Source organism: Pseudaquabacterium terrae, assembly GCF_013266755.1.
GTDB lineage: Bacteria > Pseudomonadota > Gammaproteobacteria > Burkholderiales > Burkholderiaceae_C > Pseudaquabacterium > Pseudaquabacterium terrae.
The window spans coordinates 1-57,525 of sequence record NZ_JABRWJ010000019.1 but is presented as its reverse complement, the minus strand read 5'-3'; the positions used below and the strand labels follow the sequence as shown (position 1 = coordinate 57,525).

General features: G+C 65.7%; 49 protein-coding genes and 1 other RNA gene (1 of these 50 only partly in view). 24 read left to right on the top strand and 26 right to left on the bottom strand.

Features of this window, described 5'->3' with window-relative positions; translation table 11 throughout:
- The 3 genes from HLB44_RS34980 to HLB44_RS34975 form a co-directional block, all read right to left on the bottom strand.
- On the bottom strand, positions 1-934 hold the 5' portion of the coding sequence (locus tag HLB44_RS34980; RefSeq protein ID WP_173134998.1) for a hypothetical protein. Its footprint begins 1,790 nt before the window's first position; the window shows 934 of its 2,724 coding nt (coding positions 1-934); the start codon lies at positions 932-934; the stop codon falls past the left edge of the window.
- Positions 928-1,062: a hypothetical protein gene (locus HLB44_RS38075; RefSeq protein ID WP_281375267.1), complete on the bottom strand. Its 135-nt coding sequence runs from the start codon at positions 1,060-1,062 to the stop codon at positions 928-930. The genes HLB44_RS34980 and HLB44_RS38075 overlap by 7 nt, the downstream gene beginning before the upstream one ends.
- A 171-nt stretch (positions 1,063-1,233) precedes the next feature.
- Complete coding sequence (locus tag HLB44_RS34975; protein ID WP_173134995.1) at positions 1,234-2,589, bottom strand: ankyrin repeat domain-containing protein; 1,356 nt, start codon at positions 2,587-2,589, stop codon at positions 1,234-1,236.
- A gap of 113 nt (positions 2,590-2,702) precedes the next feature.
- Here HLB44_RS34975 and HLB44_RS34970 point away from each other — a divergent pair, with 113 nt between their 5' ends.
- Positions 2,703-2,867 carry a hypothetical protein gene (locus HLB44_RS34970; protein WP_173134992.1) on the top strand — a complete coding sequence of 55 codons (165 nt, stop codon included), beginning with the start codon at positions 2,703-2,705 and terminating at the stop codon, positions 2,865-2,867.
- 13 nt (positions 2,868-2,880) lie between these two features.
- On the opposite strand, the gene HLB44_RS34965 is transcribed toward HLB44_RS34970, so the two are convergent.
- A complete protein-coding gene (locus HLB44_RS34965; RefSeq protein WP_173134989.1) occupies positions 2,881-3,318 on the bottom strand; it encodes a lytic transglycosylase domain-containing protein in 438 nt (145 codons plus the stop codon).
- A gap of 277 nt (positions 3,319-3,595) precedes the next feature.
- Entirely contained in the window at positions 3,596-5,833 is a 2,238-nt protein-coding gene (locus HLB44_RS34960) for a hypothetical protein (protein ID WP_173134981.1), read from the bottom strand.
- A 176-nt stretch (positions 5,834-6,009) separates the two neighbouring features.
- Between HLB44_RS34960 and sctN the strand changes: the two genes are divergently transcribed.
- Both sctN and HLB44_RS34950 read left to right on the top strand, forming a co-directional pair.
- A complete protein-coding gene (sctN, locus tag HLB44_RS34955) occupies positions 6,010-7,332 on the top strand; it encodes a type III secretion system ATPase SctN (protein WP_173134979.1) in 1,323 nt (440 codons plus the stop codon).
- 312 nt (positions 7,333-7,644) lie between these two features.
- Positions 7,645-9,897, top strand: a complete 2,253-nt coding sequence (locus HLB44_RS34950) for a hypothetical protein (protein ID WP_173134977.1) — start codon at positions 7,645-7,647, stop codon at positions 9,895-9,897.
- A gap of 189 nt (positions 9,898-10,086) precedes the next feature.
- Here the strand turns inward: HLB44_RS34950 and HLB44_RS34945 are convergent, their stop codons facing one another.
- The 12 genes from HLB44_RS34945 to HLB44_RS34890 all read right to left on the bottom strand — a co-directional run bounded on the left by HLB44_RS34945 (position 10,087) and on the right by HLB44_RS34890 (position 23,309).
- Positions 10,087-11,001, bottom strand: coding sequence for a LysR substrate-binding domain-containing protein (locus tag HLB44_RS34945; RefSeq protein ID WP_246312649.1), 915 nt, complete (start codon positions 10,999-11,001; stop codon positions 10,087-10,089).
- Positions 11,002-11,017: 16 nt separating this feature from the next.
- On the bottom strand, positions 11,018-11,800 hold the full coding sequence (locus tag HLB44_RS34940) for an aldolase (protein ID WP_173134973.1): 783 nt from the start codon (positions 11,798-11,800) through the stop codon (positions 11,018-11,020).
- A 3-nt stretch (positions 11,801-11,803) separates the two neighbouring features.
- Complete coding sequence (locus HLB44_RS34935; protein WP_173134971.1) at positions 11,804-12,508, bottom strand: iron-containing redox enzyme family protein; 705 nt, start codon at positions 12,506-12,508, stop codon at positions 11,804-11,806.
- Between the two features lie 175 nt (positions 12,509-12,683).
- On the bottom strand, positions 12,684-13,064 hold the full coding sequence (locus HLB44_RS34930; protein WP_246312648.1) for an HrpB1 family type III secretion system apparatus protein: 381 nt from the start codon (positions 13,062-13,064) through the stop codon (positions 12,684-12,686).
- On the bottom strand, positions 13,064-13,558 hold the full coding sequence (locus tag HLB44_RS34925; RefSeq protein WP_173134968.1) for a hypothetical protein: 495 nt from the start codon (positions 13,556-13,558) through the stop codon (positions 13,064-13,066). Before HLB44_RS34925 ends, HLB44_RS34930 begins: the two co-directional genes overlap by 1 nt.
- Before the next feature lie 103 nt (positions 13,559-13,661).
- Positions 13,662-14,555 carry an amino acid ABC transporter substrate-binding protein gene (locus HLB44_RS34920; protein ID WP_173134965.1) on the bottom strand — a complete coding sequence of 298 codons (894 nt, stop codon included), beginning with the start codon at positions 14,553-14,555 and terminating at the stop codon, positions 13,662-13,664.
- A complete protein-coding gene (locus tag HLB44_RS34915) occupies positions 14,552-15,859 on the bottom strand; it encodes a dicarboxylate/amino acid:cation symporter (RefSeq protein WP_173134963.1) in 1,308 nt (435 codons plus the stop codon). The genes HLB44_RS34920 and HLB44_RS34915 overlap by 4 nt, the downstream gene beginning before the upstream one ends.
- 305 nt (positions 15,860-16,164) lie before the next feature.
- Positions 16,165-21,516: a hypothetical protein gene (locus HLB44_RS34910; RefSeq protein ID WP_173134960.1), complete on the bottom strand. Its 5,352-nt coding sequence runs from the start codon at positions 21,514-21,516 to the stop codon at positions 16,165-16,167.
- Positions 21,413-21,775, bottom strand: a complete 363-nt coding sequence (locus HLB44_RS34905) for a hypothetical protein (RefSeq protein ID WP_173134957.1) — start codon at positions 21,773-21,775, stop codon at positions 21,413-21,415. The genes HLB44_RS34910 and HLB44_RS34905 overlap by 104 nt, the downstream gene beginning before the upstream one ends.
- 24 nt (positions 21,776-21,799) lie before the next feature.
- Positions 21,800-22,150: a hypothetical protein gene (locus tag HLB44_RS34900; RefSeq protein ID WP_173134954.1), complete on the bottom strand. Its 351-nt coding sequence runs from the start codon at positions 22,148-22,150 to the stop codon at positions 21,800-21,802.
- Positions 22,151-22,167: 17 nt separating this feature from the next.
- Positions 22,168-23,001, bottom strand: a complete 834-nt coding sequence (locus HLB44_RS34895; RefSeq protein WP_173134951.1) for an ankyrin repeat domain-containing protein — start codon at positions 22,999-23,001, stop codon at positions 22,168-22,170.
- Between the two features lie 77 nt (positions 23,002-23,078).
- The gene (locus HLB44_RS34890; RefSeq protein ID WP_173134948.1) at positions 23,079-23,309 is read right to left on the bottom strand and encodes a hypothetical protein; all 231 of its coding nucleotides are present in this window, start codon (positions 23,307-23,309) and stop codon (positions 23,079-23,081) included.
- Positions 23,310-23,472: 163 nt separating this feature from the next.
- Between HLB44_RS34890 and HLB44_RS34885 the strand changes: the two genes are divergently transcribed.
- Both HLB44_RS34885 and HLB44_RS34880 read left to right on the top strand, forming a co-directional pair.
- On the top strand, positions 23,473-23,982 hold the full coding sequence (locus HLB44_RS34885) for a hypothetical protein (protein ID WP_173134945.1): 510 nt from the start codon (positions 23,473-23,475) through the stop codon (positions 23,980-23,982).
- A 114-nt stretch (positions 23,983-24,096) separates the two neighbouring features.
- Entirely contained in the window at positions 24,097-24,885 is a 789-nt protein-coding gene (locus tag HLB44_RS34880) for a hypothetical protein (RefSeq protein WP_173134941.1), read from the top strand.
- A 23-nt stretch (positions 24,886-24,908) separates the two neighbouring features.
- Here the strand turns inward: HLB44_RS34880 and HLB44_RS34875 are convergent, their stop codons facing one another.
- The gene (locus tag HLB44_RS34875) at positions 24,909-25,412 is read right to left on the bottom strand and encodes a hypothetical protein (protein WP_173134939.1); all 504 of its coding nucleotides are present in this window, start codon (positions 25,410-25,412) and stop codon (positions 24,909-24,911) included.
- 135 nt (positions 25,413-25,547) lie between these two features.
- Here HLB44_RS34875 and HLB44_RS34870 point away from each other — a divergent pair, with 135 nt between their 5' ends.
- From HLB44_RS34870 to HLB44_RS34860, 3 genes are all read left to right on the top strand, one after another.
- Positions 25,548-26,075, top strand: coding sequence for a hypothetical protein (locus HLB44_RS34870; RefSeq protein ID WP_173134936.1), 528 nt, complete (start codon positions 25,548-25,550; stop codon positions 26,073-26,075).
- Positions 26,072-28,834, top strand: coding sequence for a hypothetical protein (locus HLB44_RS34865; RefSeq protein WP_173134933.1), 2,763 nt, complete (start codon positions 26,072-26,074; stop codon positions 28,832-28,834). The genes HLB44_RS34870 and HLB44_RS34865 overlap by 4 nt, the downstream gene beginning before the upstream one ends.
- Before the next feature lie 216 nt (positions 28,835-29,050).
- On the top strand, positions 29,051-29,995 hold the full coding sequence (locus HLB44_RS34860; protein ID WP_173134930.1) for a hypothetical protein: 945 nt from the start codon (positions 29,051-29,053) through the stop codon (positions 29,993-29,995).
- 104 nt (positions 29,996-30,099) lie between these two features.
- On the opposite strand, the gene HLB44_RS34855 is transcribed toward HLB44_RS34860, so the two are convergent.
- Positions 30,100-30,597 carry a hypothetical protein gene (locus tag HLB44_RS34855; protein ID WP_173134927.1) on the bottom strand — a complete coding sequence of 166 codons (498 nt, stop codon included), beginning with the start codon at positions 30,595-30,597 and terminating at the stop codon, positions 30,100-30,102.
- 355 nt (positions 30,598-30,952) lie between these two features.
- Complete coding sequence (locus tag HLB44_RS34850; RefSeq protein WP_173134924.1) at positions 30,953-31,792, bottom strand: hypothetical protein; 840 nt, start codon at positions 31,790-31,792, stop codon at positions 30,953-30,955.
- Positions 31,793-32,070: 278 nt separating this feature from the next.
- Between HLB44_RS34850 and sctT the strand changes: the two genes are divergently transcribed.
- The 6 genes from sctT to HLB44_RS34820 all read left to right on the top strand — a co-directional run bounded on the left by sctT (position 32,071) and on the right by HLB44_RS34820 (position 36,178).
- The gene (sctT, locus tag HLB44_RS34845; RefSeq protein WP_173134921.1) at positions 32,071-32,928 is read left to right on the top strand and encodes a type III secretion system export apparatus subunit SctT; all 858 of its coding nucleotides are present in this window, start codon (positions 32,071-32,073) and stop codon (positions 32,926-32,928) included.
- Between the two features lie 6 nt (positions 32,929-32,934).
- Positions 32,935-33,483, top strand: a complete 549-nt coding sequence (locus tag HLB44_RS34840) for a class I SAM-dependent methyltransferase (RefSeq protein WP_173134918.1) — start codon at positions 32,935-32,937, stop codon at positions 33,481-33,483.
- Positions 33,476-34,552 (top strand): tetratricopeptide repeat protein, encoded by a 1,077-nt coding sequence (locus HLB44_RS34835; protein ID WP_173134915.1) that lies wholly within the window; start codon positions 33,476-33,478, stop codon positions 34,550-34,552. Before HLB44_RS34840 ends, HLB44_RS34835 begins: the two co-directional genes overlap by 8 nt.
- A 223-nt stretch (positions 34,553-34,775) precedes the next feature.
- Complete coding sequence (locus tag HLB44_RS34830; protein WP_173134913.1) at positions 34,776-35,549, top strand: SDR family NAD(P)-dependent oxidoreductase; 774 nt, start codon at positions 34,776-34,778, stop codon at positions 35,547-35,549.
- Positions 35,550-35,619: 70 nt separating this feature from the next.
- On the top strand, positions 35,620-35,892 hold the full coding sequence (locus tag HLB44_RS34825; protein ID WP_173134910.1) for a BrnT family toxin: 273 nt from the start codon (positions 35,620-35,622) through the stop codon (positions 35,890-35,892).
- 13 nt (positions 35,893-35,905) lie between these two features.
- A complete protein-coding gene (locus tag HLB44_RS34820) occupies positions 35,906-36,178 on the top strand; it encodes a BrnA antitoxin family protein (RefSeq protein ID WP_246312651.1) in 273 nt (90 codons plus the stop codon).
- A gap of 13 nt (positions 36,179-36,191) precedes the next feature.
- On the opposite strand, the gene HLB44_RS34815 is transcribed toward HLB44_RS34820, so the two are convergent.
- On the bottom strand, positions 36,192-37,493 hold the full coding sequence (locus HLB44_RS34815) for a hypothetical protein (protein ID WP_173134903.1): 1,302 nt from the start codon (positions 37,491-37,493) through the stop codon (positions 36,192-36,194).
- Between the two features lie 270 nt (positions 37,494-37,763).
- Between HLB44_RS34815 and HLB44_RS34810 the strand changes: the two genes are divergently transcribed.
- Complete coding sequence (locus HLB44_RS34810) at positions 37,764-39,884, top strand: leucine-rich repeat domain-containing protein (RefSeq protein WP_173134900.1); 2,121 nt, start codon at positions 37,764-37,766, stop codon at positions 39,882-39,884.
- A gap of 132 nt (positions 39,885-40,016) precedes the next feature.
- Complete coding sequence (locus tag HLB44_RS34805; RefSeq protein ID WP_173134897.1) at positions 40,017-41,342, top strand: Tle-like phospholipase domain-containing protein; 1,326 nt, start codon at positions 40,017-40,019, stop codon at positions 41,340-41,342.
- Positions 41,343-41,767: 425 nt separating this feature from the next.
- Here HLB44_RS34805 and HLB44_RS34800 read toward each other — a convergent pair whose 3' ends face one another.
- Positions 41,768-42,112 (bottom strand): hypothetical protein, encoded by a 345-nt coding sequence (locus HLB44_RS34800; protein ID WP_173134894.1) that lies wholly within the window; start codon positions 42,110-42,112, stop codon positions 41,768-41,770.
- A 202-nt stretch (positions 42,113-42,314) separates the two neighbouring features.
- Between HLB44_RS34800 and HLB44_RS34795 the strand changes: the two genes are divergently transcribed.
- A complete protein-coding gene (locus HLB44_RS34795; RefSeq protein WP_173134891.1) occupies positions 42,315-42,533 on the top strand; it encodes a hypothetical protein in 219 nt (72 codons plus the stop codon).
- 6 nt (positions 42,534-42,539) lie between these two features.
- On the opposite strand, the gene HLB44_RS34790 is transcribed toward HLB44_RS34795, so the two are convergent.
- A complete protein-coding gene (locus HLB44_RS34790; protein WP_173134888.1) occupies positions 42,540-42,761 on the bottom strand; it encodes a hypothetical protein in 222 nt (73 codons plus the stop codon).
- 167 nt (positions 42,762-42,928) lie between these two features.
- Here HLB44_RS34790 and ssrA point away from each other — a divergent pair.
- Positions 42,929-43,225: a transfer-messenger RNA gene (gene ssrA / locus HLB44_RS34785) on the top strand.
- 252 nt (positions 43,226-43,477) lie between these two features.
- On the opposite strand, the gene HLB44_RS34780 is transcribed toward ssrA, so the two are convergent.
- On the bottom strand, positions 43,478-44,773 hold the full coding sequence (locus HLB44_RS34780) for a hypothetical protein (RefSeq protein ID WP_173134885.1): 1,296 nt from the start codon (positions 44,771-44,773) through the stop codon (positions 43,478-43,480).
- A gap of 469 nt (positions 44,774-45,242) precedes the next feature.
- Between HLB44_RS34780 and HLB44_RS34775 the strand changes: the two genes are divergently transcribed.
- The 5 genes from HLB44_RS34775 (at position 45,243) to HLB44_RS34755 (ending at position 49,547) form a co-directional block, all read left to right on the top strand.
- Positions 45,243-45,794 carry a hypothetical protein gene (locus HLB44_RS34775; protein WP_173134882.1) on the top strand — a complete coding sequence of 184 codons (552 nt, stop codon included), beginning with the start codon at positions 45,243-45,245 and terminating at the stop codon, positions 45,792-45,794.
- On the top strand, positions 45,736-47,130 hold the full coding sequence (locus HLB44_RS34770) for a diguanylate cyclase domain-containing protein (protein ID WP_343051755.1): 1,395 nt from the start codon (positions 45,736-45,738) through the stop codon (positions 47,128-47,130). The genes HLB44_RS34775 and HLB44_RS34770 overlap by 59 nt, the downstream gene beginning before the upstream one ends.
- A gap of 137 nt (positions 47,131-47,267) precedes the next feature.
- Positions 47,268-48,824, top strand: coding sequence for a methyl-accepting chemotaxis protein (locus HLB44_RS34765; RefSeq protein ID WP_173134876.1), 1,557 nt, complete (start codon positions 47,268-47,270; stop codon positions 48,822-48,824).
- Positions 48,821-48,997 carry a hypothetical protein gene (locus tag HLB44_RS34760; protein WP_173134872.1) on the top strand — a complete coding sequence of 59 codons (177 nt, stop codon included), beginning with the start codon at positions 48,821-48,823 and terminating at the stop codon, positions 48,995-48,997. The genes HLB44_RS34765 and HLB44_RS34760 overlap by 4 nt, the downstream gene beginning before the upstream one ends.
- A 349-nt stretch (positions 48,998-49,346) precedes the next feature.
- Positions 49,347-49,547 (top strand): hypothetical protein, encoded by a 201-nt coding sequence (locus HLB44_RS34755; RefSeq protein WP_173134870.1) that lies wholly within the window; start codon positions 49,347-49,349, stop codon positions 49,545-49,547.
- 37 nt (positions 49,548-49,584) lie between these two features.
- Here HLB44_RS34755 and HLB44_RS34750 read toward each other — a convergent pair whose 3' ends face one another.
- The gene (locus HLB44_RS34750; RefSeq protein WP_173134864.1) at positions 49,585-52,761 is read right to left on the bottom strand and encodes an ATP-binding protein; all 3,177 of its coding nucleotides are present in this window, start codon (positions 52,759-52,761) and stop codon (positions 49,585-49,587) included.
- Positions 52,762-52,998: 237 nt separating this feature from the next.
- On the opposite strand from HLB44_RS34750, the gene HLB44_RS34745 reads away from it, so the two are divergent.
- Positions 52,999-54,780 (top strand): sensor domain-containing diguanylate cyclase, encoded by a 1,782-nt coding sequence (locus HLB44_RS34745; protein ID WP_173134861.1) that lies wholly within the window; start codon positions 52,999-53,001, stop codon positions 54,778-54,780.
- 79 nt (positions 54,781-54,859) lie between these two features.
- Here the strand turns inward: HLB44_RS34745 and HLB44_RS34740 are convergent, their stop codons facing one another.
- Positions 54,860-57,232 (bottom strand): hypothetical protein, encoded by a 2,373-nt coding sequence (locus HLB44_RS34740; protein ID WP_173134858.1) that lies wholly within the window; start codon positions 57,230-57,232, stop codon positions 54,860-54,862.
- Positions 57,233-57,525: the final 293 nt, after the last annotated feature.

Sequence of the window (57,525 nt, the reverse complement as noted above, 5' to 3'; positions counted from 1 at the left end):
TGAGCAACTCCGTTACTTCTTCGGCGAACTCCGGGTTCTTCATCATTTTGGCCAGTTCCTCGACTTGGCCTTCTATGGAGGCGCCTCCACGCGTTCCCTTCAATTCCTCCTCCGACCATTCAATCAGGAACTTCGACGGCTCTTTGCCGGGCGACGGAGGGAAGGCGTCGCTCACTGCCTTCAACGCTGCCAGCAGTGCCACCTTCGACGTGTGCAGATAGTGCATCTCTGCGACAAAAACGACCACCCGCTTCTTCGGGTCCGCCAAAGTTCGTGTCCGAATGAAGTTCGACAGTCGGTCCTGGATTACCTGTGCGAGCACGTGCGGATCGTCGATCACCGGAACCTTTTCGACCGCTGCCGACACGTCGGCCTGGCTTCGAAGCTGTACTTTGGGGGCGCTGCTGATGACAAGGGTGGGCAGTCCGGTTCGCGCCTCGGTCGTCTTCCGCGGTTCCATGTGGTTGACCAATCGCTGTACCGTGTCCTTGGGCCTTGTGATGAAAGCGGCCAACGAACCTCGGTGCCCGTAGACGACGGTCTTGGCCTTCTGCGGCGGCAGCGGCAAGTCGCCCGTCGACCGTCGCACGTCGATGATCTCGTTCTTGTCCGTCGTCTGCAGGTCCAGCACCCCCCTCTTGTGCTTGTCGATGACCGCCGTCTGCTCCCAGCCGTTCGTCAGTTTCTGGACGTTCGCAGTGCCCCTGGTGGGGTTGGCCAAGAATTCGATGGTCTCCCGAACCTTGTCTTGCGTGGTCCGCGTCCCCATGAAATTGGCCGCCTTGTGTGCGATGCGTGCCGGCAGACCGTCGGCCGCGGTGAAGCCTAGCGCCTTCCTTTGCCGAATGACCTCGTTCGTCTTCGTGGGGTCGTCGATGATGTTCTTCTCGGCCGTGTGGGCCAGGTGCTTGGGACCATTGATACCCTTTACCATGTTGTCACCTCATGGGCTGCAGTGCTGTTCACAGTGAAGCACTCCTTCTCGAGAACGAAATGATCGAGCATCAGCGAATCGATCGAGCCGGTGTCGGCCTTCTTTCCTTGCGCCTTGATGCGAGGCATGCGGCCAGTCTTCTGCGTTCCATCCGATGCGTGCGGCGGAATCCGAAATGAAGCCGCGGCAAGCGAAGGCGAGGTAAGACACGCCCGACAAAGGCAAACGCCGCCACGGTTGAAGTGGCGGCACCGCGGGATGGGGCGTGTCAACTGGAAAGGTGACCATTCCCCGCGTCGTCATTTGAGCCCGGGTCGCTCTTTCTTTAGCTCGTCGTACGCATTGGAGATCTGCTTGTACAACTCCTCGTTGCCACCCGGCTTGTCGGGATGATGCTGCCGCGAAAGCGTAATGTACGCCCTCCTGACCTGTTCATCAGTCGCGTGGCGCTCGACCCCCAGGATTGCCCTCAATTCCGGGCGGATCCGCGGCGGGCGGGAATCCGGTCGCTCATTCGCTTGGGCTGTTTGCAACAGAGCCACCACTCCCGCGTGGCCCGAATTTTGAGCCAGATCCAATGGCGTCAGCCCTCTGGAATTTTGAGGGCGCACCTCGATGCCGGGCACCTCGAGCAGCAGCTTGACGAGGTCGGGGTTCCCGTTTGCAGCAGCGATGTGCAGAGCGGTGACGTCACGACCTAACGCCTGGTCGAGGGCGCCGAGACCTACTGTCTTGTTGTTGACCGTATCGCTGAAATCAGGGCTCAGGAGCAAGCGAGCCATCTGTGCGTCACCCTTGTAGGCAGCCACATGCAGTGGTATTGCGCCCTTGCCCAGATACGCGGCCGGTTCACCCGACTTGCCGAGCGAAGGCGTTCGATCGTCGGTTGCGATAGCCGCATTGGCATTCGCTTCGATCAGCATGCGCGCCATATCATGCCGGCCCAACACCGCTGCCGCTTGCAACGCAATGTCGCCACGAAGGTTCTTGGCATCGACGTTGATCTTCGGATGCGCAAGAAGAGCGCTGAACACGGCGAGATCTCCCGCGCGCACCGCCAAGGTGAGCAGTTGAGTACTGTTCCCGCCGGGCTTGAGGGGGGAAAAGTTGGGATCGGACATGAGTTGGACGTATTGTCCAATCACGGCTTTGCTCAGACCTCGGGTCTTGTCCGCGAGAACGTTCTTGAGACCCGCGAACATGCACTCCTTGGTGGCCTTCTCCATCGAGTCCAGGTGAGTCAATGCAGTCAAGTCACCGGACTTCAGCGCGTTTGTTGCCACGGTGGCGAGACTGCGGGAAGTCGAACCGCTGGGTGCCGTGGGCGCCCCGCCTGTCGCATGCGTCGTCTGCGGTTGCTTTCCCTTGCCCGTGGTGCGGACGATTTCGGGCTGGAGCGGTCTCTGGTCAAAGAATGCGGGCACTGGATTCGCCGCTCCGGCGGAACCTTCCGCGTTGTTGCTGCTCCCAGGCGACGGTGTTCGTGGCCGATCTTGCGCTGCGGCATTGTTCAATCGCGCGCGACCGAAATGAATGTCCGTGCCGAGGATGGTCAGGTTAGGCCGGCTGGCGGGAATATTGGTCTTGTTCTTTTCGCTCTTCGGCGTGTAGATGTGCACACCGGGAATCTTGATTCGCATTTCTTGCAGCTCCATCAACTGTCGATCGGGCTCCTCCCGGAAGCGGGCGGAGAGTCGACCACATTTCACTATCGCGCTGGCGCTCGGGAAGGCCGTGACGCGAAGCCCCAGCCTCAGGTGCGAAGAAAATGAGCACTGGCCCGCAGGATCGGCGTTGGGATCGCCCGGAAGTCGTTGACGTGGCGCGCGCCGTCACCGTCGTCTCGCCGCCGGACAGCATGACGCAGGCGGCGCGATCGGCTGGCCGCGCAGAGCGCGCCTTGATCGAATTGGCCGACTCGGCCGGGTATTGAATTCGGGGGCGGGTTACGGCGCCCGCGGAAGGTTGCGGTAGACCGCGATGGCGTAGCGCAAGCGCTTGTCGGGCGACGCGGCGTTGTACGCGCCGACGGCGTTCCATGAGTTGCCCAGGCGCCGCATGTTCTCGGCCAGGATCCACGCGCCCACTTCGATGCTGACGCACGCATCCATCAGGGCCTCTTCGTCGATGCCCATCGCCTTCAGGCGCGGAAACCAAGCGCTGTTGATCTGCATCAGCCCGACATCCCGGCTGCCGTTCTGGTTGCTGCGATTCACCGCCTTCGGGTTGAGCCCCGACTCCGTCTTCGCAATCGCGTAGAGCAGATATGGATTGACGCCGTGGCGCAAGCCTGCCTCTTCCCAGCACGCATGCGCGGCCGGCGCCGCCACGAATGTCACCGCCGCCGCAGCGGCGGCGTGGACTGATCGGCGAACGGCATTCATGGGTAACCTTTTCAGCGGCACCCTCTTGTCTTCGGCAATGGCGTGCCGAAGATTCTCAACATTGCTCGTTCGCCAGGAATCGCGATCACGACTCTCGCGTGAGGCATTCGCTCACCGCGTCATTGGCACGCCAGCCTCGGCGGCGAGCTCGAGGAAATTCTTGAACTCTGCGTGCCTTAGGGTCGCGTCGTTCCGACACGGCGCCAAGATAGGCAGGCAACTTGGCGGGCATGGTGGCTACAGCAACGCGTCAGGGCTCGAATCCCGTGCGGCGCAACTACGTTCTGCTCGGCCCTTCGCCGTTGTCCGGCTTTGGCACCTGCCCGCGCTGTGGGCCGGTCTTGTCGAGGCTCATCGCGTCTTCCAGGATCCCACCGGCTTCACGGGCGGCATCCATCCGGCCAAGGTCGAGATCCTCCTGCAACCAGTACGCCACCTTCAGGGTATGGAACACCTTTCCATGTGCTTCGGCGAATTCGGGCGGCGGGTCGACACCGTGCCGTTGCGGCTTCGGGGCTTCCTTCAGCGCACTGGCCACGGCCTTCGCGAAGCGCTTGTCGACCGTGCTCATCGCATTGACCCGCGACGTCATCTCAAGCGAAAGACCCGAATCACGGAATCCTTGCGCGCTAGCCGCAATCCTGGGTGCCAACTGGGCCCCGAGTGCTTTGCCGGCTGCGTAGTTCGCTGCGGCGTCTTCGCGATCGGAATCGGCGATGGTGCACCTGAGGTTGAGCGCGACCGTGGAATCGGTTCCGTCACCCCGATCCGGATCGTAAATGCCAAGGACTTCACCACGTTCGTTCAGCGTGAAAGCGCCATGCACATTCTGGACTGATGGACCATCGGCCCAGGCATCTCCTGCGATCAGGGGCCCGCCATTCGGACCCTGAGCCAAGTAGAAGGCGTGGGAGAAGGTCGGATGGCCGACGAGGAAAAGCGTCTCGCCATCTTTCATCAGCGGAACCATCTCGTACGCGCCGACGTTCCGGTGTTCATCGCACATGCCTGTCCCACTGTAAGCCTGCACACCCGCCTTCACGCCACGGGGCTCGTTTTCGAACTCTTCCAGCCACAATGTGCGAGTTGCGAAGTGGACATGCATTACGTGATGATCGCTCGCCTCGATTTCGGCACGGACATTCGCCCGCCCAAGGCTCAACTGCTCACGTGCGCGCTCCACTGCAACGTTGACGCGCCGGCTCAGGTCGAGCAAGTCGCCTTTGATCGGCATGCCCACGGTCTTGCTCCCATAGAGGTACGGGGCCTGTTTGCGGTCTGCGGAAGACAGTGGCCGCTTGCCGGAGGCGAGTTGCGCTCGTTCAGCGCCCCGCGCCGCGATCTGCCGCTCGAGCACTGCGTCCACGTTCGGGTCGTGCGCGCTCGCCACGTGGTCCTCCGGTTGCGGGTGCCGGCTCAGCGGAGGTGGTTCCAATTGGACGGTGCCAGAGTGGCCCGCCTCGGTTTCCGCGCTGCCAACGGACGGGGTTTGCGGCCCTGCCGCATGCGCTCGCACATCGATGCCCAGCCCGTGCGCGAAACCCAGCAGGCCGGGTGCGTCAGGCCGCTCCATGGCGGGCGAGGTAATGAAGTTCATCACTTCGGGTTTTGCCAGCACGTAGGACAGCCGCTTCCTGCGGTGGGGAACGTCCGTGTCGTCGTGCCCACCCCCGAGCGGCCCCGGCGTGACGCAAGCAATGCCGATCACGGCCACACCGCTCTTCGTCAACTCCTCATGCAGTCCCTGATAGTTCTGCGTCGGCGTTGTCACCACCGCCGCTGCGTTGCCGTTGGCGGGCAGCTTGTGCCCGATGGCATGTGCCATGGCGGCCTCACCGAATTCACGAACCGGCGGCCGAGATTCGCGATCGTCATACCCATGCAGGCTGAACCCGGCCGCCTCGGCGACCGTCAGCATCACGCCGAGCGCCTGCGGAGTTCTCAGATCGGCGCCTAGCTGAGCTTCGGCTTCTCCTGGCGCCAGGGTCTTGAGCTTGGCGGCCGTCCGGGCCATAGCCTGTCCGCAGACCTTCTTGAAGTCGCCGGGCCGCTCATGCGCGAAGTACTGCGGCGGCGGTGCGCCGGGCACGGTCTGCAGCACCTGCTGAAGCGCGGCCATGGCGGCAACCAGAACCTTGGCGCCCGTCTTGGTCGCGGGCTGCCCGCCAACGAGGATCACGAGCCGCTGGGGCTCTTGGCCAGGCCATCCCAGCGCCCTCAGTTGGGTGGTGATCTGGTTGCGCACCGAGTTGATCAGCTGCCCATCGTTCTGGTAGGGCTGCACCGCGGCCACCGCCTTCAGCGCGCTCGCCTGGGAGAGGTGCCTCGTATCGAAACTTGCCTTGGTCAGGCTCACCCGGGGCAGCTTGGAGAGCACCCCCGTACTGCTGCGCAGCGCCAATTCCTGGGGCTGGACGTGCGCCCGGGCAACCTTGGCGGCCTTGTTCGGGATTACCTTTTCCAGTGCGTCCCCACGATGGACGGTGACCACGTGGTTGAAAATCTTCTTTGACATGGCAGGGCACCCGCTTGCAGTTCGCCTTGAAATTGCACCGCCCAGAATCTACCGGCACAAGCGCCCCGCGAGTGCGCGAGGGTTCGCCGTGCAGCGCATGGCTTCGCCTCCGCGCTGCCGCCCGGCCGTGACGGCGAGCGAACATCCGGAACACTCACCGCCTGAAGGTCCTGCAGATGAAATTCAACGCGTTGCTCGACCAAATGGCGGCGGAGCTTTCGAGCTCGCCGATCGTCACCTGCGCGGGCAAGGTCTCCGAGGTGATCGGCACGCTGATCAAGGTGAGCGGCCTGGACGCGGGCCTGGGCGAGCTGTGCCATCTGCTCGATGCGAAGGGCAAGCGAATGCAGACCGCCGAGGTCGTGGGCTTCGCCAACGGCCGCTGCATCCTGGCGCCTTTCGGCTCCATTCTCGGTGTGCGGGCCGGGTCGACGATGGTGATCGGCACCGGCAAGGTGCTGTCGGTGCCGGTGGGCGACAAGCTGCTGGGCCGCGTGATCGACAGCCTGGGCGAGCCGATCGACGGCAAGGGCCCGATCGAATGCACCGAGTTTCGCCCGGTGTTCGCGCTGCCGCCCACGCCGATGGAGCGCGAGATGATCGAGCATCCGCTGCCGACCGGCGTGAAAGTCATCGACTCGCTGCTCACGCTCGGCGAAGGCCAGCGCATGGGCATCTTCGCGCCGGCCGGCGTCGGCAAGTCCACGCTGATGGGCATGCTCGCGCGCGGCACGCAGTGCGACATCGCGGTGATCGCGCTGATCGGCGAGCGCGGCCGCGAGGTGCGCGAGTTCATCGAGATCATCATGGGCGAGGAAGGCATGGCCCGCTCGGTGGTGGTGTGCGCCACCTCCGACCGATCGTCCAGCGAACGCGCCAAGGCCGCGCACGTGGCCACCGCGGCAGCGGAGTACTTTCGCGACCGCGGGCTGAAGGTGCTGCTGATGATGGATTCGCTCACCCGCTTCGCGCGGGCGCAGCGCGAGATCGGCCTGGCCGCCGGCGAGCCGCCGGCGCGGCGCGGCTTCCCGCCCAGCGTATTCGCCGAGATTCCGCGGCTGCTGGAGCGCGCCGGCATGGGCGCCACGGGCTCGATCACCGCGCTGTACACGGTGCTGTATGAAGACGAGAGCGGCAACGACCCGATATCAGAAGAAGTACGCGGCATTCTGGACGGCCACATGATCCTGTCGCGCAAGATCGCGGCCCGCAACCAGTACCCTGCGATCGACGTGCTGGGCTCGCTGAGCCGCGTGATGTCGCAGATCGTGCCCCGCGAGCACTCGCAGGCCGGCGGCAAGTTCCGCAAGCTGATGGCCAAGTACGACGAACTCGAGCCGCTGCTTCAGATGGGCGAGTACAAGCCCGGCAACGACGCGCTGGCGGATGAGGCGGTGGCCAAGCAGGATTACATCAAGCAGTTCCTGAATCAGGCCACGGACGACCTGTGGCCATTCGAGAATTCGGTGATGGGGATGCGAGAAGTGGCGGGGCAGTAAGCCTGAAACATCGCCCACGATCACACTGAAATCGCGTCCACGATCAGCCTGAAATGCCGGTCCGCGATCAGCGGAAGTACGCAGCTGGTGGTGGAGCCGCACTCGAGTTCGATTCCCTCCCACGCCGCGGCCTGCGGGCGTGCGGCCGAGGTCACTGGCCGCCAAGCAGAGCTTCGTGCCCGGCTACGTGGCTTCGTACATCACTCCCGCGCGCCGCCATGCGCTACCGACACTGAGTGCATTCATCTACACACGCCACATCCCGCGTCATCCGACCGACCTGCGGCGGGCCATTGATCCAAGGACATTGCCATGACCGACAAGATCCGTCTACCCAGGCACCACCAGGCCGAAACGGACCTTTATCAGGACGGCACCAAGCGCAATCAGATCCTGGCGGAACGCAAGGCATTCAAGCACAAGGCGGCCGAAGGCCTGCCACAGCGGGTGGTGCACAAGGCAGCCAACTTCCTCCGTACGCGGACCAAGCAGGACAAGATGAGGGAGTTCATCGAATTCGTCGCCAACCCCGGCACCGGCACGAATGTGGCGGCAGCGGTCAAGCAACTACCGGAAGGCTGGTCCCGCCACACGGCCGCGGCTGGCGGCAAGGCAGTGACGCTGGAGCTTCAAACTACGCCGGACGGCCAGATCGTTGACGTGCGGGTACCGCCGCCGAACCCGCATCGGCTCGGGCCCGACGAAGGACTGTCGCTCGAGGCATGGCAGAAGCAGGCCAACAAGACCTTGCCTCCGCTGTCGGACCACCCCAAGAGCCGCGTGAGCTTGTGGGCTTACGACAGCAATATGAACAACGCGCTGCGAGACAAGGCCCAAACCAAGGCCGCGGCCGGCCTCGGGGACGACGCGGCGCCCACTGGCACGATGAAATCCAAGCTGGTCGAGAAGGCACTGGACGAGTTGGCGCCTACCCATGGGCATCAGGGCGCCGCGCACCGCGGCCTCCAGTCCGGTTTGCTGCAATCGCTGCGCTCCCATGACCCGGGGTTCTGGACCGAGGGCACCTCCAGCCAGGACGTTGCCTTCACCTCTGCCGCAGTGATGCCCGTTGTCGCCCGCCGGTACGCCAAAGAGGACGCCTCCAGGAATGCGCTTCCCCCGACCGTGGCAACGGTCTTCAGCAAGACCGCGGTGCACATCAGCCAGTCGGCCGTGGGCGTCCATTCCGAGGTGCTGTTCAAGCCGGCCTCCCAGTTCCGGACGGAGCTTGAAGCTCACGACCCGAAGAACAAGCTCCACCGTGTGCTCCACACCGAGGTGGCGCGCGGATTTCCAGTGGCGCAACCCTCGGTCGCGCACCTCGACCTGGCCTCCGCCAAGGTGAACGCCATGGCGCGGGCCTCGGTCATCGAGAGCCTGTCGACAGCCGGAGAAGCGCAAGACCTGCCGCAAGCCGGCCAGCTTGCCATGCTGCGCACCAACCTGGCGACAGCACTTTCAGCACTGGACCCGCAGGAGGTCGCGCAACGCCTTTCGGCGCCTGCCTTGCACGGCGGCAATCCGCCCCCCGCGCACCTGCGGCGAGCCTTGCACGCCTTAAGTAGCGACACGTTGAATCGCACGCATCAGGCGGTGCGAGAACACTTCGCGATCAGCATCTGGAAGGAAGGAAAGGTGGACGCAGCACTGACTCAGGTGCTGAAGGACCCGCTCGCAAAGCTGGGGGCAGGCCCCGAGGGCAGTGCACGCGGGCGCCCGCCATCCCATTGGCACGTCAAAACCAAGCCGGCCCACCTGCTCGCCAAGCCCGACGCCCAGGCGCTCGTGGACGCAGCCCTCGCGAAAGTGACGAATGCCGGGCCGCAGCTGATCTTGAGAAACCAGCTGAACGCCGAACTCCAGCACCTCATGCGCCACGGCGCGCATGGCGAGGTATTGGATTTGCATCGACTGGTGCCCACGCTGCGGCACTTCATCGAGCAGGCGCCGCTCGAGCACCGCGAATCGTTGTCACCCGCGCTGGCGCAACTGGAGGCATCGGTCCTCGCCGTGACCGCCAGCGAGCTGCCCGCCGGCACGGCAGAACGCGTCATGGCGGCGCTCGCTCACTTGAAGTTGCGACCGCGTACCGACACCCAGCGCGCCTTCGCTGCACTGGAGAAAGCGCTGCGCCCGCACGACGGGCCCGCCGCCGTCGAGATGTTGATGGAAGCCATTCAGCACGACCTGCCGTCCCTGAACCTGGCGGCGATCAATGCCAAGCTGTCCGCCCTCGCCGTGGGCACGAAGCTCCAGCTCATCGATCGTCAGCTCGAACGGCTGCCGTTGCAGGAGCGGATGATCGAACTCGACCACCTGAAGAATGTCGCCAAAGGCTTCCCGCCGCAGCATCCGCATCGCGAACTGGTGGATGCCATCATCGGCAGGCAAGACGCGGGCGTCGCCACGGCGACGAAGGAATACGAGACACTGCTTCAGAAAGAGCTCGAGAAGATCGACAACTTCGACGAGACTCAAAACGCAGAGGCGGGGCCGAGCAAGCTGTCCGCGACCGACGCCTCTGCGCTCCTCAAGCGCTGGGGCGGCGACCAAGACTCGGATTAGAACCCGGAACTCGGCGCGCCGTCGTCGACAAGCTCGAGCCTTGTACGCGGCCACCGAATCAATCCCTGAGGTGTCCACCTCCAGTCGGGGTTCGCGTTTTTGTCTACGGCCGAAGCTGCTTGATCAGATCGGAGCGCGAGACGGAGAGATCGAGAAGGCTTCCGAGGCGGCCCAGCTCCTTCCAGCTTCTCAGCGCTTGCAGCGAGCGGCGGGACGCGAGTGGTTGTTCAGCGACGCGGCGCAGTCAAGCAGCCATTGCTGGAACGAAAGAAAGGCCTGCGAAGGTCGCTTGCTTTCGGCATGCACGATGTAGAAGCCGTGTTCGCTTTCGAGCGTGACGTCGCATGGCACGATCAATCGGCCGGCCGCGAGATCCTTGAGCACGAAGATCCTCGGCACCAACGCAATGCCCATCCCCGCAATGGCCGCCTCGATCAGCATCGAGGACATGTCGTAGCGCGGCCCCTTGGTTGCGGTCGCGACCACGACACCGGCCTGTTCGAACCAGCGTGGCCATGCCCCTTCGCGCGCCGGCTGGTGCAGCAGTTGAAAGCGCCCCAAGTCGGACGGCGCCAGGCGCTTGGCGCCGCCGAGCAGACTCGGAGCGCACATCGGCAGGAGTTGTTCGCCGAACAGGAATTCGTTGATCGCGCCGGGCCAGGCTGACGGTCCGAAGTGCACGGCCCCGTCGAACAAGCTGTCGGCGAGATCGAACGGCCCCAGTCGCATGCTGAGGTTGACGAGGATGCCGGGATGCCGCAGTGAAAAGTCCGGCAGACGCGGGATCAGCCAGCGCGTAGAGATGGTGGGCGGCACCGCCAGCAGCAGGTTGCTAGCGGCGGCCTTGAGCGACATGACCCCGAGCGTGTCGCGCTCCAGGCGCTGCAAGGACTCGCGTACCTGCTGCGCATAGGTGACGCCCGCATCGGTCAGGACGAGGCGGCGCCGCACCCGGTTGAAGAGGGGCTGACCGAGGAAATCCTCGAGACGGCCCACCTGCCGGCACACGGCGCTCTGGGTCAGCGCCACCTCGTCGGCGGCGCGGGCGAAGTTCTGATGACGAGCCACCGCTTCGAAGACGATCAGCGAATCGATGTGGGGCAAGCGACGGCTCATCGAATCAATCGACGCAATTGGGATCCTTCCTCAGCGCGCGCCGCGCGAAGTAGTCGAAGCCGGCTTGCGAGCGCCGCGGCTGGAGTATCCAGTCATGCGCCTCGCGCGCGAGGGGCTGTGCAATGGGCTTGATCTCGCCAGCGGCCATCGCCAGCAACTGCAGCCGTGCAGCGCGTTCGCACTGAACGGCCACGACGCAGGCCTCCTCGATCGTCGTGCCTGCCACGACCAGCCCGTGGTGGGCCAGCAGCGCGGCGCGCTTGTTGCCGAGCACGCCGGCGATGAGTTCTCCTTCGCTGTTGCCCACCGGCACGCCGGGCCATTCGGCCAGGAAAGCGACGTCGTCGTACAGCATGCAGGCGTCCATGTGGCTGACCTGCAGCGGCCGCTCCAGCATGGACAATGCCGACACGTGCAGCGGGTGCGTGTGGATCACGCAGCGCACGTCGGGCCGGGCCCGATAGATCCAGGAATGGAAGCGATTGGCCGGATTGGGCATGCCACTGCCCTCGACGACGGTCAGATCCTCGTCGACCCGAAGCAGGTTCGAGGCCGTGACTTCGTCGAAACCCAGGCCCAGGCGCTGCGTGAGGAATGTGGAACCGTCCACGCCGCGCGCGGTGATCTGGCCCGCGAGTCCGGAATCGTGGCCCTGGTCGAAGAGGATGCGGCAGGTGAGCGCGACCTGCTGCCGCGGCGTCCACTGCGCCACCGGCAACTCGGTCTGCATCTGCTCCAGGGCCTGCCGGACCAGGGCGTCCTTCGACAGCGACAGCGTGGACGCCATGCTTCAGGCTGCGGCGAGCGCAGCGAAGCGAGCCGCCACCGGCGATGCCAGGTCATCGAAGAAGTTCCAGCGCGCGTCGACCAGCGTCCGTCCGGCGCGCAGCATGATTTCCATCTGCGCGTCGTCGTCCTTCGCCAGACTGACCATGATGTCGCGGATGGTCTCCGCGTGGCCGTCGTCGCACTCGACGTGAATGCGGAAGAAGTCGACGTCTTCGCTGGGGACGCCGCAGGCCTTGAATCCGGCCAGGACGTCGGCGTACAAGGCGGGCACGAGGGCCTCCGCACCCAGGCACAACGCACCGAGGCCGAAAGCCGGGTTGTTGTGCCGGCAGTGCCAGAGCATCGTGTCGATCAAGGCCAGCGTACCCGGCGTTGCCTCGGCATCCTGCAACGTGAGATCGAAGCGGCCGAGCATGTTGCGATATATGAGGTGATGCGGCGTCGACTTTACGTTACCGTCCAGTCCGAGCTCCTCGAACAGGTTTTCGGCCAGTTCGAGCACCTCGTGGTTGCTGGGCAGGTTGGACATCAGGGCGCAAAGATAACGCGTGAAGTAGGCGCTGTACAAGCCCTGCTGCACCAGGAAGCGCTTGAGCTCGTCCAGCGTCACCTGCCCGTCGCGGCAGCGCGTCACGAAGCCGTTCGAACGGATGCGACGGATCAGGGTGTCCTTGGTGGTTTCGAGAAGAGCGTGCCTCAAGTCCATGGTTCTCACCTTTCAGCTGGCGCACCGGCGGGAGTGCCGTGCTACGAGTGCGACATGCTGGCCGATATCGGTCGAGAACTGAACTGAAGAGTCCGCATCACGTCTTGCGTCGGCGGAAGCTTGGGTCGGCGGCAGCGCGCCGAGCGTGATGTCGCCACCCTCGGCGATAGGCGCTTCAGGCCTGCTCGGCGGTGAAGTCGCCCAGCAACTCGCGCATGGCCTTGCGAACGTGCGGATCCTCGCTGTCCAGCAGCGCAGTCGCCTCGCCGTGCCAGGTCGGATCTCCGAGCAGATACAGGCACAGGGCCTTCAGCTCGGGGCAGCGTTGCTCGCCGACGGTGTTGATGAACTGCAGCGCCTCGCGCACCTGGCCGCGCTGTATGGCAATCAGCACCGGAAAGGTCAGCAGTTCGTCCGCCTCCGGAACGGTCGCGCACAGCTGCTGCAGCAAGGCATCGGCTTCGTCGAGCTGGCCTTCGCGCAGGGCCTCCACCATGGCGTGCGCCATGTCGGACGCCTCGCTGGCGACGGCGGCATTCGTGTCGAAGGGCATCATCAGGAGACCTTCTGCTCGCCGCAAACCACCGTCGCGATCACGGACTCCGCGGTGTTCTCCGCCAGTCCCTTCGGGGTGAAGTCGCGCGCCACGTCGCTCACGCCGTCAGTGACCTGGGCCAAGCCCTCGGTCACCTTTCCGAGATCGCCCGTGGCCAGGCCGTTCACCGTCATGAAGACACCGTCCTTCACTTGCGCGAGATCGTCGGCAACCTTGTTGATGACGCCATTGGCCACCGACAAGCCGAACTTCTGCGTCTTGTCGAGCAGCTTGTCGAACGCGCCATTGAGCAGGGTGTTGGCGCACACCGCCGCCGGCGTCAGCTTGGCCACGCCGCCGAAGATCTGCATCTCCGCTTCGAGCAAGTGGCTGACGCCCTTGGCCGCACCCTTGAGGTCCAGCGTGAGCACGCCCTTGGCGATTTCGCCGGTGGCCTTGAACGCGGTGGAGATGCCCTTTCCGATTGTTTCGAACGCCTTGCTGATGAAGCTCACGAATTGTTCCCTGTTGGAATGGGCTGTCCCATTCTCTTTGTCCAGGGCGCGCGTGGCCGGCGGGTAGCGAAGCGGTGTCTCCGGGCGCGAAGCTCGAGGCCCGCTACTCGGGCTGTGTCGACAGCGCGCGGAACAGCGTCGACAGCTGCGGGTTGATCGGCAGATTCAGCCGCTCCCCACTTGGCAGGCGGTGCATGAACCACTGGTCGTAGCGGTGCTGCAGCTCGCGCGACTCGGCCATCGACGAGAAGCTGCGCTTGACCAGCGAGGCCAGCTGGGCATCGCCCTTGCGGAATGCGATGCCGTAGGGGTCGTACGACAAGAACTCACCGACGATCGTGTACTCCTGCTGCGCCTTCTCGCGCGCGAGCAGGCCGTACAGCAGCACCTCGTCGGTGGCGAAGGCGTCGACCTTGCCGGCCTTGAGCATGGCAAAGGCTTCGCCGTGGTCAGGCGCCGCCACCAGCTTCATGTCGACGCGGAACTTCTCGGCCAGCTCGCGCAGCGTCTTCTCGTTGGTGGTGCCGCCGGTCACGGCCACGCCCTTGCCTGCCAGGTCGCGAAACGACCTGACCGGCGAGTCGCGCCTGACCAGCAGCCTCGTGCCCGACACGAAGATCGTCGGGGAGAAGGCCACCACCTTCTGCCGCTCGACGTTGCTGGTGGTCGAGCCGCACTCGAGGTCGACTTCGCCCGAGGCCACGGCCTGCAGGCGGGTGGCCGAGGTCACCGGCCGCCAGCGGATGACCAGCTCGCGGCCCACCTCGTCGCTCATCGCGTCCACCAGGCCGCGGCACAGGTCGATGGAGTAGCCCACCGGCTCGCCCTTGGCATTGAGGTACGAGAACGGAAACGAGGCCTCGCGGAAACCGATGACGACGCTGCTGGTTTCGCGGGCACGCTTGAGCGTGCCGGTCAGCTCACCGTCCTGCGCGCCGGCCACCGCATGCCAGCATAGGCACAGGGTGGCCAGCGCGCGCCACAGCAGCCGTGTCATGACTGCACCCGGGCCGTGGCCAAGCCGGCGCTCGCGGTCTCGGGGGCGGGACCCACCGGCAGCCCCTGCGCTTCGGGCTGCAAGCCGCCCTCCCACTTCGCGACGACGGCGGTGGCGATGGAATTGCCCACCGCATTGGTGGCCGAGCGGCCCATGTCGAGGAACTGGTCGACACCCATGATCAGCAGCAGTCCGGCTTCGGGGATGTTGAACTGATTCAGCGTGGCGGCGATGACCACCAGCGACGCCCGCGGCACGCCGGCCATGCCCTTGGAGGTGAGCATCAGCAGCAGCAGCATCGAGATCTGCGTGGCCATCGACAGCTCGATGCCGTAGGCCTGCGCGATGAACAGCACGGCGAAGGTGCAGTACATCATCGAGCCGTCGAGGTTGAACGAGTAGCCCATCGGCAGCACGAACGACGAGATGCGGCGGCGCACGCCGAAACGATCCAGCGCGTCAAGCAGCTTCGGGTAGGCCGCTTCGGAACTGGCGGTGGAGAAGGCCAGCAGGAACGGCTCCTTGATCAGGCCGATCAGCCTGAACACGCGGCCGCCGAGGAACAGGAAGCCTGCGGCGATGAGCACCACCCACAGCATGGCCAGCCCGAAGTAGAAGCTGCCCATGAACTTGGCGAAGGTCGTGAGGATGCCCAGGCCCTGCGTGGTGATGGTGGCGGCCACGGCGGCGAACACGGCCAGCGGTGCCATGTACATCACGGCGCCGGTGATCTTGAGCATCACGTGCGCGACGCCGTCGATGCACTGCACCAGCGGGCGGCCGGTCTCGCCCAGCGCGGCCAGCGCCACGCCGAAGAAGATCGAGAACACGACGATCTGAAGGATCTCGTTGGTCGCCATCGCCTCGGCGAAGGACTTCGGCACCAGGTGCGTGACGAACTCCTTCAGCGTGAACGACGAGGTCTTCAGGTTGGTGGCCGCGCCGGCGTCGGGCAGCGGCAGGCCGATGTTCTGGCCGGGCTGAATGATGTTTGCCAGCACCATGCCCAGCAGCAGCGAGATCAGCGACGCGCAGACGAACCAGCCCAGCGCCTTGACGCCCACCCGGCCCACCGACTTGCTGTCGCCCATGTGCGCGATGCCGACCACCAGCGTGGCGAAGACCAGCGGCGCGATGATCATCTTGATCAGGCGCAGGAAGATGGTGCTGAGGATGCCGATGTACTCGGCAATGGTGGCCGCGGTCTTCTTGTCGGGGAAGGCCTCGTGGCAGGCATAGCCGACCGCGATGCCGAGCACCATCGCGATCAGGATGTAGGTTGTGACGGGACGGGTTCGCTTCATGCGGGTCTCCATTCAATCGTTGATGTGGTGCGCGTCTTGGCGGCGGGCATGTCAATGCAGCCTTTGTGCCAATCGCGGCGCCATTGCAACGGAAGGATGGAATTTCTTACCGGACAACCACTTGCGTTTCCGAGCGGCTTCCGGGGCTGGTCATGCGCTCGTCCGCGCGGTGCGGCTTGCCACACTCTTCCGGAGAAACCCTGAGGTGGGTTTCCATACCGATTGCTCGCGTGCTCGGCGGCCTCTGGTGACCTTCAGGAAGTCTCGTCGCCGAGACAAGACCGACGCACAACCTCCGAACCGCGTCAGGTGCTCGGCCCCGCGCCCCCAAGCTCTTCCGAACTCGCGTCGTCGTCCTGCGCCTTGTGCGCGGCCTTGAGCTCGCCCTCCAGGCGCTGCAGGTTCTGCTTGCTCTCATTCGCTGTCGGCAGGCGGTTCGCCTGAAGATTGGCCATCAGCGGCGAATGCTGCATGCGATCGGCGTGCTCGGTGGCGAAAGCCAGTGCCGGCGAGGGGCCGGTTTGCCGGCCATTGGCGTCGGTGAGCTGCGGCTGGCTGAAGCCCACCGCCTCGATCAAGCGGGTCACCGCGGCCCGCGGCAGTGCTGGTGCAAACTCGCGCAGCAGCTGCGCGAACACCGTCCGGTCGCTGTCGTTGAGGTGGCGGTGCCGTGACGCGAGTTTCAACATCTCGGCCTCGGCTTCGGCCGGGTTCGCCGTGAAGCGCTGCCGTATCGACGCTCCCAGGCGCTCGGCCCCGAGCTCGTTCTGCAGGCGCCGCAGGCCCGCTTCCGTCTCGGCTGCCGTGGGCAGTACGTTCTCCCGCAGAGCGTCGATCAGCGGCGAGGCCTGAATGCGGCCTTTGTGTTCGGCGACCAACGCGAAAGCCGGCGAGAAGTGGGTCGGTTTACCATCGATGCCGGTGCGCTGCGGATCGCTGTAGGCCACGGCCTCGATGATGCGGGTCATATTGATCCGCGTCATCTGGGGCGCAAATTCGCTCAGCAGCTGCTTGAACACCACCTGGTCCTCATCCTTCATGCGACCGTGCCGTGCGGCCAACTGCAGCATCGCGGGCCCGACCTCGGCCGGGTTCACCTCGAAGCGCTCGCGCAGCAGCGCCGCCAAGCCGATCTTCGAGAGCTTGGTATCTGTCTGGAAGGGCTGCGCGATCGAGTCGAAGGTGTTGCGCATCATCTGCCGCAGCGGCCCTCCCACGTGGATGTTCTCGACCTGGCCCAGGTTCCGCGCCAGGTCCGCCAGCATCCGGGCCGCCGGCTCTCCACCCGCGGTCATGGCGATCTTCACCGCGCGCTCGCGCGTGGCCAGGTCGAAGGTCTTGTAGTGGGCGCATAGGCTTTCGGCCAGCTCCGCCAGGGCCTTGGGCGGCAACTTCGTGTCGGCCACCAGCGCCAGTGCCGGGCCCATGAGCTTGGGATGCAGGTCGGGCAGCGCCGCGGCCAGCTCGGCCAGTGTCGTGGCCGACGGTGTGGGCCGAGGGACCATCGGCTTGGCGAACTCGGCGTCCGATTCGCTGCTGGAGTCGCTGTCATGGAGTGTTCCGGGCGCCGCGACCGGCGCGGGCGGCTTCGCCTGGGCCGCCAGCCATTGCAGCGTCTGCAGCAGCTCGCGCTGCGGGACCTTGGGGAGCTTGGCCGACGCTTCCTTCCACATCGCGCCCACGGCGTCCATCCGACCCGGCTCCTCTCCCAGCTGGGCATTGGAATAGGCCGTGACCAGCGCGCGGAAGGCCGGCCCAGTCAGGTCGGGCGACTGCCGGATGAAGGCTTGCCACAACGGCGCCGGCAGCGCCGCGGTGTCGCGCTCCGCGCTGCGGCTGGAGAAGCTGTCGGTAGCGCTGAGGACCAGGGACGCGCGATCGTCCGCGCCGAGCCGGGGCAAGGCGGCGATGAGCATGTCGACGGCCGCGGTCCGGATACCCTGGGCGAGCTCGCCGAACACTTCGGGCTTGGCGAGCACCTCGCGCAGCAGCACCGACGCCCCGGAAACGAAGGCGCCGTGATCCGGGTAAGGACGCCCAGGCGGTGCGGCATCGAGGAAGCCCGCGATGAACTCGACCATCGCCGGCATGCCTCCGGCCCGCTGCGGATCGAAGTCGTGGAACATATTGCTGAGCATCGCGTTGAGGTTGTTGCTGAGCACCGCGTCGCCGTCGTCGAGTGTCAGGAGCGGCGCCAACTCGTCGCGTATGAACCTGGCACATCGCAGGGCGCTCTGGCCCTCCAGCATCGACAGCGCACGCCCGCTGCCTACTGCCGCCGCGGTCATCGTGTCCTTCGACTTGATCGCCACGGCGCGCACGCCTGCCAGGACTTTCTGCGCCTGCGGGCCTGGGAGATGGCCGGCAGTCTCCAGCGCAAACTGCACCGCGTTGCCGATGTCGATGCCGGCCGCTCCGGCGCCTTCTTTCAGCAGCGCCAGGCAAGTGGACACGTGCATGGCCTGGGGCAGCATCCGCGACCGTTGCAGCTCGACGGCCAGGTCCATCATCGCTCTGGAGGTGCCGCCGAAGGTCCGGGCCAGCGGGCCGCCGAAGCCGCGTACCGCGGTGGCATGCACTTGCGCGCGCGCGGCGGCCACCTCGGCCGGGCTCAGGTCATGTCCGCCGGCGTTTAGAAGGTTGTGGATCAGCCGGGCGCTGTTGACCGAATTGTCGCCGCCCCCTTTGGCCGCCATCGGCATCAATTGCCGCACCACGGCGCCGCGCAGCGCCGGGTCGCTGCCGAATGCGGCGGCGAGGCAGGCGTCGCGCTTCGGCGGCGTCTTGCCCCTCGGCACTGCGCCCCGGGCCAGCAGCTTCAGCCCCAGGCGCGCCTGTGCCGTGTCGCCACGGTCGAGGCCGTCGACGAAGAGCCGGGTGCAGGCCGGCGACAGCGCGGCCGCCGTGTCGGAGGGAAGCTTCGACGACATCCGCTTGTGCAGCTCGCTGGCGGCGATCTTCACCGCGTCGTCGCGTGGGCTCTTGGTGCCCTTGGCCGTCGCGTAGGCGGCTTTGGCGAGGGCGACGGGTGCGGGTATGAAGACCGAGCCGGCCACGGCTTGCACGGCGTCTTCCAGGTGTTTGCGCTGCGCCGGGAGCTTGCCCGAGGACCGGGCGCCGCTCCAGTGTTGGCGCAGATCCATCATCCGGCACAGCGGAGGACCGCAGTGCACGCTTGGAAGCTTCGCCAGTCCCTGGGACACCGCCTTGAGCGCGAGTTTCTGCGTGTCGAGCGCACGCAGCCAGCGCGAGGTCTCCATCGTTTCCATCTGCGTGAGCAGCGCATCGATCACCTTGGCCTGGTCGACCGGATCGAGCCTGTCGTTCTGGCTCTGCACCATTCCCAGCGCGTCGTTGACGCTGAGGTGCGAATTGAATGCCGGCAGCTGGCGCACGACTTCGATGAGCACGTCGCGGGCCGCATAGGACGGCACCGTCTTAGGACAATACTGCTCCAGCACGGCGCCGATGAAGCCGATGACGTGCTTCTTGTCGCCCTGGCACTGGTGCAGCGAGGCGGCGAGCGCTTTGAGCTCCTTGCCCAGCCGCGGACCGTGGAATGCGGTCAAGCCATCGTCTTGCGGCACTTCCACCATCCCCAGGTTTCCGCGGACGACGCCCATCGCGCGCCAAGTCTGCGCCTCGCTCGTGGGCACGGCGGGCGGCAGCAGCGGGCCGGCGGCATTCTGGCTCGCGTGGAACAGCTGCATCGGCAGCAAGCCGATGTACCTCTCGGGAAAGCGCGGCGTCAGGGCAATGACCTGTTGACGGGTGAGGTTCTGCACCATGTCGGGCAGCGTTTCCATCAAGGCGGCGATGCGATCGAACTCGGTGCCGAAGACGCGCCGCACGTCCCGCTCGTCCGCGGTGTCGGGCAGCGCGCACGCCACCAGCTGGCGTTGCGCGGCGCGCGTGTTCTCCGGGTGGTCGCGGTCGTCATGAAGCATGAACGAGGCCGCCCGCACGAATGTCTCCATCGCTTCGGGCCGCACGCCGGCTGCTCGCAGGCCCTGGGCCAGGTTGATGATCGCGTCGTTGTTGTCTGCCAGCGCCGGCAGCTGGCGGCAGGCCGTCGACAGGCGTTGCTCGCGCAGCGCCTGGTTCATCCGGTCGTGGAGCGTGAAAAGCGGCTGGCCGAGGTTGCCGCCCGGCAGCGGCGCGCCCTGCGCCCCACCGATGAGACCCCTTCGGATCTCCGGCATCGGCTGGTCGGCTGCGGTGCGCAGTGCGGCCACGGCCTCGCGCAGCTCGCGCCAGCCGCGATTCGGGTGCTCGTCGTCCAGGCCCTTGTGGCCGGCCTCGACCATGGCGTGCGCAATCTCCTGCGCGCCGTCGAGCACGTCTTTCAGCGCGTCGCCGCACCATTGGCGCAGCAGCGGCGCGTCGCTGCCGAGCGCCGTGGTCAGCGCGGCCACTTGCTCGGCCAGGCGCCCGGCCGATTTGCCCATGCGCCGCTCCGCCGCGTCCTTCCGCGCCAGGTAGATCAAGCCGTCCGAATCGAGCTGGCGCAGCGCGTCCAGCTGGCCGATCACCCGCGTCTGCTCGGGCACCTGGCCGCGCCCGGCCATCACGGTCAGCCGGCAATGCAGGATGTCGCCTTGCACCTGGCGCAGCGCGGCTTCCGCGGTTCCCAGCGCGTTCCAGGTGCGCCCCGCGGGGCTGGCCCCGAGCTCCTTCTTGCCCTTCTGGAGTGTCGGGTGCTGCGTGGCCTCCTGCTTCAGCACGGCGATGCGCTGCAGGGCGGCCTCGATGCCCTGCTGAAGCCGCACGTGGTCGTTGCGGAGCACCGCGCCCATCATCGAAGCCATCGACTGGCGCGCCAGCGCCAGGGCGGGCTGCAGCACCTGCGTGCGCACCAGCGGGGGCATGTCCTGCCCGGCGCCCGCTTCGGTTTGTGCTTGTAGCTGGGCGGTCAGCGCGCCCGGCGGCAGCCCGGCGCCGATGTCGCGCACCATGGCCTCCATGCGCCGCGTGGCCGCCGGGCCGCCGCTGCCGGGCCGCGTGGCGCACACCGGCAGCTCGCCCGTTTCGGCGAAAGGCCGGGTGGGATCGCGGGGAGTGGCTGCCCCAGCCGGCAGCACATCGCCGACGCCGGTGCCGGTGCCCGCGCCGGCACTCATCGGCCGGCGGAAGGCCGCGGCGGCCTGCGCGCTGGCCTGCACCGCCAAAGGCACCTGCACCTGCTGAATCCTGCCGCTGTCGTCCGCCTGAAAGTCCAGCGTGGCCGTCTTGGTGCCGATCCTGGCCGTGTGGCGCGACCAGCCTTCGGACAGGTTCTCCACCTGGGACGTGCCCTTGGTGCCGGGATTGGCGACCCGTTCGATGTGCTCCCTCATCTTGTCCTGGTCGGTCCGCGTGCCGACACCCTTGGCCAGCTTGTGGCCCAGGCTCTGCAGCGGATTGCCGGCGGCCTTCTGGCCGAATGCCTTGCGCTGCTTCAGGATCTCGTTGCGCGTGGACAGATCCTCATAGGTGCTGTTCTCTGCCTCGGCGGTGAGGCGAAGCTGCGCGGGAGGTATTGCTTGGACCATTCGAGCAGTCTGCAATCGCCTGTCAGCACGCCGCGCCCGGCGTGCGAATCGCGCTTCGGCGATGCGAAGAGAACCGCTGCGAGAACGGGGCCTGCCATTTGGGCAGGATGACCGTTCCCGGCGCATCGGCCGAAGTCGTGGCCCCCGGCGTCGCCGCGGGCGCCAGTTTTGCGGCGCCCGGCAACTGCGTGGTGACCGGCGCGTCCGTGAGCGGCCCGGCTGGCGCAGGGTTTCGGAGAACAAGCTTCGGGGATTTCGACGATCCATCCGGCCGGGGCTTGAGGATCGGATCGCGCGCGTGGGTTTTCGCCCGCGCCTGCAACTTTTCCAGGACGTCGCCGCGGCGCAGGGAAACGGAGGTATTCGGACCAATCTTCAAAGGCATGGTTTCGGCTCCGGGGCACCGCTGTCAAGCCCGCCGGAGCGCGCACCTCAGGAGCGCCGGCGCGCGACTGTTCGCGCCGATGTGCCGCAACTGTTCCGCCAGCACGCCGCGCTTGCACACGAGTGCGGCAACGATGTAGGCCTTGCTCTTGAACTGCGCGCTGTCGTCACCGAGATACCGAAGCGCCAACGCAGCCGCCACATCCTTCTCGGCCTTCGGCGTTGCTTCCGTCAGCGCGCCCAGCAGCGATCGAAGCCGCACCTGTACCAGTCGATCCATCCGCAAGCGCTCGGCCGGCGCGAACACCGCCCTCGCCGTCAGCAGGTTCAGCAGCAGCGTCAGTACGTGCGTTGCGCCGGTGAGTGAAATGTTCATGCCGGATGTCCTATGGCTCAGTGAAGCTGCGTGAGCCTGCGGTTGCTGGTGCACGCGACGATCTCGTCGGCAGCGCCCGCCTGGGCGTGATCGACCGCGAGCTCGAGGGCCGTCAGCCCGTCGCCGTTTTGCAGCGACGCATCGGACTTCGGGCTGGAGAGAATTTCCCGAATCGCATCGGTGTGCCCGAATCGCGCGGCGGCATGGATTGCCGCTGCACCATTGGGTCGCTGCAGGTTGGCGTCCATGTCCGGTCGCGACAGCAGCGCTCGCACCACGTTCGGGTGATTGTTCTGGGCCGCGGCGTACAGCGCGCTGACGCCGTCGTCGTCGCATTGATTCGGGATGAGGTCGGGAACTTCGAGCAGCGCCTCGACGATGCGAAGGTAGCCCTTCGCCGATGCGATGAGCAAGGGCGTTGCGCCGTCGTCGCGGCAGGCATTGGGGCTGGCTTCGTGCGCCAGGAGCATGCGCACGATGCCGCTGTGCCCGCACTGCGCCGCGATGTAGAGAGGGCTGACGCCATCCATTGCAGCGAGATTCGGATCGATGCCGGGCTGCGCGAGCAGCAGCCGCACGACTGCCTCATGGCCGTTCTGGGCGGCCATGTAGAGCGCCGTGATGCCGTCCACCGTCGAGGTGTTCGCGTCGACCTTGGGCTTGGAGAGCAGGGTCTGCGTGATGGCCACGTCGCCGAGGCGCGCGGCCAGGTGCAGTGCCGTCGAACCGTCCGGGTGAAGCGCGCAGTTCACCTCGTCCAACTGGTCGACGAGCGTCTTCAGCGCCTGCAGCTCGCGGCGCTGGGCCCGGACCCAGGCGGACTCTCCTGCGCGCCAGGAGCGCCTGGACATCCCCCGGCGCTTCGCTGGGGCCTCTGCCGGAGCGCGGCGTACCGGCGCCAGCCTGCCGTACTGTTTCACAGCCACGATCAGAAGAAGCGATGGTCGTCGTCGAGCTCGATCATCAGCGAGGCGATCGGGTCGATGTCGTACTCGCTGTCGAGCGCTTCCACCGGGTCGGGGTCCCGCTGCGCCGCCTGCTGGGCGAAGCGGCGCACTTCGGTCGAGCGGCGCTGCCGTGCGCCTTCATGCGTGTCCACAAGAGCCATGATTTTTGCCTTTCTGTCTTCCTTTGCCCTTCGATGCGGGGCGTGCGGCATCTTGTGCTTCTGCGCCTTGCGATTCGAGCGGAATGCGAAGTCGAGTCGCAGAAACTGAAGCCGGCCAGGACCCCGATATGAAGGGGGCGGCTCCCTTCGCTTCGCTGATCGGTGGTTCGCACCGCGGCCGCGCTGCGCCCACATGCGGGCGCAGCATCGAGTCATGACCCCGAAGTCGTTCAAGCTGCTGCTGCGCGTCAAGAACCGGCGCAAGGACCAGCTGGAAGAAGAAGTGCGTGTTGCCCAGCAGCACGTGCAGCACTTCCAGCAGCTGCAAACCGAGGCCGAGGAACGCGCCGAGGAAGCGCGCCAGGCCGAGCGGCAGTGCGAGAGCGAGATGGACGGCATGGTCGGCGGCCGCGGCTTCCGCGGTGGGGACCTGCTGGCCCTGAAGTACGTGCTCGAGCAGCGCCACGCGCAGACCCAGCAGGCCGATCAGGGCGTGCAGCAGGCCGAGCAGCAGGTGCAGGCCGCCCAGGAGCAGGTGGTGCAGGCGCGGCGCACGGTGCAGCGCGTGGAGTCGCAGATCAAGATGATCGAGGAGCGCCGCGACAAGCTGCTCAAGCAGATCGAGCAGGAGGTGGAGGACACGCAGGACGAGGAAGCCGAGGAAGCCTCGGTGGCCCGCATGGTGGCGGCGGTACGGGAATTGGAGCGAGCCGAAGCCGGGTGAGCCGCCGCGGAGCCGAAGCCCGGCCACGCTTCGCTCATCGGCACGTGCATTCGCATGTATTGGGCCGACAGGCCCGTCATCGGGTCACGATGAAGGAAACATGAGCAGCCGACGATGAACCGAATCAGCCAAACCCCTGCGCCGCACGGGCACGCGCGCAACCCGACGGATGATGAGTTCGCACAGCTGCCGCTGGTATTGACCATCGCAAACCACGTCGCCGCGCGGCATCAAGGACTGTTCGACCTGCCGCCGCCATTCAACGGCGGGGGGCGAGCACCTCGCGGCCAGGCGCCCCTGTACACGCCGCAGACGCCAGCGCAGGCGCAGGCCGTGACGCAGGCGCTGAACGCGCGCGTGCAGGGCGCCGTGGCCGGCTGGAACAGGCGCGAGATGACACCGTCGGAGATTCGTACGGCGCAACGGCATATGCGCCAGCATCCTGGTGGGGCCAACCTCCTCGCGCTGGACCGGATCGCGCAGGATCTCGGCGCTCATCCGGCCAACCGATACGTGGATGCGCAGGGCAAATCCACTGCGCTCGCAAAGGGCATCAAGCGCCCCGAGAAGATCACGGACGCCGCGTTGGTGTCGACCGCCGCCGCCGCCACGGTGCTCACCGCAGGCCTCGCGGTGCCCTTACTGGGAGAAGCGATCCGGCGCGCCCGGCAACACAGGACCGGTACCAACGACCTCGCTGGAGCCATCCAGCAGAGCGCTGCCGACGAGCAGGAGTTGCAAAGGCAACTGCTCACCGGGGATATCGGACAGCTGCCCCTCTATGAACCGCCGCCGCCGGGCTACGACACCGTCCAGCAACAACAGGCACAGCCTGAGGACGGGCTGCAGCTCGACCTGGGCACTTTCGGATACCTCGCTCCGCAAATCGAGGAGCGGAGCTGAGAGCGCCAGCGTTCAAGTCCGAGTCAAAGACCCGCAGGCATGGCGAACAATGCCCCGCTGGCAGCCCGCATCTCGAAATAGGGCAGCTGCGGCGAATGCGAATCGACGATTCGAAACGCGCCGGAGGCGTTGAAGACGATGACATGCGCCAGCAGCTTGACGACGACCGAGCCGTCGGCTCGCCATGTGGCGTCGGGCCCTGACAACTCGGGCACCGTCCAGTCGCACAAGCCTGCGTTCTCCAATGCGCACGAGATCCCGCGCCTGGCCTCCTCCGGACTGGAGGGGCGCGGATGGAGCTTCCCGAGCTCCGTGCGAAGGCGACCGAGCCGATCCTTGGTCTCGTCCGTTCTCTTGACGCTCATGATTGCCGGCGCCTTGCCGGACCGCCGAATCGACGAGCCCGACGGCGCGGCGCCTTTCAGCGCACCATCGGGCCTGGCCACGGTGGCGGACTCTGCCTTTACTGCCACGCCGTCGATTCGCCGGCCTGCAGACGTGGGGCGGTAGTTTCGAACGATGGACATGACTGTTGCCCGGTTTGCCGCTCGACCCAGACGGACGAACGACTCAGTGTGCTCGGCGCGGTGCGTCGACTCCTCTTCTGAAGCGAAGCCACCTGCAAGAACCCGAAATGCGAACGCCGCGCTTCGCATTCATGGATGGATGTTCTCGTGCGAATCCCGGCGATCGACGCGGCAGCGGACACTGCCTGCGCGATGACCCCCCTGCAGCGCGTTCGAACCGACTCCGTCAGCGGCGGCGACCTCCTCGAGGAGGATCGCGCTGCGCAGACGCCTGTCGCGCCGCCGGCGCACCGCCTGCCGCCGCCGCCGGATCGGTGCCCGCCTTCGAACAGCGTACGCCGCGTGGCCAGCGGCCCGCCGGCTGCCCGACAGCCCTTGAACCGGCTGCCGGCCACCCGCTCCGCCCAGCTTGCGCCGATGCAGTTCGCCGCGCCCAATCCGGCGCATGCCGACGGCGAAGAGCGCGACACCGTGCGCACGCGTTCGCACGAGCTCAGCACGTTGCGGACGAACAGCGTTCTCGACCGCAGCTTGGCCGAGCGGCCCGATCCGCTGAAATTCCACACCATCCCCAAACTTGCGGCCGATGTCAGGGAGACGACGGAGGTGGCGCTGCGCCCGCAAGACGTGCGGACGACACGCACCACGAGTGACCCGACATGAAGTTCAGGCCCTTGACGAACGTTGTCCGGCAAACCTTGGGCCGCCAGAACGACCGGAACGACCGGAACGCGAATCGCCAGGCGCCTCAAGGACCGCACGCGGAAAACCTGCCATTGCAACCGCTGAACCCCCGCCGCAACGACGGTGCAGCGCCGCCACGCCTGGTTCTCCCGGAGGTGGGGGGCGCAGACATAGGCTTCGACGTCAACGACCATCTGGACCAGGCTCGCACGAATTTCGCCGCGCAGTTGAATGTCGGAGCGCCGCCCGTTGTTCCGCAGTTCACGCCGATCGACATCCTGGCCCCCCACGACATCGGCATGCTGCAGGTGCTACGGCCCATGGTCTATCGAGATGACCTGCCCGCGGTGCTGCACCGCGAGCTGATGGAGGGCCGCGTACACGCGATGACCGCGGTGGCCAAGGAGGAACTGCTGCGCACGGCGGCGGCGCGAATCGGCGATGCCACCGTCGACCTCTCCGCGCGCGGCGACATGCTGCAGCAATTGCTCGCGCAGCGAGACCAGCTTGCGGCGCCGGAACGGCAGGCGCTCACCCAGCTGATCACGGCGAATCCGCACGTGCTGGCGCGGGCGCTCTCCGACCGGGCGCAAGCGCATTTTGACGATGTGGGCGACAACGGGCTGTCGCTTGCGCTGCAGTCCCTGGACCACGCGCTGGCGCACCCGGATCCAGCCATGCGCATGCAACTGCCTGGCCAGGCGGTCGATGCGATCTTCGCGGCCATTCCCGACGACCTCTTGCCGACCGTGGTCACCGGCATCGAGGAACATACCAGCGAACTCATGGAGCAGGCCCTGATGACGCAGGCGCCCAACCTGCTGATTGCCACCCAGCGCCGACTGAACGAAATCGCGGAAGCTTCGCTGAACCGGACGCAGACCGACAGCACTGCCAAGGTGAACCGCAACGTTCCCATGCCCAACAGCGCGGGGCTCGCCGAGCTCGTCGGCAAGCGGCAGGTCGTTACCCAGCGCACGGCCATCGTCGCCTGGCTGGCGGCGCTGGGCCAGGAGAAGCAGGCCGCGCAATCGCCCGCAAAGGCAGGGGCCATCGACGCCATGGCGCGCTCGACGCGAGACCTGTTCCTCAGCAATGGCTGCACGGTGGTGGCGACGCGCCTGCACTTCATCGAAATGGCCCGCGATTGCCACAAGCTGGGCTTGGGCGGTGCGACGAAGCTGGCCATGGCCTGCGCATCCCGCCTGCCGAAGGGCGACGCCTTGTCCGAATGGGTCGAGGTGATCGGTGCGCAAGCCCGGAAGGCGGAGCGCACGCCGCTGGAAGACACGTGGAACAAGATGAGCCAGGCGGCCCAGCAGCGCGAGGACAGCATGCACGGCCCCCATGGCCTGCTGAATCGAACGAACCAGTACTTCCACGGAATCAGCACAAGCCAGGTTCCCCAGTTCGCGCCGCTCGCGACCTTGGCGCAGGAGCTGCAGCACCAGCGCGGCCACAGCCAGGGCGGCAATCTGGCCGATTGGCAAAGGACGCTGACGGACGTCAAAGCCAAGCTCGAACCGGGCCGGCTGGACTTGATGCAGCAGACGCAGGAGACGGAGACACAGTTCGCCGCGCTGCTGAAGGAGCACCAAACCCACGCCAAGGAGGTGACCACGCTGATCAGGCAGGCGAAGGAGGGGCTGACGGCGAACTACAAGAAGAGCGCGATCACGGGGGTGGCGAGGCTGCTGGACGCCCGGATATCGAGCTCCCATACCGGCCACGCTGCGCACGAACACCATGCCCTGCTCAACAACAGCCGCTTCGGCCGCCACTTCGAGAATCGACTGGCGCACCACCTGATCAGCGAGCCCCCCAGGTCGGTTGTGGCCGCGGTCCAGGCGCTCGGGGCCGCATTTGCCAAGCACATCACGACGCTGCCCTGGGACCAGGAGAAGCGGAGTCTGATGGTGGCGACGCTGAGGCAAAACATCGGCCAGGACGACTATTGGTGCAAGAACGCGCCCGTGCTGAAACGCCTGATCGAGGCCGACGGCGATGTAGAGACGGGCGCTGCCCTCACCGACCTGTTCAACGGTGCCAAGACCTCTGGCCTCGATTGCGCAGCCTTGGTCCATTTCATCAACAGAATTCACAGTTTCGACGAAACATCGCCCTGGTACCAGGCGAGTCAAGACAACTACGACGCATGGATCAGGCCTCACAAGAGCCGCCTCGAATCTCGCATTCGCATGGAAGACCGTGTCACCCGGACGGAAGGTATCGGCCTGCTGCACCAGGACGACATCAACGTCGTCGCGCCGTGGTCATTCAAAGGCGCCAATCCGGCCACGGAATTCAAGCCGGACTTGCAGGTGGCAGAAACATCGCCCGCCGTTGCGGAAAGCCTGGGAAAGGAAGTTCCCTATGTCGCCGGCGGTTCGGGCGTCATGTCGTCGATATTGCACATGGTGAACCACTTCAACAAGCACGCAGGCCGCCGCATCGAGGTCGGCCCCATCGCTCTGGCCACGCTGATGATGCTCAACACGGCGCACACGGTCAATGAAGTCGCCTTCACGCTGGCCCGGCTGGACCAGCGGCTGGGCCTGGGGCTCAACATGGGGTCCGGGGATACCCGGGCATTCGTCGCCGACTACCAGAAGCTCTTGCCCGCATTGGCAGGCAACCAACAAGACGCCGGGCACGTGCAGCGCCTGATGGAACGCGCGCTCGACGACACCATTGCGGAGTTCGTCAAGACCGGTCCGTCGGCGCTGTCGGTGACCTGACCAGCGGAACGGCAGATGCACAGTCGATCTGCAGCGGGGCTTCGCAGGCATGCATCGGGCTTCGCGGCGTCCGCTGCCTCCCTCGCTCGCGTCGTTTAATGTCTCCTTGGCCGCTGGAAATGGGCGGGTCTGCTCCATGAGCGAAAGGTCATCATGGTCAACTTGAGAAGATGGATTCCCTGCATTCCGAAAGCGCGGCCCCGTAACGACGAGACCGTGTCGAACGATCCCCGGAACCCGGCCAACCGGAACGAACAAGACGCGGCGATCCCGCTGCAACCCCTCACGCGTCCGGGCCCGACACACCAGTCCGAGTCGATCCGCAGGCCGCGGCAGCAAACGAGCATCCGCAATCTCAGCGATACAAGTTCGCGGAACGCAAGCGGATCCGGCGCCACTCAGCTCGGCGGAAGCAACTTCCGCGACCAGCTCAATGCACCGCCGTTCAGTCGCACCGAAAGCCCGCCTTCCGGTTCAGTTGTGAAATCGGCGGTAGTGGACGCGAAGGTCGACAAGAGCTGGTTGTTCGAGGCACCGCGTCGACCGGAACCCGAGCCGCCATGCCCCCCTTCGAGTCCGATCTTGGTGCTGAAAGGCGCCAACTTCGTGAAGTTCACCGAGCAGTTCAAGAAAGACCTTAGCGAATTGCAACCGTCGCCCGACCAGGACCCTGCATGGCAACTGCGGCTACGGCACACACACGCCATGGCGAATCGCATCGACTTAGAGGCGAAACGCGGGTTCGAAGGTCTCGTGTTCCCATTCGATGGCAAACCCGCCGGCTTGATGACCGTCAAGCGGAACACTGCCGATCGGTGCCTGGACGTGAGTACTTTCGTAACTCACCCCTTGTCCGATGGAGTTGGCGTTTCCCTCAGCGAAGCCGCAGTTAACCGCTCCGAAGCGTTGGGCATGGGGGGCAGACTGCAGGGGGAAGCGTTCAGCGACGAATTGAAGCAGATGTATCTCGCGATGGGCTGCGAAGACGATGTGCTTCGAATGGTTCTGGATCCGGCCTCGCGCCGGAATCGAGACAAGTGGGAGAAGATCGACGGCCAATGGGGAATGAAGCGGTATGCAGACCGCAGCAGCCTGCATAGCGACTTCGCTTCCATGAACAAGTCCGACTCGGAGAAGAAGGCCGGGAAGAGCAAAGCATAGGCGAGGCATACGGAGTCGCTTCCTGGGAGCGCACAGGTGTGGACCCTTGGCTGGATCGCACAGCAGATCGCTGTCGCCCTGTTCCAACGACCGTTGAGCTTTCGTCAGCCGAAGTCGTCCTCGGAGTCCGACTGGACGTTCCTCAGCATCTGTCCGGCGACGTCGATCGGTACGTGCACCCTGGAGCGGGCCAGCTCCGCCTGAAACGCCTGCGCGTCTGTGCCCGGCTCGCTGTTCTTGCTGCCCAGTACCTGTCCCGGTTCGACCGCGTGCGTCGTTTGAAAGAAGGGTTCCGGTCGCTCCAGCGGAACACCGATCGTTCGCACGAGCGCGGGCGTGTCGCCGAATGACCCCAGCCTGGCAATCTGTTTGGCCATGAGCTTGTCGCTCGTCAGCGTGCGGTTCGTGGACCTCACGGCGTGCATGGTGCCCCGCTCACTCGCTCCCGCGATACCGGCCTCTTGGATGTATGCCTTGTTGCCCTTGCTGGTGCCGTGATATTGCCGGGAATCCTGATAGATCTGCCTCGCCTTGTCCAGGAGGTTGACCTCTGGGCGGGCGGGACGCTCCTGGACGGTGCCGGCCGCCAGCGATTGGAGCATGCGCAGATCGGTGCTTGGTCGCTGGGCGTGGGTTGCGCCGGGCGCCCCCCGCCCGCGCTGCAGGCCTATCGGGGGCTCGAGCGTGGCAGGCGGTTGACTGGGTTCTTGCGCAGCGGTGTGGCTCGTGGAACTCGAGGAGGTCAGGCGGAATTCGGGTCTCATGTGGCGGCAAGCGGTGGCTGGATGACGAAACCCAGCATCCTCCAGCCTTGTTTGGAGGAGCGTGCAAAGGCGAAGCCGGGGATGGAAGGCCGAAACGATTGACCGGGCAATGTCGCGTTGTCGTCGCCGCTCCGGGGTTGGCTGTACGAAGCGGCGTGCTTTGCAGCGAAGCGGTGCGGGACCGCTCACGAGGTCAGGACGCCGTCGGGTTCCACTCGGCGTTCACCTCGGCGGTGCCCTTGTGGTGCGTCATCCTCCCCATCACAGATCCCCTTACGAGGTCGCCATCGGGCCTCATCACGCCCAGCAAGTTGGTGCGGTACTGGTCCAGGCGCTGTTGGCGCTGTTGCGCCGGCGCGCCCGTGTTGTCGAGATGGCCACCGACGTACTGCTCGATGTTGCTGGCATAAACGGCGGCGAAGCCTTCACCGGCGATGGCGCGCATGTCACGGGTGGCGTTCACGTCGGCGAGGTCGACATGAAAGAAGTCGATCTGGCCACTCTCCACTCTCGCCTTGAGTCGCTCGAAGCTCGCGTGATCGCCGGCTCGCTTGATGGACAACTTGAAGTGCCTGGAAACGTCCGTGCCGTAGCGCTGCTGCACCGAGGCCAGCCAAGCGGCCTGATCCGGCGAATCCTTGGCCAGCTGCAGCAGGTCTTGCACGCCGGCCAGGTTGCGCTGCGACAAGTCCGCAACGACCACGCGCCCTGGCCCCCGGCCGAAAGCCGCCATGACCGCGGTGCCGGTGGCCACCGACAGCACCGGGCCTCGTTCAGTCGCCTGCATCATCAGCGCCGGCAGGCGGTCCGTGGCCTTGGTGCCGAGAAAGAAGTTGCCCTTGACGACCTTGGGCTTGGCCGGGATCGGGTGAAGCAAACCCCAGCGGACGCCCGCCGGTGCCGGTTCCCCGGGCGGGGTTGCAGTGGCGGGGCCTTGTGCGGTGTGCAGGTTGACACGCGGCGGCTGGGCTCGGAGGTCGGGAGATCTTTGGCGTGGGGGCAGCCGGTCGAGCCCTGGGTCCTGCCGCCGCACTGCGGACGAGCTGTGGGTTGTGGGTGGCAAGCTGCGCGGCGCGGGCGACGCCGGAGGTAGGGCCATCCCAAGTCTTTGGGGCGAGCTCATGGGCCATTGAACATGCAACCGGCTTCCGCAGTTGCAACATGCGCGAAGTCGGAGGCCGGCCTGCGAAGTCCGAGCGCCTGTGCCCGGCCGACTCAACGACGCTGCGTTCATGGCCTCCGCTTCGCCCCCACGGCCCCGGCTTCGCGCAGCCGCCGGTGCCACATGGCGGCTTGAGCGATGCTCGGTCCATGCAAGAGCTGCTCTCCAGTCCGCAGGCGCTCGTCCAGCTCGGCGAGACGGTCAAGCAATTGTTGTGCTTGATGGCGCTGTGCGGCATGCGCATGTTCGCCATGGCGCAGCTCTTCGTGCCGCTGAACGACACCGCCATCAGCGGCCCGATGCGCAACGGCATGTGCCTGACCTTCACGATCTTCATCGCGTGGGCCCAGCCGATCGACGTGGTGGCCAGCATGAGCACGCTGATGCTCGCCGGGCTGATCCTGAAGGAGCTGATGATCGGCGTGGTGATCGGCTTCTCGGCATCGCTGGTGTTCTGGGTGGCCGAGGGCGTCGGCGCGCTGATCGACAACCAGGCCGGCTTCAGCAACGCGCAGCAGAAGAACATGATGTCCGGCGAGGACGCCACGCCGGTGGCCAACCTGCTCGGCCAGCTCGCGCAGGGCTGTTTCTGGATCCTGGGCGGCATGACCGTGCTGCTGGGCGTGATCTACGAGTCCTACGCCTGGTGGCCGCTGTACCGCATCACGCCCGACATGCCGCAGGTGCTCGAGCGCTTTCTCGCCGCCGAGGTGAAGCAGCTGATGGTGACGATGCTGACGCTGGCGTCGCCGATGCTGCTGGTCTTGCTGATGGTCGACCTGACCTTCGGCGTGCTGGCCAAGACGGCCGACAAGCTCGAGCCCAACAACCTGGCGCAGCCGATCAAGGGCGCCATCGCGCTGCTGATGCTGTCGGTGCTGGTGGCGGTGTACTTCCAGCAGTCCCGGCCCGCGCTGTCGCTGCGCCAGTTGGCGGGCGAGATGCGCTACTGGATGCAGCCGCGCGAGGCCCCGAGCGCCCCTGCACCGCAACCCGCACCGCGCTGATCCACCATGGCACTGCTCTACTTGTTCGGCTTGATGATGGTGTTGGCAACCTTCGCGGCCGTGGCGTCGATCGTCCGCTGGACGCTGCAGACGGGCACGCCCCCCATGCCCAGCTCATCGAAAGCCCGCCGCGCCATGATGTTTGCCGCGGCAACCGTGCCGGACGCGCCGCTGATCGAGCTGGGCTCGGGCTGCGGCACCTTCGCCGTCCGGGCCGCGCGGGCGTTTCCCAATCGCCAGGTGATCGGCTACGAGCTGTCCTGGCTGCCCTGGCTGATCTCGCGCGCGCTGCGCAAGGTTCTGGGGTTGCGCAATCTCGTGCTGCTGCGCGAGGATTTTCTGCAAGCGGAGCTGCCGGAGGGGGCGGTGCTGCTGTGCTATCTCAGCTGCGGCGGCATGCTGCGCCTGGCCGCCCGGCTCGACGCACCGGGACCGCTGCCGGCCATGCTGGTCAGCAACACCTTCCGGTTGCCCGGCCGGCACGCGAATCAAGAGATCCGGCTGGACGATCTGTATCGGACCCGCGTGTACGTCTATCGCTTCCAACATGTCTGAATCAGATCACCTGGGTGCGGCGACAAGGTGGGGCCGACGCGCGGTCACGCATCAGCGCAGCGGTGATCATCGCGCGGCGCTGCAGGCGTTCGAGCAGTCGCTGGCATCCCTGCGTCGTTGCGACGCACTCCGGGATGTCGGCATCGTGCTGAACAACATGGCGGTGTCGTACCGCGAGCTCGGGCAGCGAGAGCAGGCCATTCAGTGCCACGAAAGAGCGCTCGAAATTCGCCGTGATCTCGGCGATCGCGACGGGATGGCGACATCGCTGCACAACCTGGGCGTGCTGCATGCCGACATCGGCGCCCACGAGGCCGCGAAACAGGCTTTCGACAAGGCGCGCCGCCTGCGGCAAATCCTGCGGGACGAGGCCGGCGTGGCGGCTACCGAGCTGCGCATCGGAATGCTGCACGAGCAGCAAGGCGACTTCAAACGGGCCGCGGCGTGCTACGTCAACGCCATCACGCTGTGCGAAGGGCAGCCGGACGACACCGACAATCTGGCCGCAGCGCTCTGCAACCTGGGCGGGCTGCTCATCGGGCAGGCGCCGCCGGCACGCGTCATGTCCTTGCTCGAGCGGGCACGCTCGCTGCTGGGGGCCAGCGCCGACACGCCGGCGGTCTCCTATGTCGAGTACAACCTCGGCCTCGCAAGAATCGCACAAGGAGACATCGAGGAAGGCCTTGCCGCCCTCGCGACAGCCCAGCGAATCCAAGAGCGTTGCGGCGATCTCCGGCACCTCAGCGCCACGCTGTCGGCGCAGGCCGTGGTCCTGGCGCGACGAGGCGAGCTTGCAAGCGCGGAAACCTTGCTGCAGCAGGCCCTGGAGGTTCAAGGCCGGCTCGAAGAGCACCCCGCCAGGATCCACACGCTGCGGCTTCTCGGGGACTGCAAGGCGCAGCAAGGGCAGAGTGAAGCCGCCAAGCGGTACTTCGCAGAAGCGGAGCAACTGTCGATGCTGGTGCGGCTTCGCACGCCGGTTGCCGATGCGGGTGTGGATGTCGATGTCGACATCACCGACGGACAGCGGCACGCCGCCGCGGCGGGCTCTCGCCGGTCGCTTCAGTAAGGGGCGGCCTGATTCGATCTGACGGTGGCCAGCGTTCGGCCGACGAGGCCTTCGCTGTTGCCGACGTGGCTTCGTTTCTGCGTTTTCGCCCCGGCAGCTATGTCACGGGACAGGCCTTCGTAGTCGACGGCGGCAATTGCCTTCAGGAAGACAAGTCGGCCCGGTCATGGCCGAGCTCGAAGTCCGACGCCTGGACCCCGCCGGTCGTGGCAGAGGCCTGAGCATGTTCGATCCCCGCCTCTTCGAGGGCAAGGTGGTTCTGATCACCGGTGCGGCGGGCGGTGTCGGCTCCGCGGCGGCGCGACTGCTGCGCCGCAGCGGCGCCGATCTCTCCCTCACGTCGACCCATGCCGGGCGGCTCCAGGCGCTCGCCGGTGAGCTGAACGCGCAGGCGATCGTGGCCGACCTGGCCCAGGTGGCGAATTGCCAGCGCGTCGTCGACGATGTACTTGCCCGGCATGGGCGACTGGATGCGCTGGTCAACTGCGCCGGCGTCTGGACCGAGGGAGACAGCGCACTGGTGACCGAGCAGGATTGGGACCGCTGCGTCGATGTCAATCTGAAGGCTACCTTCTTCCTCTGCTCGCATGCCATTCCCGCGCTGAAGGCGACGCGCGGTGCCATCGTCAACGTGGGCTCGGACGCCGGCATCGTGGGCAATGCCGGCTGTGTCGTTTACTGCGCAAGCAAGGGCGGCCTGGTCCTGATGGGCAAGGCCCTCGCGCTCGAGTTGGCGCCGTTCGGTGTCCGCGTGAACACGGTGTGTCCGTCCGACATCGCCACGCCGATGCTGCATCGGCAGGCCGAGCTCTTCGGCGGCGGCCGGCCGCGCGAGTACCTCGACCGTCTTCTCTCGCGCTACCCACAGGGCCAAGAGGCGCGATTCATCGAACCCGAGGAAGTGGCGAGCCTGATCGCATTCCTCCTGGCTGCACCAGCAACTCCGATCACGGGCGCCACGCTCAGCATGGACTTCGGCGTGACGGCGGGGTACTGAGGTAGCACGGCTGCTGCGGCGCAGCTTGACAACACTTGACCCCCTGTGTTGTTGTAGCTACATTTAATGTGTGCGCATCGAGTTCGACCCAGCAAAGGACAAGGTGAACCAAGCCAACCATGGCCTGTCCTTGGCTTTGGCAGTGAAGCTCGCCTGGACCGAAGCCCTCGTTTGGGTCGATGATCGATACGAGTATGACGAAGTACGCATGATCGGCCTGGTACCAGAAGGGGATCGCCTGTACTACGTCGCGTTTGTGGATCGCGGTGAAGCCCGAAGAGTCATCAGTCTCCGCTTCGCTGAACGCAGAGAGGTGAAGCACTATGTCGAAAACTACTCCTAAGCGCGTTTTGATCATGCCGACGGCAGAAGAAAACAAGAAGATCGTCACTGCGGCAAAGAAAGATCCAGATGCGAAGCCCCTCACGGCAGCCCAACTCAAGGGCATGGTGCCGCTGAAGTCGGTCCGAGGGCGCCCGAAGTCAGAGAACAAGAAGCTACTGGTTTCCGTGCGCTATAGCCCTGAAGTTTTGGCGTACTTCAAAGGCACGGGTGAAGGATGGCAGTCGCGAATGGACGGCGTACTGCGAGAGTACGTCAGCAAGCAGGGTCCGCGCCGGCGAGCCTGATCGCATTCCTCGATCATTGCGCCGAGCTGGAGGCCAAGGGCGGCTCCTCGTTGCTGCCCGGAAGGTCCGCGTTCTCCAGCAGGGGGTGCTGGTTCGCCGGCACCAGGCTCCGCCGGCGCAGGACCGTGCCGTCGACGGCCGCGTTGTTCACTGGAAAGTCGACGAAACCCACGACATCGGATTGCAGCGTGAACTGCTTGCCCGCGTCGGCACACAAAGCGGAAATCGTGCGTTCTTCCACTTGCGCCCCCTTATTCATGTAGAGCGAAAACCCGATGTGGGAGCGGCCGCCCTCTGCGCAAGTGGCCAGAAACTTCCCGGTGTGCTTCACGTAGTGATCGACCTGCACTCCTGCCCGATCGGCCTCAGCCAACAAGTAGCCGCCATCCATTCGTTCGCTCGCCAGGAACGGAGAATGCTTCGAAAGCACCACGCGATTCTTGTCTGCCCAGGGATCGAAGGTGATGTCGTGCGTGATGCCGCCATCGTCCTTGAAGCGTAACGTGCCATAGGCATGATCGAGCGGCTCTTTGCTATTCTGAATCCGCGGTTCTCTGTGCAAGTTGATCTCGATCCTGCCCTTCAGTTCGGGAAGATGCGCCACTGCTGCCCCGAGCTTCAAAGCGAACAGGTGGACATAGTTGCCGCACCCTCCTGCGCCGACGAGGATGGATGCAGCCGCGCGCAGCGCGCTATCGTGCGAGGGCGGAAGGGGAGTGCGTCGACCTGCTTGAAATGAGGCCACCACGAAATCACCGACGTTCTTCAATCGCCGCTTCTCGAAAGTGCTTGCCATGTCGGGGGCCTCACCAGCCTCGGCACGCACCAGCACATTGCCCCGGCCATGGGGAATGGCCCGGTCGACCTCGGCCATCAGGGCCACCATGGTCGTCATGACCGAGCGTACTTCCTCGGGCACCACGTCGCCATGCATCTCCAGATCGGCGTCGACCACGGCCTTCGCTTCCTGCAGGTCCGCGGCATCGAGTTTCGTCGGCGTTTGCGGGAACAGCTGCCCCACCCGTTGCAGGGCCTGCTGGACGGTCCTGGCAAGTCGGTCCTTGTCCAGGTGGGCTTGGCGCGGCACTCGCGTGATCGTTTCGGCGACAGGCGTCGTCGGCGGCGCGTTCCGCCGGGCTGCTGCCGCCTGCAATCGTTCCGAAGGCGCGCCCGCAGGCACCCTTTTCAGGGGCATCAGATCCTTGAACTTCTCCGTGGGGGTGAGGGTCCGCGGCGGATCCTCGGTCGCGGCCCGCTCGGCCCGCGCCCCTCGCCGATGCCCGCGGATTTCGGATTTGGAGAATGGGATCCTCATGCAGAGACTGCTCCTTGCCGCGCAAGCCTACGGCGATGCGGGCGCCATTTGCGCGCCCCGGGCGAAGCAGCGAGCGAAACGGCGAACGGAAGCGCCATCCAGGACGTGCCGCCGAAGGAGATCACCACTTCGCTGCGCCTGGTTGACCAGCACCGAAGCCACCCGCCCCGACTCGCCCTGACTGGGACGGCGCGATTGCTTCGCCTCCTGCGCCCGCGCTTCGCCTGCCTTCGGCATCCAACACCGTCGGCCGCACGAAACTGGCGGCCAATGCACATGACGCACAGCGGCGCGGGCAAGTACACCATGAAGATCAGATTCGGCATCCCTTTCACCAACAAGACATTCGCGTTGCATGAGCCGGGCAAGAAGGCCCACGCCGGCGTGCAAATGTCGACGACCGAGGCGATCTTGGACGAGCTGCCTGTCAAGATCCGGACCCGCGGAACCGGGCACCGCGCCCGGCAAAACCCGCCGCCGAACGTTGTCGTCAACCCTCCACCGAACGTCGTCGTCAACCCTCCGCCGAACGTCGTCGTCAACCCTCCGCCGAACATCGTCGTGCAACCGGTACCCGACAACAACATTCTGAACAACCCTCCGTTGGTCCCCCCGAACGTCGTCGTCATCCCTCCGCCGAACGTCGCCGTCGATCCTCCCGGCGTCGCCAAGCGGAACTTCATGACGACCGTTGACGCTGACGCCTGGGTCGAGATCGCAAGGAACCTGAATGTCGGCGACAACAAGAATCTCCGGCTGGTAAGCAAGACCGCCGCCTACGTCGGCGCAGCCGCCATTCAAAGCGTGAAAGTGGGGCCGGCAGACCTGGCGGACACTGACGCCAACACTCAGACCATGCAGCACCTGAGCGTCAACGGCCTCAATTCGGTTCACTTGACCGGGGACGCGACTGGCCGCATCTTCACAGCCGCGGATATCGCCCGACTTCCGCCTTCCGTGACCGAACTGAACATCTCCAATGCAACGCTCAATGCCGGCGCTTGGCAGCAATTGGCCGCTGCCCTGCCCAACCTTCGCTCGATCAAGGCACACGGCGCCATTGTGGACGATGCGGCAGCTCATGCGATAGCGAACTGCCGGAATCTTACTTCGCTGGATCTGAGCGGCAACCAGACCATCGGCAGAGAAGGCCTCACGAGCATTGCGGGGCTTCCAAAGCTCGCCACCCTGAACCTCTCGGGTTCCCGAATCGGCTACGGCGGGGTTCGGGCCATCGCAGCCAGTACCTCGCTCACAGAACTGAACCTGGCCCGCAGTCAGATCACCCAGTTCGGGGCGTTGGCGCTATCAGAGATGGGTTCGCTCAAGAAGCTGGACCTTGCTGGCAACAACGTCGGCGACTTCGGAGCACAGGCCATCGCGGAGAGCCAAGCCGGGGCCTCGCTCGTTACGCTGAATCTGAGTCGTAATAGAGTCGGGCGTCTCGGCGCAGAGTCGATCGCACGCATGCCCCTGCTCTCGGATCTGAATCTTCAAGGCAACCTGGTGAGCGATCACGGCGCGCAAGCCTTCTCGACCACCCCTTCCCTCGTCAAGCTGAACCTCGCCAACAACGCGGTCGGAATCGTCGGTGTGCGGGAACTTCTGAGAAGCCCCACGATCACCGACTTGAATCTCGCGGACAATGATCTGGGCGACCTGGGCGCCGAGGCAGTTTCGGGTAGCAGAACGATCAACGCGCTGGACCTGAGCAACACCGGTCTCACCGATTTGGGTGCGGGATTCCTGGGCAACACAACCCTGGTCACACTGGCCCTTGCCAGAAACCAGATCAACGGCCCCGCCGCGCTGGCGGAACTCGCTCAGATCCCGACGCTCGCCAACCTGAATCTCGAACAGAACGGAGTCACCGACGCCGGCGTGGCAGCGATTGCCGACAGCACATCGATCAAGGGATTGTCGCTGCGCAACAACCAGCTCGGCCCACTGTCCGCCATAGAGCTCGCAAGAATGCCGCAGCTCGAAACCGTGAATCTTCAGCACAATGCCTTGGGCGATCTTGGCGCACAGGCCATCGCAGGCGGCCCATCGCTCATCAATCTGATGCTGGGCAACAACGGCATCGGCGTTGCAGGCATGCAGGCCATCGCGGGTGGGAGCCCGACACTCACCCTGGTCCACCTGCCGAACAACGTCGGCGGCGACGCGGGCGCGCAGGCGATCGCAGGCAAACCTTCGCTCACCTATGTAGACCTTCAGAACAACGGCATTTCCGATGTCGGGGCGCTGGCGTTCAACGCCAGCGAAAGGCTCAGGAGCCTCAACCTGGACCACAACCCGAACATCACGCCAGCAGCCGGGCAGGCCCTGCTGCAGAACCGGCAGTTCAAGAATTTGAAGCTCCCGCCAGAAGCCATCGCTGCAGGCTAAAGGGCAGATGATGCCAGGCGAAACGCGACAGCACGATTTCGCTCCACGCCGCCTGGCTTCGCCTTTCGTGGCGCGCGCGGCGCCAGGCATGCAACAGTCGACGCTACTTTCAACGCCCGCTCGGCAGCCAACATGACCCGCGAATTCCGCATCACCGGCCACAAGCCTTTCGGCGCCTTCAAGGACGCCGAGGGCGAGCGCATCCAGAACCCGAAATGGTCAGAGCGATCGAAGAATCCTCTTCCGTTCAAGGTCACGCTTGGCCCACGGCCGCCGCGTATCGCAAAGATTCCCGACACTCCTCCGCACCTGACGCTGACGAGCGACAGCGGCTCGTCCTTGGGCAACATCTTCGATGGAATCCGCTGCGGTGACGGCGGACCTTCCGGGTCGAAGGGCAAGGAGCCGGAGGTGAAATACGTTGATAAGGAATATGAGGGCCCGAACCTGGGCCCCACCAAGCATATCGGCATCATCTTGCTGCGTCCGCCCACGTTCTCGACCCTCTCGGCGGCCAGCAGCGTCCCCTCTGAAACTACACCGGTCCGTTATGAAAAGGCGGCCATGCCCACCGACGCGGCCACCCTCGGCAAGATCAAGTGCAATGCCCAGCTTTCGGCATTCCCCTACGACCGGGAGCCCGACTCGCTTCCGGATGGCTGGGCACCATCGTCCGACCTGTCCGACAAGATCGCCGCCGCCGCCAATATCGTGCAGGCCGACAACGTCCAGAACCCTTACGGCACCATCGTGGATGCCCAGTCAGGGCTGGTGGCTTCGGTGCTGGTCAACGCCAAGCAGAACGAAGTGGTGATCTCCTTCGGCGGCACGTCCTCGGGTCCCGAAGTCCGCGCAGGCGAGCCGCTGAAGCGCGGGCTCGCCAACCTGTGGCCGATGTCCAAGCAATGGGTGACCAACGTGAGCGCCGGCTTCGGCAATGAGGAAGCAAGCTACCGACAGGCCCGGGAGCTGGTGGGCAAGGCGGTCGAACTCGCCGGCGAGAACGTCACCGTCCGCACCGCTGGGCATTCCAAGGGCGGCGGCGAGGCGATGTATGCGGCGCTGGCACAAACGCCGCCGTTGAACGCCGACGTGTTCAGCCCATCGCACTTGAGCTCGGGCCTGATCTCGCGTCTGCCTAAAGCCAACGTCGACACCGCGTCGAAAGGGGTGCGGGCGTATTCGGTCAGCAAGGATCTCGTTCCCAAGATCCGCTCCGTGCTGCCCTGGGGGGCTGCCGGCGTCGGCAGGGACCACTTCTTCCCCGCCGACCCGACCAAGGGGCACGGGATGTCGCCGTACAACGTGCACGTCTGGTTCACGGAGCACTTGGACAGCTACATCGAAAAGGCCTTGCGCGAGAAGTCGCCTGAGGGATCCTCTCAGGGGCTGGGCACCTCCGCCTACCAGACTGCCTCGGAAGGAGGCAGCAACACCAGCGAGAAGGCAGGGGACTGAATCTGAATCAGACAGTCACCGCGATGCCGGCATTGCGTTGATCGCCGCTGACGCCGGATGCGGCGGTCGATCGATGTCGACACGACCGATGGGCCACCCAACAATGCATGAAATCGAGCGCAGCAAGGCCGTACGCAAGTCCGTAGCGTAGCGAAGCCACGCAGTGTGCCAGTGGCCCAGTTCGAAGCAGCCGTGGCCTAAGCTGGCGATTGCCGGCCAAGTGCTCGGCCACCGGCAACGCCGCTGGACGCGCAGGCGTGTCGCGAAGGATCGGATTTCTCAGAGGCGCACTGCCGGATGCCGATGCGGTGCGCGCCGCCAACCGGCTTGCGCATGGTTGATGCCGGCGCGTGGCCCTTCGGTTCGATCCTGGGGTTCGCGAACGGAATGCAAGTCTGGACTCTCATTGACCGGCTCGGTCAGCGTCAAGAGCGGCGCAGCGCTCGCCCCGTGCACAGGCGCCCGACAACCGAGCGCAGGTCCTGCAGACGCCGCCGCCAGCCTTGCTCGATCTTCGCGGGGGCTCGCGCAGGCGGTTCCTCGTCCGCGAGAAACTCGCTGCACGCATGCGCCGCGATCGGCACCTCCAGAGGGGCGTACGTGGGGTCGCCTCGGCCGTGCGTCAGGCCGATCGCCACCCGGCCGGTCCACCAGACGGTTCTATCTCGCAATTGAAGCGGCCCGGCGGTCACGCGGACGCCTCCCGCGTCGGAATCCGTGATCGGTGCCCCGAAGGGGTCCAGTACAGCCTGGCGATGGTGATGCAGCATGAGCCCTCCGCGTTTGAATGTGCATGCATGATGCGGGGCTGCTGCGGGCACGCAGCGGCGTGGCGCGAAGCGATGTCAAGCATCGCGAACATGGCGGCGGCGCCGCGCCACCGATTGCGCCACGTTGCTCATTTCGCCGTGAGGAAACTCACTTCGGATGCTGCCTGCGTCAGACCGCATGTCTGGTCCAGACTCGCAGGCCATGGAACAAGACCTGGCTTCACCGCGCTGCGCGGAACGGTGCGTGCGCTTGCCGCTCTCGCCCGACGATCTCGCGGTCATCCTGTGCATCCTGCGCCACGGCCCAGCCGCGCGCGTCGAGTTCGAAACCGAGCGCACGATGGCGCAAGCCGTCGAGGAAGCGCTGGCTGCGGGCTTGAGGGTGATTCCGACGCCCACCCTGGCAACCCGGGCCGGATAAAAGCCGCTACGCGCAGCAGCGGGCCGGAGTCGCCTCCGGCGGATGGCAGACCACGCGACTCAGGTGATCCTGGATGTGAAGCACGCTGCCGTCGCGGAACCTGAATCGATTGGGCTCGAATTCGATCGCGCTGATCGAGGCTTGCGCCTCCACGAGGAAGTGAGCGTCCTGGAACATGTATGGCCGAACGCTTTCCAAAAAGGCCTCGGCATCCGAATGGTGGCTCATCGCTTCGATTCTCCGCAAGGTTCATGCGTGCAAAGACCCAAGCCTGCCATGGTGCCAATGACGCACATCGCAAGAGGCGAAGGCTTGTACGAAACTGCGAGCTTCCTTGAGGTGAGGGCCACCGCTTCGCATTGCCGAGTGCGACTTCGCGCCTGGCTGACCCGCCGCAACGCCACCGGCCGATGATGCATGCATGGTCGTGCAAAGACCGTGAACTGGAAGCGTTGCGGACGGGGGTTCGATTCCCCCCAGCTCCACCGAAGCCATTGCGTGGATGGTTTCGGTGGGGCTGACCTGGTTTCGACGTGGCGACCGAAAGCAAGCGGACGGCCCGAGAGGTGACCGACGTAATCGGCGCAAAACCACAAACGCCAACCAAGACGTTTATCACGTCGAGCAGATGCCTCTGGCAGCCTGACGCCGCGTAAGAAACGGCACTCGACCGGGTACGCCCACCCTCGCCTGGGAACAGAAAGGTGGGCACTGATCTTCAGACTTGTCGTTCGCAGACAGGGAACCAGCCTCAACAGTGGCGAGGCGCCGGAGTGGAACCGGCACTACGAGCGGCTACGGTCGCTCGTTTTCATTGGGCGATGCCCCCCATCCTGACTTTCCCTTCGCCAACAGCCTCCTGTGCGGGCGGTTCCGCCTGCCGCGCGATGCGATTCTCGGCCGCACCTGGGCGAGCTGCAGCGGCAGAGCGGCTCGTCAGATGATCAAATGGCGCAATCGTCCTCATCCGAGTCCATGAGCTCGAGAAAGCCAGCGGATTTGCGAGTGCTTTCCGGCTCGATCGGCAAATCCTGCGCCGCATCGTCAGGCGGTGCGTCGTCCCGCACGAGCAGCGCCTTCCAGAGCCCCGAGGTTTCATCGAATGCCTTGAGCAGGGGCATGAGCGGCTCTTGGGGACGAATCAGCGCCTCCGCTTCGTAAGCCTCCACGCTGACCCCCGAGACATTGCCGGCTTGGGCGCCGATGACGTGGAGCACGATACCGGTTGTGCCCTCCCAGTCGGCGCTTGCCGTGGCATGCTGCTGCGCGATCGCCGGTGAGACGCTCGCAGAGCCGGGCGCCAAATCCATGTACCTCTTGCCTTCGGTGATCAGCCTGTGATCGCTAAGCCCGCGAAACAGCATGCCTTCGCTGCGAAGGCCGTTGGCGGTGAGCTTGTCGATCATGTGCATGCATGCGGCGGTGGACTTGCCAGCGCGGGCCGAAGCGTTCACGGATGAGGCGTCAAAGTTGCTGTAGTCGCGCAGCCATTGGAGCTCCTTCTCGTCGAGGATCCCGCCAATCTTGTCCAGCGAGGCCTGGATATAGCTGTTCCTGTCCAGGTTCCTCGGAAGCTTCGGGTCCGATGCCCAGAGGGGTTGGTCGGGCGATATGAGAGCAAGCGGCAACTCGGCTGCATCGCGATGCAGGCTGGCGCCCGGCGTCTGTGGCATGTCGGGAAGTGGTGGACCGCTTTCGCTCAACCTGCGCCGCGACGAATGCGCAGCGTCCCGACCTTGATCCTCCCTGCTCGTTCCGAACAGCGCAATGTTCTTCGGGGGCAGATCCAGCAACACCAGGCCGGGTTTCGTGGCTTGGGTCGTCGCCGGGGCGGGGGGGTCTGCTGCCGATGGAGGCAGGCGGACGTTGTCGATGTTCCCCCGGGCGTCGAAATGCAGATCCAGCGTCGCAACTCCCTTGCGCGCAGGGGCGCTGTGGCGCATCCAGCCGTCTTCCAGGGGCTCCCCCGTGGCCTTCGAACTTCCGACGAATTCCGCGAAGTCCTTGACCTTGTCGTGCGTCGATCGCAACTTGGTCAGTGCGGCCAGCTTGTTCAGAGCCTTTCCCGGCGCGGTCTTTGCAGCCGTCCAACCAGAGCGCTGCTTTTCGGCGTGAATGCTCTTGCGCGTCGGCAGGTCCAGCTCGAATGTCGCCTTGGGCTGCTGCTGGCCCTTGACCGAGGACCCTGGAGCCTCGTTCAAGTCGATGGATGGTGTGCGACTGTTTCCGATGCGTTCCATGAATACCTCGTTCGCGCTTTCAACCCCGTTGCGCGCGCCCACGCTGCGAGCCTTGCCGAGGATTCGCTGAAAGGCCAGGTCCTAGGAAGCGGCAGACGAAGCCAAGCGCCGATATCCGAAGCAGCCGCGAGTCCGCCGCCAGCACGTTCGCACCCTTCGCCGTTTCGCGCGACGCTCGCTCGGGGCAGGCAAATGGCGCCCGCATCGCCGTAGGCTTGCGCGGCAAGGAGCGGTCTCTGCATGAGGATCCCATTCTCCAAATCCGAAATCCGCGGGCACCGGCCAGGGGCGCGGGCCGAGCGGGCCGCAACCGAGGATCCGCCGCGGACCCTCACCCTCATGGTGAGCGCCGGCGGCGCCGGGTTCTGTGGGGCGGTTGCGGCTTGCAAGCGCTCGGACGGCGCGCCCGCAGGCACCACAGAGAAGCCGCGAATTCCGCGCCGGGCCAGCCTGAGCGAGGATCGCGCGATTGCCCGATCTGAAGGACAGGATCGAGATCACCGTGCACACAAGACCGCTGGTCTCCGAAAGGAAAGAACCGCTCGATCATGTGTACGGGAAGCTGCGTTTCACGGACGATGGCGGCAACGCGCACGACATCACCTTCGATCCCTGGGCAGACAAGAATCGCGTGTTGCTCTCGAAGCACTCTCCGTTCCAGGACACCATACGAATCGATGGCAGCTACTTGTTGGACGGCGCGAGTCGGGCAAGCGATCGGATCGAGCACTACGTGCTGCAGGCCGCGGAGGTCTTGTCCAATTGCGCAGAGGGCGGCCGCTTCCAGAAGGCGCTCTCGCTGCGCATGAAGGAGGCGGCGCAAGAAGAACAGGTTTCGATTCCCGCCTGGCAGTCCGCTCCCGAGACCTTCGTCACCTTTCCGGTGAACAATGCGGCCGTCGACGGCACGGTCTTGCACCGGCGAAGCTTGGTGCCGGCGAACCAGCACCCGCTGATGGCGGATGCGGATCCCTCGGGCAAGAGCGGCGAGCCGGCCTCGGCCGCCAGCTCGGCGCAGTGATCGAGGGCTTCGCAGCGCCGAGGGAACAGGTGTAGTCTCGGGCGAGGAGCCCACGATGCCAACAGACCCGCCCAGTTCCGTCCACGGCGAGGCCTTCCTGCGCCGGCTGGTCGATACGCTGCCGGTGCGCATCGCCTACGTCGACAGCACCCGGCGCTTCCGCTTCGTCAATCACCTGCTGTGCGAGCGCTTCGGCCTGCCGCCCGAGGCGATTCTCGGCCGCACCCGGAGCGAGCTGACGTCCGGGAGCAGCGATGCGCTGATCGAGCGGCACGTCGATCTGGTGCTGGCCGGCCAGCCGCAGACCTTCGAGTTCGAGGAACTGGTCGACGGCAAGCGCTGCACGACCGAGACCCGCCTGGTGCCCGACGTGGACGAGGCGGGCCACACGCGCGGCTTCTTCGCGACGAGCCTGGACAGCACCGAGTTCTCGGCGGCGCAGCGTTCGCTGCAGCGCCAGAGCGCGACCTTGCGCTCCGTCACCGAAGCGGTTCCAGCCATCATCTTCGTCGTCGACACGGAGCTGCGCGTGCGCTTCGTCAACGGCGCGTTCGAGCGTTGGCGCGGTCTTGCGCAGGAGCAGATCATCGGACGCACGTTGCAGGAGGTGCTGGGCGACGAGGACTACCTGCGCACCCGGGTCTGGATGCAGCGCGCGCTGGCGGGTGAGAGCGTGCAGTTCGACCGGGAGGAGCGCGGACGGTCGGCGGCGCATCTGTCCAACACCTACATTCCGCTGCGCAGCGACGAAGGGCGTGTCGATGGTTTCGTCGGCGTCGCGCAGGACATCACCATGCACCGGCTGGAGCAGGTGCGCCTGCTGAACCTGGCCGAGCGCGACCCTCTCACCGGACTGCTCAACCGGGCGGGCTTCGATGAGCGCATGGCCGGCATGCTGAGCCTGCGCAGCCGCCCGCCGGTGGCGCTGCTGTTCATCGATCTCGACCGGTTCAAGCCGGTGAACGACCAGTACGGACACCCCGTCGGCGATCAGCTGCTGCAAAGGGTTGCCGATCGCCTGCAGAACCTGGTGCGTCCCAGCGATGCCGTGGCCCGGCTCGGCGGTGACGAGTTCGCCATCGTTCTGAGCGGGATGCGGGAGCGGCCGCACGCGCTGGCGGTGGCGGAGAAGGTTCTCGCCGCTGTCTGTAGGCCGTTCGAGCTCGGCGCGGTGACCGTGGAGATCGGCGCGAGCGTCGGCGTGGCGTGGGGCCGCGACGATGCGGCGGAAATCTGCAAGCGCGCCGACGCCGCGCTGTACGAGGCCAAGCGCGCGGGACGAGGCGTGGTTCGCTGCGCGCCCGATGCCTTGCCCCGGGGCATGTCGGACGACTGATTCACCGCCGGCTTCGGCAGCGCAGGCGGCACTTCGCACCCGGCGGTGCGGCGTTGTCGACGCGGCACTATCTTCCTGAGGCCCATCCGGGTTGGTTCTTGCGCTTCCTGACGGATCGCGCGGCTTAGGAGAAATGCGTGAAAGTTCTGCAACGTCTCAATCTGGGCAAGCGGCTGGCGATCGGATTCGCAGCGATCCTCGCCCTGCTGCTGATCGTCGCCGTCGCCGCCGGCCGTGGCGTGACGGCACTCAACGAAGACCTGCGGGTCATGTACGAGGACCGCGCCGTGCCGATCGAGCAATTGGGTGAAGTGACCCGGTTGCTGCTGCGCAACCGGGTCCTGGTCATGGACATGATGGCGTTTCCGTCCGCGGACAATCTTGCCAAGCGCGATACTGAACTGAAGCAGAACATCGAGCAGGTCGGCAAGATCTGGGGTCAGTTCAGCCAGAAACGCATGAGCGCCGAGATCCGCGGCGATGCGGACGCCTTCATCAGCCTGCGCAAGAGCTACGTGGCGGATGGCTTGATTCCCATCCGTGACGCGATGCTGGCCTCCAAGCCGGACGAGGCGCGCCGTATCTACCAGGAGACGCTGTCTCCGGTGGCGGCGAAGGTGGCTGCTGCGCTGAGCAAGCTCGTCTCGTCGCAGATTGCCGAAGGCCGGGCCGAATTCGAGCGCTCGCGCGCGGAAGGGCGGTCGCTGCTGATGCTGACCATCGCGCTGACGTCGGCCGCCGCGCTGCTCGGGGCCTTTCTGGCTTGGGCAATCACGCGCAGCATCACCCGGCCGCTGGCGCAAGCCCTGGACATCGCCGAAACGGTGGCGCGCGGGGATCTCACCAGCCGCGTGGAGGTCACCACGCGTGACGAAACGGGGCGCCTGCTCTCGGCGTTGGGCGAGATGGTCAAGAACCTGGTTCACATCGTCGGTACGGTGCGCACCAGCTCGGAATCCATCGCCACCGGCAGTACGCAGATCGCCACCGGCAACACCGACCTGAGCCAGCGCACGGAGGAACAGGCTTCGAACCTGCAGCAGACCGCCGCGTCGATGGAGCAGTTGTCGGGCACGGTGAAAAGCAACGCCGAGACGGCGCGCCAGGCGGCCCAGCTCGCCGCGTCGGCCAGCGACGTCGCATCGCGCGGCGGCGCGGTCGTCGGCAAGGTGGTGTCCACGATGGACGCCATCAGCGAGAGCTCGAAGAAGATCGCGGACATCATCGGCGTGATCGACGGCATCGCCTTCCAGACCAACATCCTGGCGCTGAACGCGGCGGTCGAAGCGGCCCGCGCAGGCGACCAAGGGCGTGGTTTCGCCGTGGTGGCCGGCGAAGTGCGCAGCCTGGCCCGGCGCAGTGCCGACGCAGCCAAGGAGATCAAGGACCTGATCGGTACCAGCGTCGAACGCGTCGAAGCCGGATCCCGGTTGGTTCAGGATGCGGGATCGACCATGGAGGACATCACGTCGCAGGTGCGCCAGGTCGCCGCCCTCATCGGCGAAATCAGCACCGCGACCGCCGAGCAGACCGCGGGCATCGGCCAGATCTGCGACGCGGTGTCGCAGCTCGACCGCGTGACGCAACAGAACTCGGCATTGGTCGAGGAGTCGGCGGCAGCGGCCGACAGCCTGAATCAGCAGGCGGGCAAGCTGGTTGAAACGGTGCGGGCGTTCAGGCTGGATGCATCATGAGCGCGTTGCCGATGCGCCTCGCGAAGCGCACCGCCATAGCGAAGCTCGAGAACCTGAATGACCAAGTCGAACATGTCGCTGGTGAAAACGTGAAGCCGTGCACGGTGGCCAAGACTGCGCTCGGCATCGATCCGTCGAAGCTCGACCTGACGGCCGTGACGCCCGAGCAATAGCTCGCCATCGCGCAGGAGATTCATGTCGGCGGGTTGATGTACGTGACCCACGGAAGCAAGCCGATCTATCCCCCGGACCGGAATCCAAGTGCGGTGATCGACGCCATTGACGCATTGCTCGGGGCGGACCTCCCCCAGGCGCTGACCGAATACCTGCTTGCGAAACTCGGGACCGCATTCATGAGCAATGAGGTCGAGGGCACGCTCCTCGGATTCGGCCACCAGAGTGCGCTCAACTTCGTTGCGAACGCGGGCGGGCGACAAAGTTCGAGCAACGTTGCCGGCTACTCGGACTCCGAGGGCAAGGCTCCACGAGCACCCGAACTTTCCAGGCCCTCCCACCTACTCAATGTGGGCCGACGAGGCCGGCACCGGCAAACCGGAAAGCGCAGCGCTGCTGACCCGATACATGAACGAGAGCCTGGACATGTCGGAGACGGTGCTGAAGGACGCCTACAAGTCGCCGCAAGACTTCCTGCGACTTGCGCCGCGTGTGTTCCTGGCGGCCGTTCTGGCGCCGGACACGGACAAGGAGAAGATGCGGGAATGAGCGCGGGGCGAGGTCCAGCAGGGCTTGATTGGTGCAGTCATCCTGAGACGTCACACCACTGCTCCAGCAAATCGAGCACCTCGCGATAACGGAACTGGTCGATCAGCCGGCTCAATTGGTCGGCCACCGCGCCGTTGGTTTCGCGAATGGCCTCGATGCTGCGCTCGATGCCCTCGACGTCCAGCAGCTGCAGGGCGGACCGCAACGCCTCGCGCTGGGCTGAAGTGAGCGAGCCGAGATCCTCGCTTGCTTCCGCCGTGGGGGGCGCTTCGCGGACGAAGCGGACCCGCAGGTGCGTTTCGATGGCCTCGAGCAACGCCGCCTCGCTGAACGGCTTGCGCAGGAAGTCGTCGCAGCCGGTGGCCAGCATCTGCGCGCGGTCCTCCTCGAAGCTGCTGGCGGTCAGCGCGATCACGACGATGGCCGGCTGGGCGGCCTTGATGCGCCGGGTGGCCTCCAGCCCGTCGACCACGGGCATGCGCATGTCCATCCAGACCAGGTCCGGCTCCCACGCCTGGCAGGTCTGCACGGCCTCCAGCCCGTTGGCCGCCTCGCGCATCTCGAAGCCCAGCGGCTCGAGCAGCCGCACCAGCAACTGCCGGCTGTCGGCGCTGTCGTCGGCCACGAGCATGCGCCGCGTCTGTGTCCCCGGGGCCAGGCCGACCACGCCGCCCAAGGTGCCCGTGGCCGGCGCGGCCGGCGGGCTGGCCAGATCGACCGGCGGCAGCGGCAACGAGAAGCGCGCCGCGGTGCCTTGGCCCGGCACGCTCGTCAGCGTCAGCTCACCGCCCATCAGCTCCACGTAGCGGCGGCTGATCGCCAGCCCCAGCCCCGTGCCCTCGGCCGCGCGTCGACCGGCGCTTGCCTGAACGAAGACCTCGCCCAGATGCGCCTGCTCGTCCGCGGCGATGCCGACCCCGGTGTCGATGACACTGAAGCTCACGCGCTGCGACACCACCTGCACCTCCAGCCGAACGCCACCACGCTCGGTGAACTTCATCGCATTGCTCAGCAGGTTGATCAGCACCTGGCGCAGCTTGATCGCATCGGTCTGCATGCCCTGCGGCACTGAAGGCCGCACCGACACCTCGAGCGCCAGGCCCTTCTGGATCGCGGTGAGCGAAAACATCGCCTGCAGCTCGTCGAGCAAGGCGTAAAGATCGAAGGCACGGACCTGCAGCGTGAGCTGGGCGGCGCCGGCCTTCGAGAATTCCAGCACCTCGTTGATCAAGGTGTACAGATGCTCGCCGCTCTTGAGCACGATGCCCAGGTCGTGCCGCGCGCGCGGGGTGAGCGTCGCTTCGCGTTGCAGCAGCCGGCTGAAGCCGAGCATCGCGTTCAGCGGCGACCGCAACTCATGGCTCATGCTCGCCAGGAACCAGCTCTTGGCCTGGCTGGCCGCGTTCAGGCGCTGCGCGTTGGCCGCATTGGCCAGCGCCACCGCTCCGTAGGCGGCCAGCATGCGGGCGAGCTGCTGTTCGCGCTCGCCGTAGCCCTGCGCGTTGTCGCCCTGCAGCACCAGAACACCCATCAGCTCGCCGCCGGCCACCATCGGCGTGCACAGCGCCGAGCGCGGCGTGTCGTCCTGCCACCGCAGTTCATCCATGTCTTGCGTGGTGCACTCGCGCCGCTCGCGCGCGCAGCGCGCGATGCTCGAAGCCTCGTCATCCAGGCGCACGCTGAGTGCCGGGCAGTCGGCGGGCATGCCGTGGCACAGCACCAGCTGTTCGCCTTCGAGCATCCACACCGTCGCGGACCGCACCGGCATCAGGCGCCCGACGTCGTCGCACAACGCACGATGGATGCGCGCGGCCTCGCGCTCGGCGGCGATCTGCGGCCCGAGCGCGGCCAGCCGCTCGAGTGTTTCATTGGACGCCTGCAGGTCGTTCGCGCGCTGCATCTCGCTGGCCGCCAGGCGCTTGCTGTAGGCCGACTCGGTGCGTGCGGCGATGGCACGGCGGCGCAGGTAGAGCGCCAATCCGGCCAGCAGCACCAACGCCAGCGCCGAGCCCAGGATCAATGCAAAGCGTTGCGTCTCGGCAGCCTTGCCCTGCGCCCGCAGCAAGGCGTTCTCGGTTTCCTTCTGCTTCACTTCGAAGCGCACGCGCAGCTCTTCGGCCATCTTGGCCTTCTCGGCCTGCTGCAGGCGGCGCTCGGCCTGCCTGAGCTCGGCGATCTCGCGATAGGCCGCGGCATGGTCGCCCAGCGACAGCCCGATGGCCGCTGCGCGTTCGTGGAACTCGACGTCATAGGTCGACGATTCCACCTTCTCCTTGATGCTGCGCGCGCTCTTCAGGGCCTGCACGGCAGCAGGCATCTGGCCGAGCTGCACCAGCACTTCCGCACGCGACAGCTCGATCTGGATCCATGGCTTGAGGTCCTTGGTCTGCGCGTAGTGCGCCCGGGCACGATCGAGCAGGCCGATCGCTTCCGTTAGCTTGTTCTCGCCCCGGGCGAACTTGACGGCGACGTAGTCGCGATGGTCGAACGGCTCCACACGGGGCCGGGTCGCCACGCTCTGTTCGTAGTGCTGCCGGGCGCGCTTGAAATCCTTTCGGTCTGCGTAGATGTCCGCGAGCAGCACGTGCGCGACCGAGCGGTCGAGGCGCCCGGCGTCCTTCAGGGCTCGCTCGAAATAGCCGATCGCCACGTCGATGTCGGCCTCGCCGGAACGGGCCTTGCTGTGCAGGACCCCGAGCGCCGTCAGCACCGACGCCATCGCCTCGGCATCACCCTGGGCCTCGTACACGGCGTAGGCCGCCTGGTAGGCAGCCAGCGCGTCCGCCTTGCGCCCCAGGTCACCGAAGATGCGGCCTTTGCGCCTGTGCAGCTGGCCGCTGGCATGGTGCAGCTTGTGGCGCTCGGCCAGGGCAAGCGCCTCGTCGAGTTGCGCCAGCGCCTCGGTCGCCTGGCCCTTGGCCTGAAGCGCGGCGGCCCGGTATCCCATGAAGGCGCATTGCGCATCGGCGTCGCCGAGCTCGCGTGCCAACGGCAGGCCGAGCTCCACGTCGGCACCCAGTGCATTGAAGTTGCGCTGCATGCTGTTTGCAGCTGCCCGCATGCGAAGCGCATCGAGCTGCGCGGCGGCGTTGCCGCTCGCCTGCGCGCGCTGCAGCGATTCCTCGGCTTCGCGAAGCACGGCAGTGACGTCCTTGGCGATCGCCGCCTCCACCTTGGCCCGGTCATAGGCGGCAAAGACCGGCGCGTCCGCCAACAGGAGGCACGACAGAAGCAGGCCCGTGATGCGCCGGCGAGAAAGCATGGGCTGGAGCAAGGGGTGTCCCCCGTACAGCGACAGGAATTGCCGTTGTTCACCTTGCCCCAGCGTACCGACGCCGTCAATTGGCGGAAGGCCCGAAGCAGGCGGCATCGAAGCTCACAAAAGCTCAAGCACCGTCAATCCCGCCGCGGACCCTACCGATACCGTTGGGGAGCCCACGCCGGAGAGCCCATGAAGGCCTTGAATCTCGCGCAACGAATCTCCGCGGGCATGATGCCGTCGCCGTCAACCTGGTATGTGCGCCTGCATGCGGCGCTGATGCCGGGTTACAACCGGAAGGCAGCGCTGTTCTGGTGGATCGTGGTCGTGCTGGGGGTGGCCGCCCTTGGCCATTCACTCTGGACGCAGCGTGCTGCATCGCCTTCCACGTGGCTTCACATCGCGGTGGGCGCCTCGCTGGCCATGCTGGCGAGCTACTTCCCGATCCGGGGCCGGAATTCGGACATGGCGTATTCGGCCGGCGATGTTTTCCTGTTCGTGATCCTCCTCATGCAAGGGCCGCAGGCGGCAGCCATTGCCGGCGCCGCCGAAGCGATCGTCGGCGCATGGCGGAGCACGCCGCGCTGGACGGGCCGCATCGTCAGCCCCGCCATAGCCGCGATCAACATGCTCTGCACGGGTTCACTGCTGCACTGGGCGGTGCTCAATACAGGCGCGCGCGCAGATGTGGTGCTGGGTGGGTCGCTGCTGTTCGGGTACGGCCACTTTCTGCTGAACATGGTGGTGATGAACGCCATCGTTCTGCTCCTGCGCGAGGAGCGGCCGCGCTGGTCGCAGCTGTTCGGTGCCCTGGGGTGGCTGGGCATTGCGGGCACCCTCAGCGCCATCGTGGCCGCGTCGCTCTACCTGGTGTTCCTGCGCACCGGCTACGGCGTGCTGCTGGCCACGCTGCCGCTGCTGGGCCTGGTGCTGGCCACGCAATTCTTCTACTTCCGCCAGCAGGAAGAAGCTGCCGCTGCGCGGCGGGCTGCAGCCGTTGCCGCCCAGCGTGAAGCCGAGGCCACCGCGCGCCACCTGCGCGAGCTCGAAGCGAGCGAGCGCCGCTTTCAGAGCGCGTTCACGAATGCGGCCGTCGGCATGGCGTTGACCGATGCGGATGGGCGGATCCTGCAGGCCAACGGCGCACTGCAAGAGCTGGCCGGAGGCAGGGAGGCCGATCTGCTGGGCACCGCGTTCCACGATCTCGTCGACCCGGAGGACCAGGGCGCCGTCCAGCAGATGCTGGCGCAGAGCCGCGATGCGGCGGTCAAGGGCAGCGTCGACGACCTGCGCTTGCGGCGCCTCGATGGCGTGCCGCTGTGGATCTGCCTGCACAGCGCGCGCTTCGCAGAGGGCGCAGCGGACTCGCCGAGCCTGATCCTGCAGGCCCAGGACGTCAGCGCGCGGCGCGAGGCCGAGGGAAAGCTCAGGCACATCGCCTACCACGACAGCCTGACGGGATTGCCGAACCGCCGGCGCTTCCTCGATCTGCTGGATCGCTCGGTGCGGCGTGCCGGCAGCGATTCCAAACACCGCTTTGCAGTCCTGTACCTCGATTTCGATCGCTTCAAGTTCCTCAACGACAGCCGGGGCCACAACGCGGGCGACGAATTCCTCGTGCAGGTGGCCCAAAGAATCAGCGACAGCCTGCGCCCCGGCGACATCGTCGCGCGGCTGGGCGGCGACGGGTTCGCCGTGCTTGTATTCGGCGTGGAGGAACAAACCGCCGCCAACCTGACGGACCGGATCCTGCACGTCGCGCGCCAGCCCTACGTCATCGCCGGCGCGCCTTTCGCGTCCAGCGCTTCCATCGGCATCACCTTCAGCGGGTACGGGTACGAACGCGCGAGCGACGTGTTGCGCGACGCCGATGCAGCGATGTACCAGGCGAAGGCCGCCGGCAGGGACCGGTACGCCGTTTTCCGAATTGGCGGGAGCGACCTCGCGTCGGACGCCCAGGCCCAGGCCAATTGATCCACGCTTGGAAGAACACTCCTGAAGATTCCATACAGGCCGGAGGGCCGGCGACACCATCGCCAGGCGGGCCCCGGACCTACTCCGAGTCGTCCTCCGAAATTGCATTCATCACCTTCGTCATCATTTGATGCTCGATCGCCAGGTCGAACTCGGTGACCGTGTGCTTCTCGATGATTTCGTTCATCCGGCCTCGATACGGGTCGACTTCACTCATGCGCTTGGCCGCTTCTGACAACTGCTGCACAAGGGCCTGTCGCTCCGTCGGCGGCAAGGTGGATAACTGGCGGTCGACGAGTTCCAGGATGGGACCGGCCGTGAGGCTGCCGAGGCGGAGGGTGAGCAGAGGCAAGTTGATGTTGTCGGCTTCGATCTCGGGCTTCAGCACCATCATGAATCGGTCGGTCATGCTCGGTGCTTCCGGGGCGTGCAAGGCCGCAGCGATCGAGAGGCGGAGGGCTTGTGCGTCAAGGCCCGGCCTCGGCTTCAATTTGAGACCTTGCACGATCGCCATCACGTCGTCGACGCCCAGGGCGCTGCCCGCTTCTGCGCTCGGATGGGCCAGCGCCCTCACCGACGAGCGCAGGCAATCCAGCGCCGGCTGCAGCACTGCACGATCCTTGGGCGCCATGTGCGTGACGAAGTGCTGCATGGTGGGCGCCAGCCGAGTGAGTTCGGGCACCTCGATGAACCGATCTTCCTCCATCCTGTCGGATATGACGGGCACCTTCAAGTGGAGCAGTTCCTCTTTCATGTATGCGCCCAGTTGCTTGCGCAGCACAGGATCCGACACGCGATTGACCGAGGCAGTCACGATGGTCGACACCTGCACGGGGTTCGGACGATTCATCGTCGGATATTCATCATCGTAAGACTGCGCCGATCTGGAAGCGTGCCTGAATTCCTGCGGGAAGAGTCGCTCGGCGGCCGGCTTCGACAGCAATCTGTCCGTAGCCAAGAGGAGGCGATTCGTGTCGAAGAAGCCCACTTTGTAGTGCCTGAGCACGGCCTCATGAATAAGCTTCATGGGAGATTCTGCTTGTTGCCTCGTGCCCACCATGGCGCGCAGCTCAACCGGCGCCTTTCCGCCGAACCAGATCTCTCCCTTTTGAAGCACTGCGGCGACGGCCACCGGCGCCTGGTGGTTGAGCGCAGTCGCCAATTGAGACCGGAGCTTCTGCTCGGCGCCTTTCGGGCCGCCGCCCTCTGGCTGAGGAGCCCAGGGAAGCGCCCGGATCATCTGGGACAGTTGGCCCACGACCTTCGTCACCTGCCCGGTTGGCGAGCTCGAAGGCCTGGCCAAGTCCAACATGTCGACTGTCTTGACCTGCTGGAGGGTGTGGGCCCCAGTTTCCTTGATGATGTCCGGGTCGTCCTCGATCTTGTCCATGCCCGGCAGTTTTTCCGCGATGGGCATCGTCGACACGCCGTGCGAGGCAGGCAGGCCCGACTCCTCTGCCAGGGACCGCCGAAACCCTGATCGGGGGTCGTCACCGCTGAGCAAGATATGGGTCTTCATGCCGGGTTGAAACGTTATCTCGGCCAGTTCAGGATACTTCGCGAACTGAGAAATCGGAACGCCGGAATGGGTGTAGGTCGTCATCAGCAGCGGTCGACGATCAGGAAAATTCATGCGGTTCTCCCTGACATAATGCAGGGTCGCGCTCAGGTTCGTCGAGGTCGAAGTGAACGCCGGCTCGTGCAGCGTGGATCCTTCGGTCAAGTTGAATCCGTCGTTGCGTGGGTTCTCTTTGACGATTTTCGTTGCGACGCGTGGCGGGAGTGCACGGTGAACGAAGCCTTCATACTTATCCGTCTTCTGCAGTGCCGTGAGCGCCGCCGACAGCTCCGTTGCTTCCTTGATGGGCGTGCCATCTTCGGCCCTCGCGTCCTGTTTCCTCAGTTGGCTATTGATCGGCGACCGTATGGAGTAGTTGTGGATGGCCCTGATATCGTCTCGGGACACTTGCTGGCCGGGCTTCTTGACCAGCCCATGGCCCTTGGGAATCCGATGCGGATTCACCGGAATAGCCTTGCCGTGGTCGACGCCCTTGCCTTTCTTGTCCGCCTTGGCGGGCGCTTCGGCTTCGCCCGGGTACGGTACTCGAACGCCGACAATCTTGTTGTCCGTTGTCGTCTTGAGGTCCAGTGACGCGACTTTGCCGCCAAGCGTGGCCGTGAAACGGGACACGTCCTTGGGCAGATCCTCCACCACCCCCGTCGCCTTGAACCCGGTGTTGCCGACGAATTCGACGTACTCCCGCAACTTGTCCTGCCCGGTCCTGTCGCCAAGGACGTTGCTCGCCTTGTGCCGGAGGCTCTGCAGCACACCGTGGGCCGACTTGTAGCCCATTGCCTGGCGCTGGTCCAGGATCTCCTTGCGCGTGGGGCGGTCGTGGTAGAGGTTCTTCTCGGTCTCGTAGGTCAGGCTCAGTCGATTGATCTTTTTCATGCCAACACCTCATTCGCAAGAGTGTCGTCCGCGGGTGCAGCGCAAACATAAATGTTCATGGAAGAACCCTAAGGCGCCGCGGCAAGGCCAGGGCCGCTTCAGGCGAAGGCGGATGTGGGGGAGCGAAGCGACAGCAGCGCCGACGACAGGTTCTGGTCTTCGTAATGCGCCTAGCCCGCATGTTTCACGGTAGGTGAGCTGTACGGCCGATTTGGTTGGAGGCAGCCGATTTGGCCGAGATTTGGATCTCGAATTGGGACATTGCGACCCCTGTCGTCCGCAATGGGGCCGCT

Coding starts and splice junctions, on each gene's coding strand:
- HLB44_RS38075 (WP_281375267.1), bottom strand. CDS start 1,062: ATGCCTCGCATCAAGGCGCAAGGAAAGAAGGCCGACACCGGCTCGATC.
- HLB44_RS34975 (WP_173134995.1), bottom strand. CDS start 2,589: ATGGAGCTGCAAGAAATGCGAATCAAGATTCCCGGTGTGCACATCTAC.
- HLB44_RS34970 (WP_173134992.1), top strand. CDS start 2,703: ATGAGCACTGGCCCGCAGGATCGGCGTTGGGATCGCCCGGAAGTCGTT.
- HLB44_RS34965 (WP_173134989.1), bottom strand. CDS start 3,318: ATGAATGCCGTTCGCCGATCAGTCCACGCCGCCGCTGCGGCGGCGGTG.
- HLB44_RS34960 (WP_173134981.1), bottom strand. CDS start 5,833: ATGTCAAAGAAGATTTTCAACCACGTGGTCACCGTCCATCGTGGGGAC.
- sctN (WP_173134979.1), top strand. CDS start 6,010: ATGAAATTCAACGCGTTGCTCGACCAAATGGCGGCGGAGCTTTCGAGC.
- HLB44_RS34950 (WP_173134977.1), top strand. CDS start 7,645: ATGACCGACAAGATCCGTCTACCCAGGCACCACCAGGCCGAAACGGAC.
- HLB44_RS34940 (WP_173134973.1), bottom strand. CDS start 11,800: ATGGCGTCCACGCTGTCGCTGTCGAAGGACGCCCTGGTCCGGCAGGCC.
- HLB44_RS34935 (WP_173134971.1), bottom strand. CDS start 12,508: ATGGACTTGAGGCACGCTCTTCTCGAAACCACCAAGGACACCCTGATC.
- HLB44_RS34930 (WP_246312648.1), bottom strand. CDS start 13,064: ATGATGCCCTTCGACACGAATGCCGCCGTCGCCAGCGAGGCGTCCGAC.
- HLB44_RS34920 (WP_173134965.1), bottom strand. CDS start 14,555: ATGACACGGCTGCTGTGGCGCGCGCTGGCCACCCTGTGCCTATGCTGG.
- HLB44_RS34915 (WP_173134963.1), bottom strand. CDS start 15,859: ATGAAGCGAACCCGTCCCGTCACAACCTACATCCTGATCGCGATGGTG.
- HLB44_RS34910 (WP_173134960.1), bottom strand. CDS start 21,516: ATGCGCCGGGAACGGTCATCCTGCCCAAATGGCAGGCCCCGTTCTCGC.
- HLB44_RS34905 (WP_173134957.1), bottom strand. CDS start 21,775: ATGCCTTTGAAGATTGGTCCGAATACCTCCGTTTCCCTGCGCCGCGGC.
- HLB44_RS34900 (WP_173134954.1), bottom strand. CDS start 22,150: ATGAACATTTCACTCACCGGCGCAACGCACGTACTGACGCTGCTGCTG.
- HLB44_RS34895 (WP_173134951.1), bottom strand. CDS start 23,001: ATGTCCAGGCGCTCCTGGCGCGCAGGAGAGTCCGCCTGGGTCCGGGCC.
- HLB44_RS34890 (WP_173134948.1), bottom strand. CDS start 23,309: ATGCCGCACGCCCCGCATCGAAGGGCAAAGGAAGACAGAAAGGCAAAA.
- HLB44_RS34885 (WP_173134945.1), top strand. CDS start 23,473: ATGACCCCGAAGTCGTTCAAGCTGCTGCTGCGCGTCAAGAACCGGCGC.
- HLB44_RS34880 (WP_173134941.1), top strand. CDS start 24,097: ATGAACCGAATCAGCCAAACCCCTGCGCCGCACGGGCACGCGCGCAAC.
- HLB44_RS34875 (WP_173134939.1), bottom strand. CDS start 25,412: ATGTCCATCGTTCGAAACTACCGCCCCACGTCTGCAGGCCGGCGAATC.
- HLB44_RS34870 (WP_173134936.1), top strand. CDS start 25,548: ATGGATGTTCTCGTGCGAATCCCGGCGATCGACGCGGCAGCGGACACT.
- HLB44_RS34865 (WP_173134933.1), top strand. CDS start 26,072: ATGAAGTTCAGGCCCTTGACGAACGTTGTCCGGCAAACCTTGGGCCGC.
- HLB44_RS34855 (WP_173134927.1), bottom strand. CDS start 30,597: ATGCTCCAATCGCTGGCGGCCGGCACCGTCCAGGAGCGTCCCGCCCGC.
- sctT (WP_173134921.1), top strand. CDS start 32,071: ATGCAAGAGCTGCTCTCCAGTCCGCAGGCGCTCGTCCAGCTCGGCGAG.
- HLB44_RS34840 (WP_173134918.1), top strand. CDS start 32,935: ATGGCACTGCTCTACTTGTTCGGCTTGATGATGGTGTTGGCAACCTTC.
- HLB44_RS34835 (WP_173134915.1), top strand. CDS start 33,476: ATGTCTGAATCAGATCACCTGGGTGCGGCGACAAGGTGGGGCCGACGC.
- HLB44_RS34830 (WP_173134913.1), top strand. CDS start 34,776: ATGTTCGATCCCCGCCTCTTCGAGGGCAAGGTGGTTCTGATCACCGGT.
- HLB44_RS34820 (WP_246312651.1), top strand. CDS start 35,906: ATGCCGACGGCAGAAGAAAACAAGAAGATCGTCACTGCGGCAAAGAAA.
- HLB44_RS34815 (WP_173134903.1), bottom strand. CDS start 37,493: ATGAGGATCCCATTCTCCAAATCCGAAATCCGCGGGCATCGGCGAGGG.
- HLB44_RS34810 (WP_173134900.1), top strand. CDS start 37,764: ATGCACATGACGCACAGCGGCGCGGGCAAGTACACCATGAAGATCAGA.
- HLB44_RS34805 (WP_173134897.1), top strand. CDS start 40,017: ATGACCCGCGAATTCCGCATCACCGGCCACAAGCCTTTCGGCGCCTTC.
- HLB44_RS34800 (WP_173134894.1), bottom strand. CDS start 42,112: ATGCTGCATCACCATCGCCAGGCTGTACTGGACCCCTTCGGGGCACCG.
- HLB44_RS34795 (WP_173134891.1), top strand. CDS start 42,315: ATGGAACAAGACCTGGCTTCACCGCGCTGCGCGGAACGGTGCGTGCGC.
- HLB44_RS34790 (WP_173134888.1), bottom strand. CDS start 42,761: ATGAGCCACCATTCGGATGCCGAGGCCTTTTTGGAAAGCGTTCGGCCA.
- HLB44_RS34780 (WP_173134885.1), bottom strand. CDS start 44,773: ATGGAACGCATCGGAAACAGTCGCACACCATCCATCGACTTGAACGAG.
- HLB44_RS34770 (WP_343051755.1), top strand. CDS start 45,736: ATGCGGATCCCTCGGGCAAGAGCGGCGAGCCGGCCTCGGCCGCCAGCT.
- HLB44_RS34760 (WP_173134872.1), top strand. CDS start 48,821: ATGAGCGCGTTGCCGATGCGCCTCGCGAAGCGCACCGCCATAGCGAAG.
- HLB44_RS34755 (WP_173134870.1), top strand. CDS start 49,347: ATGTGGGCCGACGAGGCCGGCACCGGCAAACCGGAAAGCGCAGCGCTG.
- HLB44_RS34745 (WP_173134861.1), top strand. CDS start 52,999: ATGAAGGCCTTGAATCTCGCGCAACGAATCTCCGCGGGCATGATGCCG.
- HLB44_RS34740 (WP_173134858.1), bottom strand. CDS start 57,232: ATGAAAAAGATCAATCGACTGAGCCTGACCTACGAGACCGAGAAGAAC.